Below are 45,486 nucleotides of genomic sequence, written 5' to 3'. Positions count from 1 at the left end.
TCGTCTCCGCGAACACGAAGGCTTCGTCTATGTGTATGACTTCAACGCGTGGTGGCGCCACGAGATACGGGTGGAGCGGCGTAGGCTGCGGCAACATCCTGGCGGGCTGCCACGTTGCGTGGCCGGTTGCGGGCGTTGCCCGCCAGAGGACATGGGCGGGATCGGGAGCTATATGGAGGCCAGTGGCGAACGCAGTGAGTATGAGTTCCTCGATTGGCTCGAGTCGCTGCGCGAGGAGCCAATCGTGTTGGAAGACTTACGCGTTGAGGTCGGCGGGTGGCTGACTTGGCTGGATCGTCGCTTTGACCGTCAGATCGTCAATGATCGGTTGCGAGAGCTCGAGGGGTAGACTGGTCGCCRCAGCTTCCAAGGGAGGAGGGCGGCCATGCGTATCAGCTTGCAACTTGTAGTGCAGGACGATGGAGGCGTGCCAGCCACCGTCACCGAAATAGCCCAGTTCGACAGAGACGGGCTTGATGTGGGCTCGCTGGGCCCGCATCTGGAGGAGGCGAAATCATTGCTGGGTCGGCTGCAGCGCACGATGGTCGCGGCACAGGTTGTTGAAGTAGTTGCCCGGACCAGCGTTTGTCCCACGTGCGGTGCGCAGTTGGTTTGCAAGGGCCACCATCACTTGGTCTTCCGGAGCGCGTTGGGGCGACTGTCGATTGACAGTCCCAGGCTGTATCCCTGTCGGCTGTGCCAAGGCGACGCCCCCACCTTCAGTCCGTTCGCTAACTATTTGCCCGAGCGGGTCAGTCCAGAACTGCAGTATCTCGAGGTCAAGTTTGCAGCGCTGATGTCCTATGGCCTGACCGTCAACGTCCTGCAGGAAGTGTTGCCGCTCGATCATGTGCTGGCAGCCAGTTCGATCCGGCGCCAGGTCACCGGGCTCGGTCGCCGGCTGGAAGCGGAACAGGCCACTGACGCCCGACGGCACGCGGACGTGGCCGCGAGCGTCGGTTCGTCCGACACCCCGGAGCCCAGTCCGGTCCGCGCCGTCGGCATTGACGGCGGCTACCTTCGGCCGGCCGGCCACCGGTGCCGGCAGGATGGCTGGTTTGAAGTGATCGTCGGGAAGTCAATGCGCGATCAGGATGCCGGCCATAGTTTTGCCTACCTGCACAAGCTTGAGCACCGGCCGGCCGGCTCGGCTTTGGTGACCGCGGTGAGTACGTTCTCGATTGGTTCCACATCGCCATGCGGGTATCCGTGATGTGCGACAGCGTATGCAGGCCCTCGTAYATCAGGTAGTACGCCGCCATCGTCATCAGCGCGATATAGCCCGCGTTCTTCGAGAACACCACGCCGATCATCAGCGCGAACGGCACGGCCGCCAGCACGAAGGCTACCGGCGCAAAGGGCGGAAACAACAAGGCGCGCCAGCGCTTCTGGCCTTTGTACTCAAGCGTCAGATGTGTGAAGAAGCGATGATGCACCGCGCAATGCCGTTTATAGATCGCGCTGAACAAGCGCGTCGGTCGATGCAATATATAGCGGTGTGCAGCCCACTCGGCCCAGTCTTGGCCGTGCTACGATTCTTTTGAACAACTGGAGAAGGCTATGGATCTCCAAGGCTTCACGTACTACAAAGATCACTGGTATGAGGCATGCGCAACGTCCCCAACCGGTGGGCCCTGGCAGGGCCAGGTGACGATCTGTGCAAAAGCGGCGGACGGCAGCTCGATCAAGATCTTCGAGCACGAGCCTGTGCCTGGGCAGTACTTTTCCGAAGGTGAGGCGTGGCAGCATGCGCGCGACTATGCAGAGAAGCTGATAGACGAAGGCCGGGCGAACCCAGGCGCTCACTGATTCGCGCACCGTAGCACCATTCTGGTCAGCCACACTGCGTGCTACGGTCCTCCGAAATTCGGGGGCCGGGTATATATGGACGGCGCTGTCAACTTGCCGATAGCGAGACAAGGCAGTGGCACGCGCACGCACTGCTACAAATCCGGACTGCCGTGCTCAATGACCAGCTCCGATCGCACGTGGAACGATGGTATCCCTCCATCGCCAGAGCAGAAAGCCACCGCATTGCCGCTTAGTCAGCCCCCGCTTTGGGCGCTCTCGTAGTCGCCAAGAAATAGGTTTGAAAACCAATAGACTGCGGGCTACCGAGAGAGGTCATGGCCCCTCCACGATGGGCAGACCGATCGGAATTTTGGGTAATCGAATGGAAAGGGCTTCCCCGTCCCGAGGCTGCGGCGGAAGCCGCAAGTCGGCATTGAGGTGCCATGATGGCGTGTCGAAACGCCATCACGACCACAGGAGGGGAAGCCCCATGTCCATTGTTACCGTGGGTATCGATCTGGCCAAAGACGTGTTTGCCGTTCATGGGGTCGATGCGGCAGGCAAAGCACTTCTCGTCAAGCCGAGAGTTACCCGTGATCAGTTGGCCATGCCCCTACGCACGCGTCGTGATGAGGCATCTGGCACGGGATCGGTGCGCGGGTCGGTCCCGCCGTGCCATTTTCCTGCGCCCGCAGCCTGATGCAACTTCCGTGAGCTATGGCATAGATATTGCGTGGGCGACACATAGGCCAACGGCGGCCTTGAAACAATCTGGCAAGTCGCGATGACACGCTCCGAAAAGGAGCATCCCGGGCAACGGCGCCCCGGAGCGAAATGTTCACGAATCGGACAACCGGTTTGCAAGCATCTCGCTTCGGGGCGCTTTTTCTTTGCCGGTCAGCGCGGTGCGCGTCTGCGTCGACACTACCTGCAAGGCATGGCATGAACGCTTTCTCTACTCAGTCACCCGAGGCCGAAGTGTCCGCCGAAACCATCGGCGGATTGATCAACCTTTCCGGAAGGCAGCGCATGCTGTCGCAACGGATCGTCCTCCAGATATTGCTCGCTTCGCGGGGGGACACTGCCGCGCTCGATATCGCACGCAAGTGCCTGTCAATGTTCGAGTCGGCGCATTCGGATCTCGTAACGGGCAATGAGCGTTTTCCCGGCGCATTCTCCGGCGCTTTGCAGCAACTGTACTTTGGTAGTCCACGCGCTGACGCGCGTATCCGTGAATTCATCGCCCAGGTCAGAACAGCGATAGACGCACCACTGGCCGACACCAGCCGGCGAGCGCCATCCCTCGACGTGCTGGTGGCGCAGGCCACGCCAATGCTTGAACTGCTGCAGACCGTCACGCAGGCCTACCAGGAGGAGATGCACCGTTGCGAGGTCGCTGTGCGCAAACGCCACACCGACCTCGTCGAGCGCCTCAGCGGTATTTCTTTGCAGGCGAATATCGTTGCAATGAATGCGCGCATCTCGGCGGCACGGGCGGGAGAGTACGGCAGGGAGTTCGCGGTGATCACGCTGGTGCTTGCGGACATCATCAAAGAGATGGATCAGCTGATCCGACACGTCGTCGGCCCGAGCGATGCGTCCAAAGGTCCAATCAAAGTTTAACGCGGAGACACCCTTGAAACGTTACCTCTGTTCCTTCTGCTTGGTTGCCTGCAGCGTCCTGGCGCTGGCCTTGGCCGGGACCGCTTCGGCCGAAACGCTAACGATCAACGCGGCGATCAACAAGGCGGGCCGCCAGCGCATGCTGTCTCAGCGCATGGCCAAGGCTTACTGCCAGGCTGGCCTCGGTGTTGAAGTCGAACGTTCGAAGAAGGTCCTCGAACAGTCCGTGGCGCTCTTTGACAAGCAGCTCATGGAGCTGAAGGCGTCCGCGCCCACGCCGGAGATCAAGGACACCTACGCCAGGCTCGAGCAGACATGGATTCCCTATAAGCAGTTGCTGTCCGCTGGCGATCCGAATCTCGATAGCGCGAAAGCAATCGCAAGAATGAGCGAGGACATGCTGAAGCTTGCGCAACAGGGAACCCTCCTGCTCGAGAAACATTCCGGCACCATGATGGGTAAGCTGATCAACGTTGCCGGCCGCCAGCGGATGCTCTCGCAGAGAATTGCCAAGATCAGCATGTTCCGCGCCTGGGGCATTAACTCCCCCCAGATGGCGCAGGATCTGGACACGGCTACCAGGGAATTCGCAGCCGCGCAGGAACTCCTCACCGCGGCACCGCAAAACACAGAGGCAATCCGTCGCGAACTGCAGCTTGCCGGCTCTCAGTGGCTGTTCTTTGAAGAGGCACTCAATCAGACCGGGGTCAGTCGCGCGGAACAGTTGAGAAACATCGCCACGACCAGCGAGCGTATTCTTCAGGTGATGGATGACGTCACCAGCATGTATGAGGGGATGCCCAAGTAACGTGGGAGCGTGAACGAGCTATGCCAGACGCGGCTTTACAGGCAGCCACGCTTGCAATGCCTGCCAGGCGCACAGCCTTTCCGCAGCGACGGCAGGTCCACGCGGGTCAGATCGCCCACCAGGCGCCAGAACTGATAAGAACGACGCGGCCGATACCGTGTCGTTCTGTGAGGCTGTGAACTGGATGCCGAGGGCCAGGCCAACTTGTCCGCGCACGCGCGTCGCGCGGGGGGTCCCCCAGCTCTAGGGGTGCTCGAGCGGCAGTTGCAGGAGTTGCGTACCCAATTCTCGACGGAGCTGGAGTGTACCCGCGATCGGTATCCATCGCGCAGGAGCGGGCCAGCGCTACCGAGCGCCGCGCACTGCGGGAGATCGACCAGCCAGAATGCCGAGCAGGCGCTCGCGGAAATTGCGCGCTGAGTTGGCGGCGGTGYAGGCGAGGGCGCGGCGTTTGATATACTTTCACGATAGTGAAATAATCGGGAGAGCAGCCCCAGTGCTGGATCTCCCAGTCTCCCAAATCTCCGGACCTCCCCCAATGCCACGACCGCTAGCCGATGCCGCGCCACCATCGCGGGCTGCCATCCGCACCATCGACCAACTGGGTGATCGCATTCGGGCGACGCGGGTTGCCGAGGGGATGCCAATTGACCAGGCGGCCAGGCATTGCGGCGTTTCCGTCGGCATGCTGTCCAAGCTGGAGAACGGCAAAGGGGTGAATCTGGAGCACGCACTACGCGCGCTGGAAGGACTGGGTTTGACGATGCTCGTTGTCCCAAAGGCGCACGTGCCCCTGCTCGAGCAGGCCGCCACCCACGCGGCCAAAGCCTCCCAGCTCGCAATGAGGGCGGATGGCACCCACATGGAAGACGCCGATGCCCAGTACTTTTGAGCGGTCACGCTAAGCGAATCAAAATCGCCGGCGGCGGGAACCTCTTCGCCGATCAGTTGGCAGTGGCGGCTTTCGCAGTGCGCGGCAATTCCCGTGCTATTGGCTGGTAGCTATGACTACAGAGCGCGCGTCCTGAAACAGCAACGCGCGCAGATATTACTCGCTGCCTTCGTTTTGTGATGCGGCCCAGTCGCGTATTGCCTCCGCAGTTCGCCCGCTTCGGCACCACCGACCCAAGTGGCCAGTTGATGCCCCTTCTTGACTGGGTAGCGTCGACAACGGTAGCAAGCAGAGCCGAGGGGGGCGGGGGGGCGGTGCTAGATGTGAAGAAGGTCCAAGTCGTGAATCGTCTTGTCGCCTGTCCTGCGTGAACCTGCCCACTTGCGTAAGGTTTCGATGTTGTCGCGAATACGAAGCGCTTCGTTCCGGAGAACATCTCGGCGCCAGATTTCTTCGTCGCCGCGAAACAGTTGCACCGTAAAGTGCGGGACGTCCCAGTCGGTCATCTTGGCAGCGAGAGGGCCGTCGGCGTGGGAATGGACTGACAATTCTAGAGGGTGAGATTCAATCTTGTATAGGATATCTGCAGCAGGCACGACTCCGCTAACGTCGACGCCGTTGTGGTGTCCCACAAGGGAAACTTGACGGCCGGAGACGGGAGTGAGCACAAGATCGTCGAGTAGCAGATGGGCCTGGACGCATAGCTTGTACCGGTTTCGCAGGGCCACAAGAAGTGAGAGCAGTGCGGCACCGATGACCGCAGCCAATACAAGCGCCTCTGTCATATCCATACCGTTTCCTCACATCGGCTTCTGGCTACACACAGCGAAGTGTAGTTGAGGAACGTGTGGTGCGGCGAGTTCTGCGCTGCTTGGGGCAGATCATGACGTCCCCCCGTTGGAAATGTGCCAGTGCAGCATTGACCGTCTGGGGCGACCGTGCTTTGGATGGGCACATTTCGCTGTCTGCCTCGCTAGCCTCGACGTAACAAGGTAACGATTCAAGCAGCTTCAGGGGGGGGCGTCGACCAGCTTTATCCGCGCGCTACCCAGCGACTTGCGGCTGAGTCGAGGCCACCCGCATTTCCTTGCGATACCGGTCCCAAGCTGACGGGTAGAGGGTGGAGGCGACGGCCTATTCCATCCATGTTGCATCTTCCTCCTGCATTAGCCGCCCGCGAGAATGTAGTCCCCCAGCTTTGTTGCCTTTTCCTCCAAGCCCTCCAACTCAACTGCAGACACCTCTCTCAATTCAAATTGACCGGGAAGCGCGGCAAGCCCCGGTCTTCAGAGGCTGTCGCAAAAGGTACAAATCGAGACAGTTTAGCTTTGTAAGTGCTTGAATTGTCAGGGCGAAAAAAGCCGGCGCGCTCGGCCGTGTACCCTATTGCGACAGCCTCTTCAGGCCGGGGAAGGATAGCGCGAATGCCGAAGGCGTCCTTGACAACGCTTGATCGATGATACGATCAATTTATGCAACGACTCCAAGCCTTCAAATTCGAACTGATGCCTAACGGCGAGCAGCACCGCGACATGCGCCGCTTCGCCGGTTCGTGTCGCTTCGTGTTCAACAAGGCCCTGGCGTTGCAGAAGGAGTGCTACGAGCAAGGCGAGAAGAAGCTAGGCTATGCCGGGCTGTGTCAGCTACTCACTGCGGATGGCGACACAGCGCCGATACGTCGTGGCTGAAGGATGCGCCAGTGCACCCACTCCAACAAACGCTCAAGGACTTGGAGCGCGCCTATACCAATTTCTTCGCCAAGCGAGCGGATTTCCCTTGCTTCAAGAGAAAGGACCAGCGCGACAGCTTCCGCTACCCCGATGCCAAGCAGATCAAGCTGGACCAGGCAAACAACCGGATCTTCCTGCCTAAGCTGGGCTGGCCGCGTTTCCGCAATAGCCGCAGCGTGCTTGGCATGGTGAAGAATGCCACGGTCAGCCTGTCATCCGGCAAGTGGTTCGTGAGCATCCAGACCGAGCGCGAGGTCGACCAGCCTGTGCCGCAGGCCGGCAGCGCGGTCGGCATCGACATGGGGATCGTGCGCTTCGCCACCTTGAGCGATGGCACCTTCCTCACCCCGCTCAACAGCTTCAGGCGACACGAGGCGGCACTGCACCGCGCGCAGCAAGCCATGAGCCGCAAGATCAAGTTCAGCAAAAACCCGGCGATCAATGCCGTCGGCGACTGTATGTACCGAGTGGATACCCAATAACCTCGGAAAGCGCTGGTTAGTGGCGCGTCCCGTGGAAAATCCATTCGCGAGGCAGCGGAGTCATTAAATCACGCCGCCCCGCATGCGACTCGCTAATACCAAGAGCTGCCCACAGTTGGGACGCGCCGATTCCATCGGCGCTGCGTTGAACCTGTTCGGCTCCTCGACTGGCGGCTCCACCGGGTCACGGCGTGCGGTATTACCTGGCGATTGCGGGGCGCTGGTGTCGGCTAGGCCGTGAATTGCCTCACGCGGGGCCGGTAGAAAGCCGGATATACGGAAAGTTCATTAGTTGTCACACTTTGCGAGTTGGCGAGCCGCCACGCATCACAATAGTAGCGGCGCCATAACGGAGCGTCATCATGCTTTGGGTCGCGGTGTTTATCCTGTTTCTGCTCGTCTCGCGGGCAGTCTACTTACATTGGCACGTGGCGGCCATGGCGTTGGTTCGCCGCGACGCGTCTGGATGGCTCAGCCATGAGGTGCGGCGGCGTGTTTCCTTGGTAGCAGTTCCCGGACACGTTTCCACCTACCCCGTACCGAGAGAGGAGCGCGTCCATGTCGTTCGGCTCGCCGGTGTGGTCCTATGGCATTCAGAGCTGAGCATTGCACTTCCGGACGAGGCATGCTCGCATCTGGGGGATATTTCGCCGCAGGAGTTCGATACCCGCTCTCCCAGTTGGCTGCAGTTGGGCCCTCCGACGCACGGTGCTTAGTACGAGYGTGTCGAACAAGGATCCCAACTGGCTGGCCCGCAGGTCCGCTTTTGAAGTTCTAGACCGTCCGACATCCTGCGCTCCATCGCCAAAAAAAGCGCTCGCTGTCGTGTAGACACGGGCGCTGAAGGAGGGCAGGTCGCGAACTCCTGCCCTTGAAATTTGCATGCTTTAGGCTTGATGTTCCGGTTGGCCCTATCGCACCACGAGTGCATTGGCCACGACGGCTCCGACGTGGCAAGTCACTCGCGTTCAGGACGTTTCGCACATTGCACTCACAAGTAAGACGCCGGATCCGATGCGAGTGGATAGTGCGGGCACATCAACAGACCAGCGGCGGGTTCTTCACTCCCGGCACGCAATGGTCTTGACGATAAGTGCGCGGTGCATGATGAGTTGCTTGAGGCTGTCGCGCATGTCGCCTAGGAGCTTCTCGGCGCTTTCGCTATCTGTACCCTCCCGCTTCAACTGCGCAATGCGCTGCTCCTGTGCCTCAATGCGTTTCCCGGCGCGTTCGATGGCACTATCCGTTTCGTCCAGGTCTTCTAACTCCTCCTCTATGTTTCGCGTGGCCTCTACGCCTGGTTGCATGATGGACTCCATGCTGATGCTGATGCCTCGGTTTTAGGTCAGGAATGAAGGCGTCGCTATCAGGGTGCGTCCTACAGCCTGCGGAGCATCTCCGATGGCTATTCCACGGGTAGCTTCCAGGTGGGGCCGGACTATTCAGCGACCTTCGCCCGGGGCGCGCGCGGTGCCGCCTCCACATCCATCAACTCGGCCGGTAGGGCCACATGAAACTTCGCGCGCGCTCGGGATCCCGGCAGGTCAGCCAGTCGTCGCGCCAAGCGCGCCGCATATGAACTGCGGCTGGAATGACTTTAGCAGGCCGCGACTCTCAATTTCCGCCGTGTTGGGAAATGAGTTCTATGCCTGGTGGTAGGCACCTTAGAGGGATAAAGGGGTGTAGGCGCAGGGAGATGGCGCCTAGACCCTGGAATAGCAACAAGGGGGTCCAATCTGCTGCCACTGTTAATGATAATGCGTCGCATCAACAACTAGTAACCCACTAGCGATGGGCGCGCGACGGAGGGCACTTCGGCGCCGGCGCGCTCGGTGGCATGATTGGTTCTGTTGGGCGGTACTTCCGTTTTAGGCGTGCCGGCAGGACGGCGCCATAGGCATCGTCCGACTTGCGTGCGCGGCGTCTATAAAAAAGCACCCGCGGCCAGGAGGAAGCGGGTGCTGAAGGGAATGCGGGGCAATCGCGTTTGCCCCGTGTCACTCTAGTGGAGTTAGGTCCGAGAGAACATAACTCTCTCGATGGGATGCGCAAGGCTATTCGGCGGCTTTGGCCCTCGGTGCGCGTGGGGCCGCATGAAGCTGCGCGCCCGCTCCGGATCCCGGCAGGTCAGCCAGTTGTCCCATTCCGCCCGCGGCAGGATGACGATCATCCTCTTTTCCTTGCCCGGAGCATGGAAGCGGTTCATCAGTGGATGCTTGTCCGAATTGATGGTCAGCATCGTGAAGCTGAACACTTCGGCGCCGTCCACGCCCGGCCACGCGCGCCCTTGGCGCCGCCGCCTAGGCCCAAGCATATGCCGAAGGTGGTGTATTCGCGGCGAATCATCATGCGAACACCTCGGTTTTTTTCTGACTATTCTTTGCAATTAAAGTTGGTCGGTGCTGGTAGCCTGTTTGCCCCCAGCGCCTGCATCCAACTGCCGACCAATGACCACTGTTCTCGCCATTGCCGTAGCCTGCGGCGCATTTCTCAGGCTCTGCTTCGCGTCACCCTATGAAGGGGCGTTCGGGCTGGAGCGCTGTGACATAGGCGGCTTCAGCGATGCCATGGACCAGGGGTGCGATAGTGGCAATGACGGACAATGGCCGGGCGCTCGGGGTATGGCTGAGGATGATTGATATGTCTTGCATCCCGTTTTTCACTGTTTCTTACAAATGAGCGGGATTGCGACCGATATACTCCCGCGCTAGTCCCCAGATAAAAATAGCCATGAAATCCATTCTTTTGTTGCTGATCGCCTGTGGCGCTTTACTTAGCGGCTGCGCCGTGCTTCCTTACGGCGACGGCCAAGGCAATGGCTGCCCTCCCGGGCAAGCTAAGAAAGGAAATTGCCGGGTTGACCAGTACGGGAACGAGTCCTTCTGTCCGCCTGGCCAGGCGGACAGAAGGGCCGCTGCTGATTTGAGCGAGGCGATCACTTCGGTCTCCTTTGGCTGGACACAATCCGCATGACGATTTGGTGTCAGTCTAGTAGGCCAAACGGATGATATCGGCAGAGATAAGGATTAACCTCGAAGCCGTGTGACGTCAATTCAACGTGTGAGAAAGCCGGTATCGGGGGCGGACCGCAATGCCAAGAAATGGCACGAAAAAATTTCTTATATCTGAGGTAAAGAATTTTTAACTTCACGTAGACTGATGGGGTAGTCCTTGCTGCCACCCGCGTATCGCTTCCCGGCGACGCGGGTTTCTTTTCGGTCAATAGCGCGCGAGAATTTTCTCGATGTTTGGCCTACACTTTCCAACCATGAGTAGCACTTAACCCGGCGTTGCTGCTGGGGCTGTCTTGGCTATGGACATCTACCAACTGCATCTTGTTTCCGCGGGCATTGCCCCCCCGTGGCTTATTGAGGGACACAGAGTCCGCGTTCCTGTCGAAGGCAACCATGTGAACCTGGATGGGAAACAGCTCGAGGTCTATGGTCGTCGTACCGCAAGCGGAAGGGTTCGAACGGGACCGATCGGACTTGCGTCGGGAACCCTGGTCGAAGTCTGGTGCGATATCAATGGATTGTTCATGTGTGCACGGGCGGATGACGTAGACCGGGTCCGTGCTGCCAAAGCAGCGAGAGAAGCGGCAGAACAAGCCGTCCTACGGGCGCGCGAAGAGGACCTTCGCGTTCGAGCGCAGGCGTTTAACGATAGCCTTGCGATTCCCTTCAGGTGGGTGCCAGGTGCAATCGACGTTGAATCTAGTCTTTTGCACGGGACGCAAAGCGACGAAGAACAGCGCTTGGCCAACGATGTTCACATCTTGCTGAAACAGGGCTTTCGCGATGGGCGTCTGATGCGCAGCGCTGGCGATTTTCTTTGCATGCGTTCGCGGCGATTGGACGGTACAAATTTAAAGGTGCGAAAGGCGGAGATGCATGTCGAGGTCTCCTGCAAGGACTGCCTTACAGTTTCGAAGCGGTGGCGCAGCGACTAATCGATGTTACTCGACGAAAGCCGAGTTTTTCACCCTCCGCTGGACATGAGTAAGTCTACCTAGCTTCAGAGTAGGGCAGTAGGCTAAAAATTCCGCTAGATCTTTGCGTCGCCGACACATTCGCATCTGCCGGGACGTTACTGGAAATGGTGGACTTCTCCCCATGGAATTCTCATTTAGTTGGGGGAAATTTGCAGGGAATTTTCCGCTGGGTCAATTCAAAAGGGGGGGGCACGCGAAAACTTCCACCTCTCAAGTGATTGATTAAAAAGGGTAATTCTGTGCAAACCGCCAGATTTTGCAAGCACGATTACCCCATCGCGTGCGCGAGGGCTTGCGCAGCGTGGCCGGCGGCAACGGCAACCCCGGCGCCGGAGCCATCACCGGAGTAGCGTCCGCGCCTCGCGCCGGTCAGCCCTTCATCATCGCCACCAACACCTCGGCAAACTCCAGCGACAGGCGCGAGAGCGGTTCGGACTGCACGTTGAAGATCTGGACCGAGGCATTGACCTTGGTCCGGATGGGAATCGCCACGATATTGGGCCAGTCCTGCCCGAACACGGTCATGGCATCAACCAGCGCGATGCCGGCGCCCGCCTGCGCCAGCGCGCGCGCCACGTGCGCCTGCTCCACCTCGATCCGCATGTCGATGTCATCGCTATCGCTGCCGAACATCTCCCGCACCAGCAACCCGAACGGCATGTCCGCCCCATAGCCGATCAAGGGCTCGCCCGCGAGCTCTGCGGGACGCACATAGCTGCGCCCGCTCAGCCGGTGCCCCGCGGGAACGAGGGCGACCATCGGGTTCTTCACCAGCAGGCGGGATTCCAGATTGGGGTGCGTCAGTGGCATGTTGGACACGGCCAGCTCGGCCTGGCCGGAGAGCAGGGCGCGCAGCATGTTACCCGGAATCTGCGTGCGCACGACGATGCGCACTGCCGGATGCACGGCGCGGAACGAGGCGATCGCGCGGGGCAGTACCGTCTGTCCGAGGTTGGGGCTGCACGAGATGCGCAGGCTGCCCGTGCGATTGGTGGCCAGGTCCTCGGCGATTTCATTGACGCGCTCGATCCCTTCATACACGGCATTGACCTCGCCGAGCAGGCGGCGCGCTTCCGGCGTCGGGTACAGGCGCCCCTTCACGCGGCGGAACAGTTCCAGGCCCAGGCGCTGCTCGGTGTGCGACATCAGCCGGCTGATGGCGGGCTGCGACACATACAAGAGTTTCGAGGCTSCGCTGATCGATCCGGTGAGCATCACGGCGCGGAACACTTCGATCTGCCGGAGGTTCATTTTCATGATTTCATACCATTAACGTGATGTTAAGTCCTACGGACATATAAGCATATGACAGTAAGGGCACCGCTGCCTACACTTGGTTCTGACAGCGCACTGCAACGCGTGCTGGCCGGCCCGGAACCGCTCATGGTGCATCGTGCACCAATGCAGCGACAGTCGCGCTCGGCGCGGGCACTGCGATGGGGATGCGCAGCCCGATGCGCGCGGCCCTGTTCCATGCCGGTGCATCGATCCAACTTTCACAGCGGGAGACAAGGAAACGACATGAGCGATATCCATCTGACTTACATCAACGGCAAGGACATCGCGAAGCTGGCGATGACCGACCAGGAAATCCTCGACGCGGTCGAGCAGGGGCTGCTGGCGCAGGGCAACAACGAGACCGTGATCGAGCCGCGCGTGCACCTGATCCCGGACCCGGCATTCAACGGTCACTTCAATGTGCTGCGCGGCTACGTGGCGCCGCTCGGGCTGGCCGGTGTGAAGATCGTGGGCGACTACGTGGACAACTACAAGCTCGGCCTGCCGTCGGAGATGGCGATGCTCAACCTGTTCGATCCGCGCACCGGCATGCCCGTGGCGATGATCGATGCCACCTTCATCACGGACGCGCGTACCGGCGCGGTGACCGCGCTCGGCGCCCGGCACCTGGCGCGCCGCAACAGCAAGGTGCTTGGCCATATCGGCGCGCGCGGCACGTCGTACTGGAACGTGCGCCTGCTCGACAGCATCTTCGACTTCGACGAGATCCGCGTGCATTCGCGGCGCCCTGAGAGCCGCGATGCATTCGCCGCCAGGCTGGAGAAGGATCTCGGCAAGAAGATCATCGTCACCCAGGACTGGGAATCGTGCGTGCGCGGTGCCGACATCGTGGTGGAGGCGTCGCGGCTGGAGAAGCCCACGCCACTGCTAAAGACCGAATGGATCAAGCCGGGCGCGTTCGTCGTGCCGTACGGGACCATGAGCGCCGTCGAGTTGTCGCTGACCGACATCATGAACAAGCTGGTGGTGGATGACTGGACCCAATGCAAAGGCGGCATGTTCGGCTCGCTGCGCGCGCATGTGGAAGCGGGCAAGTTGTCAGAGCAGACGCTCCATGCCGAGCTTGGCGAAATCGTCGCCGGCCGCAAGCCGGGACGGCAGAGCGACGACGAGACCAACCTGTTCTGGCATCGCGGCCTGTCGCTCAGCGATATTGCGCTGGGGCACGCCATCATGAAGAAGGCCGAGCGCATGGGCATTGGCCAGCGGCTCGTCTACGCATGATTGCCAACGCGCGCATGTATGCGGTAGCCGCGCCCGTGGCACAGGCGTGGCGGGACCTGTTCGCGTACGTGGGCGAGCGAGCCGGCGTGGCATGGACATATATCGAGCATGCCGCGCCGGCGCCGGTCAGCGAGCTGTGGGCGCGGCCGGACTGCGGCTGCGTGTTCATGTGCGGCTTCCCGTATGTCAGCGCCGGCAGCCGCCATCGGCTGCTGGCCGCGCCGGTGCCGTCGCTGCCGCGCTATGGTGGCAGACCGGTGTACTTCACCGAGTTCATCGTGCGCGACGATGCGGCGTTCGCCACGCTGGAGCAAGCCTTCGGCGGCCGGCTGGCCTGCATGCTGCCGGAGTCGAACTCCGGCTACAACGCGCCGCGCCACTACCTGATGACAGAGGCCGCCGCCGGCACCGGCACGCTGTTCCGGCCGACCCGGGCGCCCACGCCAACGCCGCGCCAGGTGATCGACGCCGTGGTCGGCGGAGAGGCGGCGGTCGGCGTGGTGGACAGCTATGTGCTTGATCTGCTGCGCCTGCACGAGCCCGCGTTGATGGCCAGGGTGCGTAGCGTTGCGGTCACCCCGGCCGCGCCGATCCCGCCGCTGGTGGCCTCGCCGCAGGCCGGTGCCGATACCGTGGCGCGGGTGCGCCCGGTGTTGCTGGACCTGCATCGTGACGCGGCGTGCGCGGGCTGGCTGGCGCAACTCAGGCTGTCGCGCTTCGCGCCCGTCGAAGCCCCGGACTACGCCGTGCTGGCACGCTACGCCAGCGCGGCCGACCAGGCTGGCTTCGAGCTGACCGGCGCTCCGGCCGACACGAGCAAGGAGCACCGCGAATGATGGCGACGAACCCGGCCGGTGCCGACCTGCCGCTGCACGGCCTGAAGGTACTCGATTTCTCGCGTGTGCTGGCGGGCCCGTTCTGCACCGCGATGCTCGCCGACGCGGGCGCCGAGGTCATCAAGGTCGAGCCGTTCGAGGGCGACGACTATCGGCACATGGGCCTGCAGGTCGACGGGCAAAGCGCCAACTTTGCCTTCGTCAACCGGGGCAAGCGCAGCCTGCGGCTGGACCTCAAGCATGCCCATGCGGACGCCGTGACCGAACGTCTCGCGGGCTGGGCCGACGTAGCCATTGAAAACTTCAAGCCGGGCGTGGCCGACCGGCTCGGCATCGGCTATGCGCGCCTGGCGGCGATCAACCCGGCACTGGTCTATTGCAGCATCTCCGGCTTCGGCCAGGCCGGCCCGTGGTCGGACCGGCCAGCCTACGACACCATCATCCAGGCGCTCAGTGGCCTGATGGATGTCACTGGCGCGCCGGAAGGCCAGCCCACCATGATCGGCGAATCCATTGCCGACGTGGCCGCCGGCATGTTCGCTTCGTGGGGCGTGATGGCGGCGCTGTGGCAGCGCACGCGCACCGGGCGCGGCCGGCATCTCGACGTGGCGATGTACGACTGCCTGCTCAGCATGATGCCGACGCTGGTATCGCGCGTGGTGGCCGGCGGCGCAGCCGCCGTGCGGGTGGGCAACCGGCATGCCAATTCGGCGCCGTTCGGTGTGTTCCATGCCGCGGACGGACCCTTTGTGCTGACGGTCGCCAACAACCGCCTGTTCGACAAGCTGGCGCAGGCGATGGCCCAGCCCGCGCTGGCAAGTGATCCGCGCTTTGCCACCAACCGGGCGCGCAAGCAGAACGAAGACGCGCTGGCCGCGATGATCGAGGCCTGGGCCCGGGACATGACGGTGGCGCAGGCGGTAGGGCGCCTGTCCGCGTTCGGCGTGCCGGTTGCCCCGGTGCAATCGGTGGCCGCCAGCGTAGCCAGCGAACACGTACGCGAGCGCGGATTGATCGTCTCGCGTGAAGGCGCCGGCGGCAGCCGGCAATGCCACGTGGAGCAGCCGGTGCGGTTCGGCGCATTGCCGCGCGGCCACTCCGATCCGGCGCCGCCTTTGGGCGCCGATTCGCGGGCCATCCTGCGCGAACTGGGCTTCGGGACCGAAGCGATCGAGGAAATGCACGAGCAAGGAGCGATCTGATGGAAGCGCAAGCCAAGTCTGCGGACCAGTATGTCGATGACGACAGTTTCGAAGGCATGCTGGCCGCCACCACGCGCTTCGTGCGCGAGCGCCTGATGCCGCTGGAGCCGCAGGTGGAGGAGCGCGACGAGGTACCCGAAGAGATCGTCGGGGCGATGAAGGAGATGGGCTTCTTCGGCTTGTCGATCGCGCCCGAATTCGGCGGCAGCGGCCTCAACGCCGAACAGCAGGCGCGCTTCCAGATGGCGCTGAGCCTGAGTTCGCCGGCGTTCCGCTACGTCTACAGCTCCAACCTGGGCATCGGTTCGCGGGGGATCTCGCTGGACGGCACCGATGCGCAAAAGGCGGAGTTCCTGCCGCGCCTGGCCAGCGGCGAGCTGGTCGGCGCCTTTGCGCTGACCGAGCCGGACGCCGGCTCCGATGCCGGCAGCCTGACCACGCGCGCGGAGCGCAGGGGCGGCGACTACGTGCTCAACGGGGCGAAGCGCTTCATCACCAATGCCACGCGCGCCGACGTTTTTACCGTGATGGCGCGCACGGATCCTCAGAGTCCGGGCGCATCCGGCATCAGCGCGTTTATCGTCGACCGGGCCAGCGCCGGGCTCAGCGTCGGCAAGCCCGAGAAGAAGATGGGACATCGCGGCTCGCAGATCGCGGACGTGGTCTTCGATAACGTGGTCGTGCCGGCCTCGCGCCTGATCGGCGCAGTGGAGGGCAAGGGCTTTCGCACCGCGATGAAGACGCTCGACCATGGCCGCATCAATATCGCCGCCATGGGCGTTGGGATGGCGCAGCGGCTGCTCGACGAGGCGGTGGCCTATGCGGGAACGCGCCGGCAGTTCGGGCGTGCCATCATCGACTTCCAGCTGGTGCAAGCCATGCTGGCTGACTCGGAAGCCGAGATCCAGGCCGCGCGTGCGATGACGCTCGCCGCGGCCAGGCGGATCGATGCGACGGGCACGGCGGTGAAGGACGCGGCGGCGGCCAAGTACTTCTCGTCGGAGATGCTGTGCCGCGTTGCGGACCGCGCGATGCAGGTGTTCGGCGGCGCGGGCTATGTGGCGGACTATCCGATCGAGCGGATGTACCGGGACGCCCGCCTGCTGCGGCTGTACGAAGGGACGAGCCAGATCCTGCAGATCGTCATTGCGCGGGCGATCGGCAATGAGCACGGTTTTCGCGTGGCCTGACCACGGCGCGGGACAGATTCTTCGAGTTTCCGAATTTGTGAATGTCTGACTGAAGGGGAGAATGTTCGATGATGAAGCGATTCCTGATGACCCTGCTAATGGCCGGCCTGCCGATGCTGGCCAGCGCGCAGGCCTATCCGTCCAAGCCCGTGCGGCTGATCGTGCCGTTTCCGGCCGGCGGCCCGGCCGATGTGCTGGGACGTGTCGTGGGCGAGGGCTTGTCCAAGGCCTGGGGCCAGAGCGTGCTGGTGGAGAACAAGGCGGGCGCGGCCGGTACTATCGGCGTTGACCAGGCGGCCAAGGCCGCGCCGGACGGTTATACGCTGGCCCTGGTGCCGGTGGGCAACATCGCCGTCAATCCGTCACTGTTCCGCAGCCTGCCGTACAAGCCCACGGACCTGGTGCCGGTCACCATGCTGGCCACCGCGGAAAACGTGCTCGTGGTTGGCGCCAACGTCCCCGCCACTTCCCTCGCCGAGCTACTCAAGCTGGCGGCACAGAAGCCAGGCGAGCTGACGTTCGCCTCGCCCGGGGCCGGCAGCCAGGCGCACCTGGCCGGAGAACTGCTTCAGCTTGACGCCAAGGTCAGGCTCAACCACATCCCCTACAAGGGGGTGAGCCCGGCGATGACCGACCTGGTCGGCGGCCAGGTGACCATGATGTTCGCGCAGGTCTCGTCGGCGCTGCCCTATATCAAGTCGGGCAAACTCCATGCGCTCGGCGTAGCCAGCCAGAAGCGCTCGCCGCTGATGCCCGACGTGCCCACCATTGCGGAGCAGGGCTTCCCGAAGTTCGAGGCGGTTTCCTGGTATGCCTTGATGGCTCCCGCGGGCACGCCCAAGGACGTGATTGGCCGCGTTCATCGCCAGACGCTGGAGGTGCTGGCGAATCCGGTAGTGAAGGAGAAGCTGGCCACGCTGGGCATGGAAACCGCCGGCGGCACGCCGCAGGCGCTGGCCACCACGATCCAGCAGGATAGCGCCCGCTGGGCCGGCGTGATCCGCCAGCGCCAGATCACCGTGGACTGAGCAGCAGGCGCCGCCGTGCGCCGAGTCAGACTGCCTGCTCCGTCAAAGGCCAGCCAGGATGCTGCCGCAGTATACGCCGCTCCACCCGTATATCGGGGCGCCACCACGCGTTGAAGTCGTACACATAGACGAAGCCTTCGTGTTCGCGCAGACGAAACGCGGCCAGCGTCAGTTCGTTTGCCACTGTGGAGAATTGCAGAACGTCCTCATGGGCTTCGCCGTAACGCCTGCCACGAATGGTGAACTGGTGCAGATGTTCGTCCGTCCAGCCCATGACTACCTGGATGACATTGTGCAATTGCGCGAGCGCTAAGTACTCGGGAAGGAGGACCCGCCGCCATCTCGTCATGTACCAGCCCAATCTGACAAGCCACCGGCCACCGACGCTCGTCGGCGAACCACTGCACGCGGGACGTATCGTGTCCGGCCTCTATTCCAGCCTGATGCTGCGTTCGACCATCAAGGCCGGTATCGGTATCGGCATCGGCGAGGTACCCGTGCCGCTCGGCGAGAAGGAGGGGTTGGCGCGGGTGTGGCCGGGACTTCACGCGGGTACTTGCTAAATTGCCTGCCTCGCGAAAGAGGGGGGCCTGCGGAGCCTTGCTGCAAGCGGCCCTCCGGGCAATCACCGCCAGATTTTGCGTAAAAAGTACGGATACCCCATCGGAGGGGATTTGCGCGGTCCTTACCGAAATCGCCCGACTTCTTGTCCAGGCGGGCCAGCCGCAGGTCATTGCTACCAGCGCATGCCGGTTCCCAGGGATCCGGTTTCAAAGATCACATATTGCGTTCGTTGCTTGTAGGTGGCCTCCACCCGATAATCGGCGGGCGGCACCTTGAACAGGCAGCGCGGACCGGTGGCTTGGAACGCCGCCAGCACTCTGCCATGCCGCCGCAGCCGGACATCGACTCCCGCCAGTAAGTCGCCTCGAGGACCCTCTGTGAAGATGACGCCGAGGTTGTATTGCTGTTCGAGATTGCTCAAGTGGTCCTGCTCCTCGACGCCTGTGCCGCCGCAGATATAGGTGACATTGCCCACAGTTCGCGGCGCCATCAGTTGCGGTCCCGAGGCCTGCGGTCGCATGACTGCCCGCTGCGCCTGCGACGCCGCCGCCTCCGGCTGCACGATGACAAGCAGCGGTTCCGGCTTTGCCGCCTGCGCTTGTGTAATTGAGGCCTGCGGGTCTGCGGCTTGTGGCATTGCCATGGCCGGGGTTGCTATCTCCGGCAGCATAGTCACGGCGTGAGGTTGCTGGGTCGATGCCACCGCCTGCGTCGGTGCCATCTCCACCGGCTTGGTCGCGGCCTCCGGCAACGAGGTAGCGGCCTGCGGCAGCGTAGGCGATGTCTCGGGCGACGATTGAGCTTGCGTGCCAAACGCGAGCGCTGCCGACATGACGGTAAATACAAGGCGCGCAACGGCCGGCAGGCGGGCAGTATGTGAGATTGACATGGAGCTCCCCCTTTATATTGGTGCGATAAGACTAAACCGTTGCTGCATCCACAGCTATCCGCCAGAAGTCCCATCCGTTAGTGGCGTGGCGAGCATTACCGCATCTATCATGTGTGCCGCACTCGGGCTAGACCAAGTGAGGCGACAGTAAGGGACCTCGACCTAGTTCTTCCTGTGCCGCGTTCGAACTCGCGGCCGTGGCCGAACCCGATCAAGGGGCGGGCACCCAGGCATTCCACATCAAGCGCCCCGTCGCGCGCTGCTCCGCTTCTCTGAACCGCTGCGTGTCATCAATACCGCAATCAGAGCCCGGCAGTCTGTCAACGCATTGTGCGGCTGCGGCCTCTCGATAGCATAAAGGGCTCCGAATGCGTTCAACATCATCTGCGCCATTGCCATAACCGAATCCTCCTCGACCGTGAAGTCAGATGCCACCAACGCGGCTTCCACCGGAGTCGGAAGCGACTGTGCGAGGGCCATCGTCACCGTCGGCTCGGGGACTGTCTGCGCTGTCTTCGTGGGTTCCTCATCGACATAGGTCGGCCGGCGAAGGCGGCACGGCTTGGCTTAAGTCAAAGTTTGCCTCCCGCAGGCCCCCTGGCGTCAGTGAAACCCAGTGCAGTACCGATGGGGAGCGCACCAGCCCGAGGCTGCCCTGATAGGTCCATTGGATCGGGGATGGCTGGCTGCCGCGCAATGCAATCGTCTCGGCGGACAGTTTGAGGTGAAGCAGGCGGCCATCCTGTCCGGGCGTGTACGCCATGTCGCCGACGACCGTGATGCCGGCCTCGCGCACACTTGCCGGCATGCAAGGCAATGAGGCAGTGACTTTGCCGGCGGTATCCAGCAAATGCGCGAAACCCATGCCACCATCGCTGGTGCCGACCACCAGGAAGCTGTTCAGTGCCGGCACATAGGCCGTGCCATACGTGTAGTACTTTAGTTTCTCGTTCAGCACCTGAGTGCCGGTCAATGCCGAGTCGTCTGGCCGATAGATTGCCGTCTTCAGCCTGGCGTGCTTCTCGCCGGGAATGAACTCCTGCCAAGCGAGCAAGGCTATCTCCTTCGAGCCGGCGATCAATGGCCACCACTCCCGCTTGTCGCGCGCCACATCGGTGCTGCGTAGCAACTGCCCCTTGACGTCATAAGTCTTGAGGTAGACACCGTTTCCGGTGCCCAGGTTATCCACGCCGCCCCCGTCGATCCAGTCGTCCGAGTAGAACACCACAAACGTATCCCCCACTGCCGCGACATGGCCGGAGTGCCCCCCCGACCAGACGTCGATCGATTTCGCCTGCTGCGGCTGCAGGTCCGCGCCATACACGCGATAGCGCTGGCTGACACTGTTGGCCGTATTCGCACCATCCTCGAAGGTCAGCATGATGCGGCCACCGGCACTCTGCGCCACCGAGACCGGCTCCTGCGCTTCCTTCTGCGCTATAAGCAACCGGGGCTTGCCGAGATTGGCCTGTTCCGGCTTCCATTCGGCAACGTAGATGTCATGCGACCAGTTGCGATTGCGGTCCGGCCCGCGCGGTGGCAGGCCGGAGCTGCTGAAGAACACGTAGGTGATATCCCCCGGGCCGGTCGCTGCGCCAATGCCGTGCATATAGGCGCGCTGATCGACATCTGGGCGGGCCTTGGGAGGCGCTCCCTGCCCGTCAGTGCGGCCACCACTGCTGCGGCTGTCGTTGCGCGCGCCCGCCGGCGCCCACAGCAGTACACCGGCAAGCAGCAGCGTGGCGCCGCGCATCATGGAGAACGGTCGCATCGTCACTCCACCGTGACTGACTTGGCGAGATTGCGGGGCTTGTCCACATCGGTGTCGCGCGCGCACGCGGTGTGATAAGCCAGCAACTGCAGAGGCACCACATGCAGGATCGGCGACAGCATCCCGTAGTGCTCGGGCATGCGGATGACGTGCAGCCCACGCGCGCTGCTGATCATACTACCGGCATCGGAAAAGACGTAGAGCTCCCCGCCGCGCGCCCGTACTTCCTGCAAGTTGGACTTAAGCTTCTCCAGCAGGGTGTCGTTGGGCGCGACTGTTACCACCGGCATTTGGTCGGTCACCAACGCGAGCGGCCCGTGCTTGAGTTCGCCCGCAGCATAGGCTTCGGCGTGGATATATGAGATTTCCTTCAGCTTCAGCGCGCCTTCGAGCGCGATTGGGTAATGTATTCCACGCCCGAGAAAAAGCGCGTTCTCCTTGCGCGACAGCGATTCTGCCCAGGCAACGATCTGTGGCTCGAGCGCCAGCACGCGGTTCAGCGCTGCCGGCAGTTGGCGCAACTGTTCGAGTATCAGGGCCTCCTGCAGAGCAGGCAGCAGGCCGCGCTGCCTGGCCAGCGTCGCCGTCAACACGAACAACGCCACCAACTGGGTGGTGAAGGCCTTGGTGGAGGCAACACCGATCTCGGCGCCGGCCCGGGTCAGAAAGTGCAGGTTGGCCTGGCGCATGATGGCGCTGCCGGACACATTGCATATCGCCAGTGTATGGCGATGACCAAGGGCTTGCGCGTGCTTAAGGGCAGCCAGTGTGTCTGCGGTCTCGCCCGACTGCGATATCACTAGCACGAGCGTATGGGGATTCGGCACGGAATCGCGATAGCGGTATTCGCTGGCGATCTCCACGCTGGTTTGCATCCGCGCGATCGACTCCAGCCAGTATTTGGCGGTCAGGCCGGCATGGTAGCTGGTGCCGCAGGCCAGGATCAGCACCGAATCAATGTCGGCGAATGCGTCAGCCGCCTGTGCACCGAACAGCGCCGGTGAGAACTCCTCGATGTATTCAGTCGCATCAGCGATGACGGCTGGCTGCTCAAAGATCTCCTTTTGCATGTAGTGCTGGTACGGGCCGAGGTCGGCCGCGGCTGCGTTCGCCTCCAACTCGCGTATCTCGCGGAAGGCAGGATTGCCATTACGGTCGATGATCGAGACCCCACCGCGCGCCAGCGATACCAGGTCACCCTCTTCGAGGTAGATAAAGCGCCCTGCGCTTCCAGCCAGTGCCATGGTGTCTGAAGCGAGGTAAGTACCATCGCTTCCCAGGCCTACCACGAGCGGCGATCCGGAGCGGGCGCCGATCACGAGGTCCGGCTGCTCGCGCGTGAACACGGCAATGGCATAGGCACCGTGCAACTGCTGGAGCGCTAGCTGCACCGCCTTGCACAGGTCCCCACCGCCGTCGTGGTGAAAACAGTGGTGCACCAAATGCGCGATCACCTCTGTGTCGGTCTGCGATTCGAAATCGTAGCCACATTCCCTCAGTTGCTCGCGCAGGGCTTCGTGATTTTCGATGATGCCGTTGTGCACCAGAGCGATCTCGCCACTGGAGAAGATCGGATGGGCATTTCGTGTGAGCGGCGCGCCGTGCGTCGCCCACCTCGTGTGAGCGATGCCGACGGTACCTTCCAGCAGCGTTTGATCCACCTGCTCAGCAAGGTTCGCCACGCGCGCCACGCTGCGCACCCGTCGTGGCTCACCATCCTGCAGCACGGCAAGGCCGCAGGAATCGTAGCCGCGATATTCCAGACGCCGCAATCCTTCCAGCAGGACCGGTGTCACATTACGTTGAGCAACAGCGCCGACAATGCCACACATGAAAATGCCCCGAAAAAGAATAAAGCTGTTTTAAAAAGGCCTCGCGCGACGGCCGGTGAGCCGCCCGCGCGAGGCCGATGCTCCGCTGCTGGTCAAGCCAGCTCGTGCAATGGTGCAACGTGCGAAATCAGCCCATCTTCATCGTGAAAGGCCATCAGGCTGCGACCGGTGCCCACCGAGAGCACCACATCCCGGGCCAGGTCGAGGGATGATATCGGCGCTGCGCGGGCAGGCCGCTTGGAACCCGACACTCGCTCGTCGAGGCGGCGCGCCAGTGTCCAAAACGTCAGCGTCATGCTCATGGCGAAGATGATCAACACATCGGGCATGACTTCCCTTAGCGAGAACTCAGTGCTGCCAGCAGAAGCCACACACCAGTAGATGTAGAACGCCGCCGCTGCCCAGATCGCTGCGACGAGCAAGGGGCGCACCACGCGGTACCAGAGATAGCGGCGAACCGCCTTGCCCCGTGCATGATGCTGCAGATATTGTTGCAAGGTGGCGCTGGACGCGTCGATGATTGGGTCTTTCATTTCTCACTCCTCCTCAAGAATGCTCTTCAAATTGCCCGACATAGTGGGATGCCGGCGCGGGTGACCTTGGCGGCGTGGGCTCCTCGCGGATGCCTCGGTCGGGGCTGGTCCACCTTGCCCGGGTGCGGCGCTGATGAAACAGCACGCCGGGCAGGGCGATCACCGAAGCGACCATGCTGATGGTCCAGAACGCGACCGGGTACCAGATCGTGTCTAGAAAGTAGCGCAGCAGCTTGGTGTCGTAGGGGCGATCTATGACGCAGCCAACCAGGATCTGCACGCAGCAGGTCAGAAAGAGAAAGACACCCGCGCCGCGAGGCATGCCCGCGAAGCGCCATGCCTCGGGTAGCTCGAACAAGGCGGTCGCGGCCGTCATCACCAGGGTGAAAAGCATGCAGTAGGCCCAGATCACACTGATCGAATACTCGAGGAAGATCGGCCACATCATCGGCTTACTCTTGGTGATGATGGGTGCCGCATACTTCTGCAACACCTGGATACCACCCCGGGCCCAGCGCAGGCGCTGCTTGAACAGGCCCCTGATCGTCTCGGGCATCAGGATCCAGCTGAGGGCGCGCGGCTCGAAATGCAGGCGCCAGCCATTGACCTGCAGCTTCCAGCTGATATCGATGTCTTCGGTCAGCATGTCTGGGCTCCAGTAGCCCACGTTACGCAGCGCACTTTTGCGGAACATGCAGATCACACCCGAAACGGTAAGCAAGCGGCCGTACATTTCCTGGGTCCGTTTGATCAGGCCCACGATGGACGAGAATTCGCCGACTTGCATGCGGCCCAGCAGCGAGGTCCGGGTGCGAATGCGCGGGTTGCCGGTGACGGCGCCTACTCCCGCGTCGCGCAGGAAGTGGCGCAGCATCCAGCCGATGGCCTCCGGGTCCAGCAGCGAGTCACCGTCGATACACAGCAGGTACTCGGCATCGGTCAGCATGGCCGCGGTGGTCAGCCCAATGGCCTTGCCCTCGTTGTTGTTCTGGTGGATCACCAGCAATTGCGGGTACTGATCGATCAGTTCGTTCAGGATGTCTCCGGTGGCATCGCGGCTACCGTCATTGACAGCGATGATGTTGTAGTTTGGATAGCGCAGGTTAGCCAGGTTCGCGATCACCTCGCGCACATTATCTTCCTCGTTGAAGCAGGGCACGATCACCGAGACCTTGGGGCAATCGAGCACCACGTCAGCCCGCTTCTTATGGCGTTCCTTTCTCTCGATGAGGAAGTAGTGAAGGAGGCCACCGGTCATCCACAAGTACGACATGAACAATGGATAGTAAAAGACGAAATTCGAGATCACGCTTGCCGCGTTCTTCATGATGTCCTCCCACCTAATTTATATTTGCTCTTGGTCTAGACTTTCATGCCGTTGCGCGGCCGAACCAGGTTCTGCATGGACATGACATCCCGCAGCACCGCCAGGTCAGGCTGGTTCACCATGAACTGGTCAGGGCGGTAGCCGAGATGTTTGACGCCAGCCATGCGCAAGCGCTGCATCTGCTCGCGTAGCGCGGTGCTGGCGATCGGGGCCTGGGTACGGCCGTCGAGTGTCTTCAGGGCGAAGATGGTCTTCGGCAGCGCGCCTGGATGCGCGGCCACGGCACGTGCCAGGCTCTCCAGCCAGGGCGTGGATGGCGGACCGCCGTCGGCATCGGCGTAAGCCATCAGGTTGATGAAGTCGTACTGCACGGAGAAGGCATCAATGTCCTGGGCCAGTCGCATGCTCGCGTCAGGGTGCAACACCGCGTTGGCGGGCAGGCTGCGCACGGTCAGCACATTGCCGCCGCCCTGGTAGTCCTTGACTACGTCCGCGAGTTGACGTGTGAAGTCGATCAGGTACTGGAGTTTGGCGCCCGACCATCGCTGCAGCAGATCGGGGTTGGCGCGGATTGTTGCGAGATCGCGAGGCAGACCCCAGTCGGCATAGGCGGAAAGCGCGGCTTCGCTGGCATCCTCGACATCGCTCAGGCTGGCGTCCTCGCCGAACACGATGCCGTTCAGGCTGGTGTACCTGGCCAGGTCGTAGTAGATATCGCGGATCACGCCTCGAGCGAGCGGGTCGAAGGGGCTGAGCCGTTGCCGCTGTCGCGGATCAAAGGGGGTAAGCGGTGCGCCCGGCAGCACCGTTACCAGCCGCGCAGAGGCCGGATGGCCCGTGGGCAGATTGTAGGCAAGCACAGGTAGCGCCGCATAGACCTGTACCCCGGCGCGGGTAATCAGTTGCCACGCCGTGCGCGAGAACAGGTCGGCACGCACGGGCATATGCCGATTGGGAAAGTACAGCGCCTGGGCGGTGCCGCTGCCGTCGGGATCGTAATAGGCTTGCAGATAGACCGATTTTGGCTCGAGATCCTTGATCCGGTCGATGAGGCGCGACAGCCTGGCTTCCTGGCGATCGGGATTGGGATCATACACGTCGTCGAGCGAGACATTGACCACGCGTTCGACCGGCCGGTTGTCGCCGCGATAGGCCGATTGCTGGCGGAACTGGCCCATCATGACGCCGGCATCCCAGTCGTAGGAAACCAGCAGGCGCCTGACCTTGGTCAGGGGCACCTCGGGAGTATTAGGTCCGTCGTCGAGGGTGAAGTGGACGTTCATGCCAAGCTTGTGCGATGCGCCGATCAGCGCCGCGTTGTACATGCCATAGGGCCAGACCATCGAGCGCACCTTGACGCCGGTGTTGGCCTGGATCAGTTCGGAGCACGTCTTCAGGTCTCCACCGACCCGGCTTTCGTATTCCTGCTCGGTTTCGTAGCGCTTCAGGGCGGCAAAATACATGTGCGCGCTCGCCGCAGGAAGTTCATTGCCCTGGGGATTTGCGACCGCGCCATGGTGCATATCGTGCGTGTGCGAAGCGATTTCCACGAGCCCGGACTCGGCCATTTCGCGCAGGTTGTCCCAGCTCATGAAGTAACCAGGCGCCATCACCGACTTATGGCTGATGCGAACCGGCTCATCTTGCGGTGTACTGGTCCAGCGCGACACCACGGCCACCAGGCCGGGATAGTTGTACTGCCGCAGCAGGGGAAAAGCCTTGGTGTACTGGCTCCTGTAGGCGTCGTCGAAGGTCAGCAGCACGGCGCGCGGCGGCAGCCGCGGTCCGCCGTTGCGCGATGCGATGATCTGGTCGACGCTGACCGGGTGGAAGTCATTGCCCTTGAGCCAGGCGAAGATATTGTTGAGCGTTGCGGTGCTGATGGCGCACGTGTCCGCCACCGTTCCCACATCGGCACGCAGGTCGTCGCGGATATCGTGGAACGCAAGTACGCGGAAAGTCAGCCCATCGTCGCGATCTGGTGGCGGCAGCAAGGACAGGCCGTAGCCGGCGTGCGCGCTGTGGCTCACCGACAGCGCGCCGGCGAGCCCGATGAATTTTCGACGATTAAGCTTGTTCATGATGACCTATAGGGGAACGTTGAGATTGAGGTAGATCAGCTTGGTCGTTTCGCGATTCGAGTCGTAGCGCCTGCTGCCGACGCCAATGCCGTAGGTGAGGGAAGCCTTGCGGCCAAGCTGCCAGAACTGTTCGAGGCGAGCCTCCCACAGCATGCTGTCGCCAAAGCCGTCCTGCTTGTAGCCGCCCGCAGTGACATATACGCGCTGGGCGAACAACTTCTCCGCATAGCGCCACGGCGTCCACTGATACATCGAGCGCAGTTGCGCGACGTAGTCGCGCCGCGGATTGAAGTAAGCAGTGCCATCAAGGGTGTTGCTGCTGGAGCCCACGTCGAGCCAGATCGAGACCTGGTGGCGTGGCTGGTTCATCAGCCGTTCGTACCAGGTGCCCTGCCACTGCTGGTGAAAATTGGTGTCGCTGTAGCGCGATGCGCCATACATCACGTTGAAGTAACGGGCATCGTCCTGCGAATAGCGGGCCGATGCCGTGGCGGCGCGGCCGGTGATGCCAGCCTGGTAGGCTTTCCACGGCAGCGCGTTGTCGTCGGAATCGACGCCGGCGCCAAAACGCCAGTGATCGTTGGGCTGGAAGGCAAGCGTGCCGGTGCCGCCGGTCTTGCCGTGGCCACCGGTGGACTGATGCACCTCGGCAGCGGCTTCCCATCCGTCGCGCCGGAAATCGCCGCCCAGGCCATTGCGTATGCGGCTGACGCTCTGGCCATCGCCGGTGTCGGCGCGTCCCGAGTATTGGTGCGCGAAGACACGCCAGTAATCGGCCATCGGTGACGAGTAGAGGCGTGTGTCAACGCCCCAGGCATGATCCGCCAGCGCCGCGTTGCCGCGCTCGCCAATGGCGTCGATGATCAGTTGTGGACGCTCGTAGACGCGGTACTCGCGCTGGAAATTCTTGACGCTGTTGTTGTCGGGAAAATTGCCGTCGAAGACTGTCGCGACCGCCTTGGCCTGGTCGTACTGATGCAGTTGCAGTGCGGTCTTGCCGATGCCCACGAGGCTCTCGATGTCGCCGGGGTGGTCGGCTTGCGCCTGACGGTAGATGCTCTGCGAGGCGTAGGGGCGCTCCAGTACCAGGGAGCCGTCCGCGCGGGCGGTCAGGAAGGAAGGATCGAACGGGGCCGCCTTGCGCAGGGTCTCGAGCGCCTGCAGGCCCTCTTCCACGTGATTGGTGTAGAGCAGGTATTGAGCCTGCAGCTTCTTGACGCGGCCGTACTCCGGATTGGTCTTGTCGGCGTCTTCTGACAGCTCGTTATGCGCCGGCGTGTTGCGTGCCATCATGGTGACCAGCTCGCGCGCCGCTTCGTAGTGCCCCTGGTCCAGGTAGGCAAAGAACAAGCTTTCCTGCACGTCCGGCAGCGATAGCGCATAGGGCTCGGTGGTCTCCCTTAGCGGCTCGACCCCCGTCTGCAAGGCCTGTTCATAGGCGGCGGCTGCGAGGTCGGGCTTGTCGAGATAGGCGTAGGCATCGCCTGCGGCGACATAGACGGAAGCCGGCATCGGCTCAGGTGCCCGCGAAATCTGCTCGTAGAGTGCCGTTGCTTCCTTCATGCGCCCACGTACCGATAGCGCGGTGAGGCGGTCGGCCTGGACCGCGCGCCTCACCCCGCTGTATTCGTCGTCTGCGGGAATCCGGGCTAGCAGCGCATCGGCCGCGGCCAGCGCGCTGTCGRCCGGAGCCAGCCGATCGGGGTCATTGGAAGCACTGGCTTGCTGCCGGGCCCACCTGATTTGCTGGGCAACCACAAGATGCTCCAGTAGCAGGAGGTCGCGAGGCGCAAATACGTCCGGGCGTGTGGCGGCCTGTTCCAGGGCCAACTTGGGCGAGCCGCCTTCGGCCAGGGCGAATATGCGCTCCCTAAGGCGGTCCTTCTCGTTTGCGAGCGTTAGCTGTTCCGCCCTGGGTGCCGGGTGGGCGTGCGGCGCCGTCGGCCTGGTGGCCTCTGCGGCGCAATGTTCGCGAGCGAACAGTGCGAACAGGACTGCTGTGGTCTTAAGCGTGGTCCGCAATCGCTTGCGGCTCTGCTGAGGTGCATTCACGTTTTGTGTCTCCCCCGGATTGCGATGCTGCTACAAACGAAACGTCCCCCTTGGCGGCGGCATATCCTTGCCGGCGTCGATGCGATGAAACGAGGGGATGGCCGTCATCCGGCGAGCCGGATGGCTTCGTCGCAGCGCAACGCGCTCATCCAGTCCACCGGAACTTGTCCGCACTGAAATCAACCAGATATCAAGGCGCCGCCGGATCGTCACCAGCTACACCCTGTGCTTCCCGTCCAAGGCCGGCGCCGCTGCAACGCTTTGCGCTGCGGCGGCGCGAACCGCCTTCATGCATATATTTCTCGTTTATTCGTTCTGTCTCGCGACCGTCGCCGAGGCGCCCAGTCCTTCCCGGCCATGTCAGAGCTCGCTTCTTCACGCGTTATCGCGTGCCGTGTCGTCGTCTTTGCGCAGTGCATTATTCGGCGATCAAGCACTAACGAGACAGTCGCCAGAAGCACTAGGGGGCCCAGCCGAAAGTGGGAGGCCGATCTAATCCCATTGTCCTGCCCTCTGTCACAGAGAGGACACGATTGCATGCCGAAGGGGGCGCAGGGATAAGCACCCTGAAGAGGGCGGCTAGGTTGAGTGTCTGGGCTGGGGCAAGGTGGGAGTTATCTCTTATGGCGCAGCCGAGACGTGCGACGTTGATCGGTGCCGCGGGCGGGGTGAGAGCAGCGACCGACTCTGGATGGCGGCGGGACGAATGGGAGCGCACGCCAAAGCGGGGGCTGAGATCAATCCAGGATAAGCGTCAACAAGGCAAATGGGCGGCATGTCGATGAGGCTTACGACGAGGCGGTCGAGGCTTGGCGCGATCCGGTCGGACGCGAGCTTATGGAATCCTTGCTGAAGGTAATCTGACTCTCTGCTAAGCGATGCGAGTGATTTAAATTTAATAAGTAAAAAGATACTTTTTTCCAAAAAATTGACTCTTTCGATTGATAATTAGAGTTTATTAAATACAACCAAAGAGATTCAATGTGGACGTGAAACATCGTGATCTTTTCGATGCCATTATTACGTAAGAATATCGTATTGAAAGATCCGTATATCAATATATGTGTGCCGTTTAATACGTCTATTTGGATGTATAGTTATTAACATTTCATTAAGTGCCGAAATGTAATTTTGAGATTGAAAATAAGCATGAAATGCGGGCCAAATCGGACACGATATACGTATAAGACGGTGCGAACACATCCATGCCGCGCCATTTATCAATCTGGTATTGAGTGAAACCTGAGTGACCGAATGGTTAGACCAAGAAGAAGTCTGTCTGGAAATTTGGGGGCATTTCTGTCATTGTCTAGATCGAAATCATTAATTGCGATTCTTTATGCGTACGTGAAACGACTTAAATATTAAGTGATCATGATTCAAGCTCAATTCCAGCAGGATGACTGACACTAATGAATAATTGTTATCACAATTTATTTGTTATCGATTCCCATTATTTTAATGGCTTCTGTAATTCATTTCGACTCCGGAGGCCGTAACATAATGAATTTGCTGTAGTTAGTGGCTGGCAGTGCCGGTGCAAATTGCAAATGTGGGCGTTACGGTACATATTGGATGTGTGTGGGGAAGGCTTCAAATCGCTGCAGGAAAGCCAGAAGGTCATGATGCAAGGCGACAGGTACGCACGCCGCGAACACCAGAATGCTGTAGTTACTGAGGGTGAGCCATTCGGCTGGATGTGACCCATATCCGTATCCGCCGATCGATGGCGTCGGCGCGGTATTGCTCTCTGGCCCCGCGATGATGCTCCGCGTTTTCAATCATCATCGCCATCGTGCCAACGATGTCACGCACGGTGGCTCTTTCTCCACTCGGGGCTGCAGGGGGAACTGGACGCCGCGCGACACGCTCCACCGGCAACTGGCGGAGGCAGAGCAGGCGTTCGAGCGAGGGCAGGCGGCACAAAAGGGCTGCGGGCGGAACTGGAAACGGCCGTACGCCGTGCCGAGCGGGCAGATGCGGAAGCCGCCGCGACCCGCCGGCTGGTGGCGGCCAGGCGCCGGGCGCCGGTGACGCGCACCAAGTTCAAGCCCGGGCCAGCCTGAGGGACGTGGGTGGGGCAGGGTGTCCACCGCGCGATCTGTGGATTTGATTAAAATTTAAGCAGATAGGCCACCTTGTCCTTCCGCCGGCGCGGATCTCCACAGCAGCAATCCCCGGAACAACCTCAATGTTCCCGAATGACGGCGCGACGCTCGATCCCGCGCTCAAATCTATTCACCTGCATCATGTTGATCGAAATCGAGCGCGCGGAAGCCATCACCTGGATCCGCATCCAGATGGCCCAGCATGGGCTGAGCCTGTCCGACCCGCAGGCCGCCGGCTGCTTTGCCGAGCCGCCGCCGACCCCAACGCCTGGTGTGGTGCGCTACCGCAACGCGCACGGGCAGGGCTGGGACGGCCGCGGTGCCATGCCGGACTGGTTGCAGCGGGCAGTCGGGCCAGCCGCCTTGGTGGGGCGGCGTTCGAGGGCTATACTGAAAATCCACCGTCTCGGTGCGCGCGGTGATAGGGCGCGTGCCATCCTCAGCCTCACTGAGATTGTGGAGTGGACGGCGTGATCGGCTTCCACGGAAGTGGCAAGCCAGTCCGAACCGGGCCAGACTGCGCAGTCCGACCTGGTTCGGGCGAACCGATTCGACTTGGGCGAGAGCGGACGCAGTGCGGCGGCGCCGACTGGGTCATGACGAGGAGAGCGAGGATGGCTGCAGCCGGCCAGCCGGCGCGGATTTCGCGCGGCAAAGACCGGAACAATGAAATCTGAATGCACCGCGGGCTGCGGGCCGAGCCAGTTTGCTGAACGGCGGCTGGAAACGGGCTAAAACGGCCGCGAGGGTTAGATTACCGGTAGTTTGGGGTGAGACCCAAGTTCGAGGCGCCAAAAATGGCGTCTTTTTTTGACCCCCGGAAAAATGTGATAGTAGGAGACCGCACCAAAGCGGGCGCTGACTAAGCGGCAATGCGGTGGTTTTCTGCTCTGGCGATGGAGGGATACCATCGTTCAACGTGCGATCGGAGCTGGTCATTGAGCACGGCAGTCCGGATTTGTAGCAGTGCGTGCGCGTGCCGCGGCCGCCAGGCAAAAAAGCGGCAATTCTTATTTTAAATCAGTTGGTTAGTAGGAGATGCGGCGGATTTTTGACGAATCCCGGCCATCCCTCAACAAGCTATATGGCCAGGTGCGTAAGGGCAACATGGGCACGCCCACCGAGGTGCTGGCGCAGTTCCGGGCGGACCTGCGGAGCAAGATGCGCGCGACCGTTGGCCACTCCGGGCTGCCGGACGCGCTCAAGTCGATCGCGGCCGACGCGGTGCAGTCGATCTGGCCGGCCGCCAACGAGGCGGCCGCCGGCGAACTGGCCGCCTTGCGGGCCGAAGCTTGGCTGCCGGCGAGCGAGGCGGAGGCGCAGCGCGACCTGGCGCGGGCCGCGGTGGTCGTGGCGGAACAGGAAACGGCAGCCGTGCAGGCCGGGCTCGACGCTGCGCAGCAAGCGCGCGCGACGCTACAGGGGGAACTGGACGCCGCGCGCCAAGCCCTCGCGGCCTCTCAGGCGCGTCAGGAGGAAGGCACGCGTCAGATCGAGACGCTCGAGCGGCAGTTGCGGGACGGCCGAGGCGCCATGCCGGACTGGCTACAGCGGGCGATCAACGCCGGGCAGGCCGTGGAACATTTCCAGGTTGGGTAGTATTCTCGCGGCGGTGCCGTCCCATGGAACGGCCTGGGCCTTGCATTGCTCGCCAGCTGACCGACCCGGACAATGAGGGGCGACCGGCGCCGCCGGCCCGCAATCCGAAACGGAACCAACCGAATGCCGCACGCAACGCTCCCTCCCCCGATTACACCGCTTGGCTCGCTGGGTTCAAAACTTGGGTCGAGCAGGCACGCCAGCGTGCGGTCCGCTCGGTCACCGGGAACTCATGGCGCTCTATTGGCAGATCGGACGGTTGTGCAGCAGGCTGCTGCACAACTGCCCCGGTTCCACCTTTGCACGCTGCTGGACAAACGGTAGTACAACGAACTGCGCGAATGATATGCCAAGGAGGCCGCCGAGCATGTGGTCGCGTAGTCACCGGTAAAATGCTGCACGTGCACGAAGTCGATGGTCGGCAGTTTGCCGTATCCGACGATTCGAAGTCTGCGCTGGACGCGGGGACCGGGAGGCCATCGACAATGCCAAAGGTCGCGACCGCTGACGCGGCACTGGGCCCCAGTGCACCGGTGACCTGCTTCGGTGCGTGGTCTGCGGGCGCGTGTCCGCCGGCCGGATTCCTGGGCAAGGTAAAGGGGACGGCAGCTTCCGTTCCCCCCTCCCCGCCGCCACGAACAGGACGAGCAGATTTGTCCTGTCTGCTTCGACGAAGCGGAATGGATTTAGGTCGGGCAGCACACAAAAGGTCCGGGCCCGGCCAAAGCAACGTAGCCCTTCGCCCGGGCATAAACTGGAAGGAGGCGGCGGCCGCAGTGTGTCCTGGCGCCCAGAGTTTCTGTTAGCCGCCGGGCAGACTCCCGAGCGTCGCGGGTGCCGGCTGCGCGGCGATAGCCACGTCACGCCGAAGCTGCTTTCTCAAATGCCATGAGTTACATCCGCGCACCGTTCACCGACGATCAGGTCCAGAAGCTCAACGAGAACCAGGTTGGCCTCGGCGGCCCGGTTCTGCGCGCCTTCACCTGCAGGAACAGCGCCGATCATCGCCACGGAGTCGAAGGTGGCGCCCCTGGCATCCTGATTGCCACCAAGTACGGCTGGGTTTGCCCACACTGCAACTACAAGAGGGACTGGGCATTCGCAATCATGGCGACCCGGTTGACTTGCCCGCCGACCGCCATCCAGTCCTTTGTCTATACGACGCCCTCAATCGAGAAGGCCAATATCCTCCTCGGTCAATATGAACGGCTTGCGGCAACCGAGCGCCCCAGCGCCGCCGTGATGGTCGCCTGCATCAAGAATCGCATCGAGGAAATGTCGCTCCCCGGATTCGGCGCTATCGAGCTCGGCGAGATCCCCACTGACGCGGTGGTGAGACGATCAGAAGGACGTAATTACCGGATCGTCTCGGGACAATCACATCTCCAAGCCGCCCTGCGCCTGACTGGCCGCGCGCTGGTGACGGATGCTGTCACCCATGAGCAGTTACACGTCCATGACATCGACGGCAAACTGTTTGCCATTCCGTCAGACGCCCAGGCAGTGCTCGACTCAGAAACACTAAAGGCGATCGAACACGCCAAGGCCGACCCGCGCGCGAGACGCGAGTGAACACACCCGCGAGCAGGTGGCCGTCGCGCAGGAGCGCGCCAGCGCCACCGAGCGCTGCGCGAGATCGACCAGGAGCGCACGCTGCGCCAGAAGGGCGAGCAGGCGGTGGCGGACCTGCGCACTGAGCTGGCAGCGGTGCAGGCGCGGACGCAAGACGCGGCCGTGGCCGGCGCCGAGGAGCGGGCACGACTGCAGGCCGAGCGCGACACGATCAACCGGCAGTGGGGGGCGGCGCAGCAGGCGCTAGCAGATGGGCAGGTGGCGCACGAGCGCCTGCGGGCCGAACTCGAGGTGGCGCTGCGGCGGGTCGAGCGCGCGCAGGCGGAAGCCACCGCGACACGCCGCTTGGTGCTAGCCAGGCGCCGGGCGCCGGCGCGCACCAAGTTCAACTCCGGGTCCGCTTGATGAAGTGATCGAGGGCGGGGTGAAATTTGTCCACCACGCGAGGGGATAAGCCTGTGGACCAGTCGAGCGGGGACTGATGGCCGGCGGTTTCCGTGAGTTTGATTTATTCTTGAGCGACGAGGGTGGGCACGCGATTCCGGGGGAGTGTGTTGCCACAAACCAGCGATCCGCCGGAACAAGCGTTAGGCCCAACGGTCTCTGAAGACGACAACGCAAGGATCCTGTTCCGCAGCCTCCTCGAATCTGTGCACCTAAAATGATGTCGATCGAAATCGAGCGCGGCGAAGCGATTACTTGGATCCGCATCCAGATGGCCAGGCACGGCCTGACCTTGGCGGACTTGCAGGCCGCAGGCTGCTTTGCCGAGTCGCCGCCGGCGCCATTGCCGGGGACAGTGCGCTACCGCAACGCGCACGGGCAGGGCTGGGACGACCGCGGCGCCATGCCAGACTGGCTGCAGCGGGCGGTCAATGCCGGGTAGACCGTGGAACATTTCCAGGTAGATACGGCAAGGGAATAGGCTATTGGGGGTTCGAATCCCTCCGTCTTCGCCGGCAATGGCGGCGGAAGCCCGGAAGATTGCGGTCTTCCGGGGGTTTGTTTCTTTTGGGTTGCTTCGGGCGACCACCCTGCCCGTTGAGAGGAGAATCTACTGTTAGCGCAACTCACACCGCATGCAGAGTGCAGACGTTTGCGCGGCCCGCTGAAATGCGCTTGAAGCCGTGACTTCTGGCGGTGCTTCTTCAGCAGGGATAAGGGAGAATCCCCAGCGCGCGAAATAGGCTGGGGCTACGGTAGACAGGAGATAGGCGTCTCGCGCCTCCGTGCCGCGAGCCCGCATCAAGAGCGCCTCAACCAATCGGCTGGCAATGCCTCTGTCGCGGTATTCGGGCTCAACTGCTACCGAGCGGATGAGGATGGACTCTCCATGGTGCTCTGCCGCTGCGCAGCCAACGATGTGGCCATCACACACCGCAATGTGGAAGGCTTCGATAATTTCGACAACATCCGCGGCAGGTAGCCTGCAACTCTCAAGCAATGTAACGACTTGCTGCCAATCTGAGTGAGAGGCCGAACGTAGTTGAACGTCGGTCAACATAGGAAGTGACTCCAACTTGCGCTTCGTTAGGCTAAGAGAAGCCTGTTGCACGCTCTAGTTATTCAGAAGGCATATGTTTGTCTTCTTCACTTAGCAGCGCGATGGTCATGCGCAACCGTCGGCTGTCATGGTGGTGAGCCTATCACCGAACACGCATTCGGCTTGTAAGCGATTGTGAGACCGCAGCCAGCGGCCCAAGAACAAGGAAGGCACTCCGCAGTGCAGGGGAATGGGGAGCCGACCGCTGAGATTCACGCGCGCCTTCCGAGCGTCCCGAATCCAGGCTGCATACAAGGTCCTTGCACTGCTTTCCGGAGTGAGCCGGCAGAGTCATCGGGTTTGACGGCGCTGGGTGGCGTCGTAGCACCCCTTGAGGGTGGCGCTGAACTAACAAAGCCACAAAGTGCGGCGCGGGATACTTTCGCGCGCGCAGTTAGCCGGCCTCGGTGCAAGCAAAATCGAACAGAATGTCAGATGCCTCGGCGCTACAGTGGCCGTCCCCATGCCGGTAGGCGTTTTAGGAGGTACACGAATGAAGCAGCATCTGGCGAATCCCTGTTGATGGCTGGTGCGATGATCGCGTCCTACCCGCTGTTCGCGCAGCAGGCCCAGCCCATTCAGCCGACCCAGCCGATGCCAGCGACTCAGCCGATGCAATCCAGCCAGGCGGTGCCATCCGCCCAGCCTATGCAAGCAATGCYGGCGGCAGCGCCGTCGGCCCAGGGGGCGCTGTCAGCTGTACGCGATCCCGATGCGCAAGGTGCCGGACAGTCGGCTCAACCGGGCATGGCTCCCGCTCCAGTCGACCCCACGCTGGCCCGCAGCCCCAACCCGTCAATGGACCCCGCCAGCATGAGCCTGGCTCCCGATGCGCTCGGAACGCGCCAATCCTTTCCTCGACGGTGCCTGAGCGCCACCAGCGTTGCCATCGGCGCCGACACGCAGCCGGCGCCTGTCAGCTTTCTTGCACGCTGTAAGTCTCGACCACCACTTCCGAGTGCTGCGTCCGGTAAGCCGGGCAGCGCTCGGCAGGACAGCAGTGCGGCGCGCCGGTCCGCATCGAACGGGCCGCGCATGGATAGCGTCAAGCAGGATGTCCGGTTTACCGACAAACATCTTGGCCGGCGCATTGACTCATCAGAACTGCAACCCGTGCTGACCTGTTGCCTCACGTAGTTTGCTACCAGTCGGATTGTCCGGCGGGAGCAGCGCAACGTGACGAGGCAAATCAGCATGACGATACGCAAGGAGTTGCTCGAAGCGCTGCGAGTGGGGTATCGCAGCGCGGCGTTCGGTGAACAGATCACGATTCTCGATGAGTTCGCGGCCCTGACTGGGAATCACCGCAAGCACGCCATCCAGCTGCTGCGGCAGCAGGGGGGCCTCCGCGGCGACGAAGGCGACACGCGAATGCAATCGGCTGTACGACGAGGCAGTACGCCAGGTGTTGACGGTGTTGTGGGAAGCGGCCGACAGGGTCTGCGGCAAGCGCCTGAAGACATTGATCCCGACGTTGGGTGATACCTTGGAACGGCAAGCCCATCTGGACCTGGATCCGATCATCAAAGCCAAGCTCTTTCGAGTCAGCGCGGCGAGGGGTAATCGAATTAGTTACCACATTGTCTGATTGGCATGGAGGCTTGCTCGGGCGCGCGTGCATCGGCAACGTGAAGGTCAGCGAGGCATATCGGTGCGGGGGACAGCAACCGGCATGTGGGCCGCAACCTGATCGAGCACCACCTCGGGTTCGTCGGCTTCGGTGTCCGATTCGTTGTCCAGCCTGCGACGCATCCGTTCGACATCGAGGTCGCCGGTCCATTTCGCGACCACCACCGTGGCCACGCCGTTGCCGATCAGGTTGGTCAGCGCGCGGGCCTCGGACATGAAGCGGTCGATGCCGAGGATCAGGGCCAAACCGGCGACCGGCACATGCCCCACCGCCGACAGCGTGGCCGCGAGCACGATAAAGCCACTGCCGGTGACGCCGGCGGCGCCCTTCGAAGTGAGCAGCAGCACGGCCAGCAGCGTGATCTGCTGCGTCAGGGTCATGTCCGTGTTGGTCGCCTGAGCGATGAATACCGCCGCCATGGTCAGGTAGATGGACGTCCCATCCAGGTTGAACGAGTATCCCGTGGGGATTACCAGGCCGACGACAGACTTGCGGGCGCCGAGGTTCTCCAGCTTGGCCATCATCCGCGGCAGCACGGATTCGGAGGACGACGTGCCCAGCACGATCAGCAGTTCCTCTTTGATGTACTTGATGAACTTCCAGATCGAGAAGCCGTGCAGGCGTGCGATGGTACCAAGCACGATAAAGATGAACAGCAGGCAAGTCGCATAAAACGTCGCCATCAGCTGGCCAAGCTGCAGCAGCGAACCCACGCCGTACTTCCCAATGGTGAACGCCATGGCGCCGAACGCGCCGATGGGAGCGACCTTCATGATGTAGCCGACGATGGTAAACAGCACATGCGAGAACTTCTCGATGAAATCGAACACCAGCGTGCCGCGGCCGCCGAACTTGTGCAGCGCGAAGCCGAACATCACCGCAAACAGCAGCACCTGGAGAATCTCGCCCTTGGCGAAGGCATCCACCACGGTACTCGGGATCACGTTCAGCAGGAAATCCACCGTACCCTGCATCTTTCCGGGCCCGGTGTAGGCGGCGATGCCCTTCGTGTCGAGGGTGGTTACGTCGACATTCATGCCGGCGCCGGGCTTGACGATGTTGATGATGATCAAGCCCACCACCAGCGCAATGCCGCTCACGACTTCGAAGTACAGCAGCGCCAGCCCGCCGGTCTTGCCGACCTTCTTCATGTCCTCCATGCCAGCGATGCCCACCACGACCGTGCAGAAGATGATCGGGGCGATGATCATCTTGATCAGCTTAATAAAGCCATCGCCCAGTGGCTTCATCGCCTCGCCGGTGTGCGGATAGAAGTGGCCCAGGAGGACGCCGACGACGATCGCGGTGATGACCTGGAAGTAGAGCGATCTGTAGAACGGCTTCGGGTGATTGTTCTTATCCATGAGTGTCTCCGTCATTGCTTCGCGATCACTATCAGCGTCTAGATGCTTGCCGCGTACGCTTGATGGCCTGCGGGTCAGCTTGAGCGCACTGGAAAGCCGGGGCCGCATGCGCAGCCCCCTTCTGCCTGGCCTGCTTCGCCGCCTCGAACGCGGCTGGGGCGACACTGGCGGCGCGCGGGCAGGTCGCCCGGATCGGGCCGCAGGTTTCGCATGCGCGCCGCGATTGCGTGTCATGGCCAGTACTGACTGGCCTATCCATCGCCGTGCCGCACCGCGTGGAGATGGGCGTGCGTCGCCATGGCTGTCTCCTGGTGATGGTCCATCCCGCGTTCATGGGATCCGTCAAGTGCGCAAACCGGGTACTGTCGCGCAAAAGGCCGCCCCTGATATAGCTTCAGTCAGTCGATCGAATTCCCCCATCGATTCGCATGGCGAGGACGAATGAAGTGGCGCCGCCTCGAGAGGAAACGGCGTCAGCCGTCCTGTCCCCAGCAACAATGTTGGGAAAACCGCCGTTCCAGTATTGGATAGGGGGTTTCGAAAGTCAAAGGAGCGTGCCGCGTTGTCGTCAAAGGAAGGACATTGCAATCCGGCCTGCACAGGTCTCAAATGGAATACGCTGGCGCAGGGTCACGAAACGCGTGGTCCCACCATGCCGAAGCGGACGGACTTCCCAGGTGTCGGTGACAGCTGCGTACCGATGGCAGCGGCACTGACGCTCTGCCTGACATCTGGATCTGTACGTCAGCGCGGCCAGCATGCCCAGGCCACGAAGCCGCTGTCGGCCGATGCGCCCGGTGGCGATGCCGGAATCGTCTAGCCATGTGTCGACGCTGCGCAGGCGGTTGAGTAAAGCGCCGAGAACGGTTGGAGAACGGACTTCCGCGGTTCTTTCCACGACCTTGGGAAGCGGTGTAACTAGCACTTATGGCTTTTTCAACATAACCAAAAATGGACAGTCGACAAGGCACTGTTAACTTGCCGATAGCGAGCCAATGCAGTGGCACGCGGGACCGCCGCTCACAAAGCAGTTGACGGATTTTTGGCCACGTCGGTGAGTTCGTGCCAGGCAGCGAATCTCGCAGCGAGGTGTTCGGGATGCTAATGGAAATCCCGCCCGACCCGGCTCCCCAGCCTTTCCCATTTCGGGACCGGATACCACATCCTTATACAGCCAGGGGCCAGACCGTAACCCGCGAATCCTTATGCCTATAGGATACTTTTGGGAGCGCCAGACTGATCAAGAAACTGGACCTTCTGGACTTCATCGGTGGATGGCTGGACGCAAAATTGGTAGGTGGTATGACTCCATGCAGCAGAGATCGTGTGACTGCTCGAAGTAGGCGAACCGACGAGCCAAATGGTGCCGTGCTTGTCAAGGACAACGCGACGCAGAGCGAAGCAGTTGTTCTCGTTGGCGATGGCTACGGCAACGATACGGCACTTAGTGAATTCCTCTTCAAGGGACAGGATGTGCGACCGAAGGGACTGAAAGGTTTCTTTTGCAGTCATGGATTGGCTTGCCGCTGTTGCGGATGAGCGCTCTGATTTACTGTCTTTGGGCCTGCGGGTTCGGTGACGCCTGTTTTTTCGTACTGAAGAACGTCATTGCCGCCTTAGTGGCGCCACAGGGGGACTTGCTACTATCTTCATCGTCCGCAAGTTCTTTAGGTGAGTATAGTTAACGCGCTCCCTCATGGCGAAGCACTAAGGTGGCCGCCCGCACGCGATACTTCCCTTTAGGGACACACGCCATGAAAGATTGAGGCACAAGCAGACTGAATACGGTGGAACCGTTCGGCGCCGCGGCGAAAGCTCGGAGTTTCACTGCGGCAGCACGCTCCCCGCCATCAAAATGCGATAGACCTCGCCGGCTATCCCAGCAGATGTCTTCGCGCTTCCAATGAGGCGTTCGCAGGTATCCTGCCGCAAGGTTGACGTGATCCTATTGGCAAGCTGGGGCCGCTGCTCGAGGTCGCTAGGCCACGGCCAGGTCGCGCAATTGAACATTGTGGAGTCCTGCCGCTGTGGCTGCTGCGGGAAGGCTCTCAAAAGGGCTTTCACGGATCTTTGGCAGGGAACCATTATTTGCTGGCTGGCTGGCTGAGTGGCGGCAATGCGCAGGGCGATTCCGCGAACGTCGGATGAGGGATTTTCTGGGATGTAGTCAATGCGGACGCGTCGCCCGGAGACTGCGGGGCCCGCGCAGTTCGCTGCGCGGGCTGTTTGCTCTGGGCACCTCGGCGTAAGTGCTACGCGTAATCGCCAAACCTATCTGGGTCGTCCGGCATCGTCCATTTGACGGCCTTTTCTTCGACGTCTTTTGCCTGTTTCTGGACTGTGGGCAATGTCGTGTGGGGTGCGAACTCCGAGATTAGCTGAGATTTTGGTACGTTGATGACTTCCTCGCCGTCTTCGGACCAACATTTGAACCTGACGGTCATATGTGACTCCGGTTAGTGACTCAATCGCTCTTGCATTGGAATGCACAGGGGCGAACTATCATAATAGGTCGGATATATGAGAGTTGGCTGACGTCAATAGCGACAGGCAACTGGGGCAGTCCGATTCTGCCGGCGCGTTGTCGGACCGTTGCTCAAGGCAGAGATTCCTAAGAATCCGCCACCGTCGTTGCGGGTGCGTCTGGGCACGCCTCGCAAGCCATTACCAGCAGCGGAAGCCGTCTTTTCAGGAACCGGCAGTCGCGGACGAGACGTAAGCCTAGTCCGGTGGCAATGGAATAGATTCCATTTTTATATCCAGCGGAGATGCGGCAGAAAATCGCCGTGCTCCTCTATGCCGACTCCGCCTCTGCCATATAGCAAGGTCATAACCTTATCCTTCTCGGATGATTTGCAGCCCACAATCATGAGAAGCTCGCCTTGCGACAATAAGGCCGCATGTCGGGCTAATCGAGGCCCCCGATCATAAAGCCAAGGCCATAGGTGGTGAGACTACTCAGCGGGTCAGAATGGTCGCCGTAGTATCCGGCGAGAGCTATACCCAGTACCGCGCAGATAACATATCCAGCCATCGAAACTTCGGGTCGGAATGTGGTATGGCTGCTATCGGCAGCCGGAAAGCCCTCGATAGGCTTGAGGCCTCTGCCCATGAACCACGGACCCGTTACGTAAGTTGGCGCCCTTGATAGGGCAAGCACCTGAGTCCAGCCATTTCTGGCCGAAGCAGCATCTGCGAAACGAAAATAGAGAAGGGTACGCATAGCAGCACCTCGGTTATCCGGGCACAACTGCGCTCGGAGGATTGAGACCCATGGTGTCAACGTTGGTTGGTACAGCCGGACAGGAAATCCGCGATGGCAGCGTCAGAAATCCGTTTGTAGGCGCGATAGCACCAAAAGTGATGTTGATGCAGCATTGGACTGCTGCTTCGACGCGAACTAGCTCAAATCTGCAATCTGCTTGTTTTGCGGATCGAATTGACCGGGTTGCGCAGTCTTGCGACCTTCATCTGGTTGTTCACTCTGGCGCTTTCTCGATGTTGTCGAGCGCTTTGTCGGGGCCGGAGGTACGGGGGCGTACTTCATGAGTGCCTTGTCGTTGCTTATGGTCTGCTGTCATGTCACTTCTTAAGAATACGCTCTTGCGACTAGATTCCCAACAAGGGTTACTCAACTGGTGGGCGCCCGACCAACTCCCTTGCCAGTTGCGCCCACTGGCGAGAAAATGGCCCTCCCTGTACTTCGATGCGTTCACTTATCGCCGCGACGTCAGGTGGCCGAAAAGGATCCATAATACGAAATCAGCATTCCTGAGCTGAAGGCATATGAGCCGATTAACGCAGGTGTTGCTTGAATATCACGAACGCAGCAAGCACCGTGTCGACAGCTACGCTCCCGGTCCCGAAGGGCTCGACTGGGCAACCCAGCCAGACCCGTTCCGGGTGTTTCAAGGCACACCGCGGATTGCTCTTCCATTGGTCGCGGACACCTTGGCCGCACGCTACAACGAGCTGCGCTGCGGCACTCTGCCTCCCGCGCAAAGATTCAGTCTTCGTACCCTGGCAATCCTGTTTGAACTTTCACTCGGCCTGTCAGCGTGCAAATCCTACGGTGCTCAGCGGTGGTCACTGCGCTGCAATCCTTCGAGCGGGAATCTGCATCCGACCGAGGGCTATCTTCTGTGTCCGGCTCTGCCCGGCTTGGCTGGCGGGGTCTACCATTACCTGAGCCGCAACCATGTACTTGAACATCGCGCTGAATTGGATGATCCTCGATGGACCGAGGCGTTTGCAGGCGGCGGTATCCTGGTCGGCATCAGCTCGATCCACTGGCGCGAGGCGTGGAAATACGGAATGCGCGCATGGCGCTACTGCCAGCATGACTGCGGCCATGCTATCGCGGCAGTGAGTTACGCCGCGGCAGCTCTCGGCTGGCAGACGCGGCTGGTGGAGGCGGCTGCGGATGACGCGTTGGCCGCATTGCTTGGATTGAACCGCCGCGAGGATTTTGGACCGGCCGAACCAGAGGTGCCAGATGCCCTGCTTTGGATCGGCAATCCTGAAGCACAGCCGGACCCTAGGTGCCTGCAGGCTGCTTTGGATAAGGCGCACTGGTACGGATACGCGAATCAACTAAGCGCGGGACATGAGAGTTGGCCCGACATCGATTCGATCCATCGCGCCACGCACAAGTCTCGTACTCGCGAACCGAGCTCGCCAAATCCGGAGCCGCACCGGTGGTCCGCGACGCCCGCCCTTGATCTGAGCTTTGCCCGAATCGCTCGGCAGCGCCGCAGCGCTGTGAGTTTCGATGGTACGACGCGCATCACCGCCGCGGCTTTTTTCGCCATGCTGGCATGTCTGTTGGTACGTAGCGACACGCCACCGTGGAATACGCTGATGTCTCCAGTCGCGGTGCATCCGGCGCTGTTGGTGCACCGCGTGGACGATCTGGAGCCGGGCCTGTATGTGCTAGTGAGACATTCCGGGGCGCTGCCTAGCCTCAAGCAGGCTATGCGCCCGGAATGGCTGTGGCAAAAGACTGGACCGGACCATCTGCCGCTCTATTTTCTGCTACCTTACGATTTACGCGCAGTGGCAAAGTTGATCTGTTGTCACCAGGACATCGCCGCTGATTCCTGCTTTGCGCTGGGAATGATCGCAAATTTCGAAATCGCCCTGAAGCAACCATGGCGTTATCGCCATCTTTTCTGGGAATGCGGAATTCTCGGCCAGGCGCTCTATCTTGAAGCAGAAGCCTCCGGAGAGCGCGCTACGGGAATTGGCTGTTTTTTCGACGATGAAATGCACGCCATGCTGGGAATCAAAGATCACGCTTGGCAAAGCCTGTATCACTTTACCGTCGGTGGCGCCATGGTCGATCAGCGCTTGTCTACATTTGCACCGTATGAGGTTCAGCCGCGCCGCGAACGCAGCGAACCAGGCGCTCGAATTCCGCGCGGGCATTGGCCACGAAGCTACCCATCATCATCCGCTCGGTAGCAAGCGCCGATGTCAGGATAGTCCAGCCATTGTTGACTTCCCCGGGTTTTGTCGCGATAAGGAGGTGGTACCAGCGAGGAGTAGCCGGGGTGCTGCGCTTATGCGGCCAGCGAGTAAAATTGCTCAGCAGCGGACGGACTACTCCCCTTTGGGGCGACCATCTGCCTTTTGCAGATCATGCGCATGGTCTCGATGCCACCCAGGATAATGCGGGCGAAGCGAAAATTCTGGAATCCCAGCATCGGCCTGACCCGGCGTTTGATGGACCGGTGGTCCTGCTCGACGAGGTTGTTCAGGTATTTGTTTTGCCGGATCTTGATGGGAGTTTCCCTTTTAGCGTTGATGGCCTGCAGGGCTGCCAGATTGGCGCGGCTCTTGCCCACCGTGACAGTCTGCGGAGCCCCGTTCTGGGCGATGGCCTTCTCGAAGAAGCGCCGGGCAGCGGCCGTGTCACGGCGTGCACACAACAGGAAATCAATGGTCTTGCCGGCCTTGTCCACAGCCCGGTAGAGATACTTCCATTGCCCCTTTACCAGGAGGTAGGTTTCGTCCATGCGCCAACTGGTGCCCACCGGACGCTGATGCCTGCGAAATGCCTGCTCGAACACCGGTAGCAGCTTGATCACCCAGCGATGCACGGTGGAATGGTCCACCGAGATACCGCGTTCGGCCATCATTTCCTCCAGATCCCGCAGACTTAGTGAGTACGCCACGTACCAGCGCACGCATAGCAGAATCACGTCCAGCGGGTAGTGCAGGCGCTTGAGCACCTTGGCAATCCCTGCCGGCAGGCTCTTTCGTGGGCGCTTCGTGTGATGGCTCATCTTCTGGCTTCGGGTTTCGCGACCGCAAATTCTACTTCGGCACCGTTACTGCGACGGAACCCTATTTCCCCGTGCTGCCGCGTGTTGGCCAGGGGCGAGCGCAGATCTTCAGCAGTTCGCCCACCGGGGGCAGTGAAAGCATGGCGTTGATGTACCTGCTTGCTATCACCGCCGCCAGCCGATCCATCGATCTATCATCCGCCTATTTTGTGCCTGACGACCTGACACTGAAAGCACT

Annotated in this window: 35 protein-coding genes and 5 pseudogenes; 23 read left to right on the top strand and 17 right to left on the bottom strand. The window is 61.5% G+C overall.

The genetic code is table 11. The annotated features are described in order from the left end of the window. Positions 1-349 (top strand): IS1096 element passenger TnpR family protein (locus tag AC1DT6_RS36925; protein ID WP_477115413.1); only part of this gene is annotated, 349 nt, incomplete at its 5' end. A gap of 36 nt (positions 350-385) precedes the next feature. Further along, positions 386-1,206, top strand: a pseudogene (locus AC1DT6_RS36920) (ISKra4-like element ISBte1 family transposase); the annotation flags it as partial. Here AC1DT6_RS36920 and AC1DT6_RS36915 read toward each other — a convergent pair. Further along, positions 1,203-1,520, bottom strand: a pseudogene (locus AC1DT6_RS36915) (sterol desaturase family protein); the annotation flags it as partial. The pseudogenes AC1DT6_RS36920 and AC1DT6_RS36915 overlap by 4 nt on opposite strands. 40 nt (positions 1,521-1,560) lie before the next feature. Here AC1DT6_RS36915 and AC1DT6_RS36910 point away from each other — a divergent pair. The 5 genes and pseudogenes from AC1DT6_RS36910 to AC1DT6_RS36890 all read left to right on the top strand — a co-directional run bounded on the left by AC1DT6_RS36910 (position 1,561) and on the right by AC1DT6_RS36890 (position 5,114). Further along, positions 1,561-1,809, top strand: coding sequence for a hypothetical protein (locus tag AC1DT6_RS36910; RefSeq protein WP_441632689.1), 249 nt, complete (start codon positions 1,561-1,563; stop codon positions 1,807-1,809). Positions 1,810-2,281: 472 nt separating this feature from the next. Continuing rightward, positions 2,282-2,395: pseudogene (locus AC1DT6_RS36905) on the top strand (IS110 family transposase); the annotation flags it as partial. A gap of 338 nt (positions 2,396-2,733) precedes the next feature. After that, entirely contained in the window at positions 2,734-3,414 is a 681-nt protein-coding gene (locus tag AC1DT6_RS36900) for a methyl-accepting chemotaxis protein (RefSeq protein WP_477111974.1), read from the top strand. Positions 3,415-3,427: 13 nt separating this feature from the next. Beyond that, positions 3,428-4,222 (top strand): type IV pili methyl-accepting chemotaxis transducer N-terminal domain-containing protein, encoded by a 795-nt coding sequence (locus tag AC1DT6_RS36895; protein ID WP_441632685.1) that lies wholly within the window; start codon positions 3,428-3,430, stop codon positions 4,220-4,222. Between the two features lie 538 nt (positions 4,223-4,760). After that, positions 4,761-5,114 (top strand): helix-turn-helix domain-containing protein, encoded by a 354-nt coding sequence (locus tag AC1DT6_RS36890; protein ID WP_441632683.1) that lies wholly within the window; start codon positions 4,761-4,763, stop codon positions 5,112-5,114. 317 nt (positions 5,115-5,431) lie between these two features. Here AC1DT6_RS36890 and AC1DT6_RS36885 read toward each other — a convergent pair whose 3' ends face one another. Then, positions 5,432-5,905 (bottom strand): hypothetical protein, encoded by a 474-nt coding sequence (locus AC1DT6_RS36885; protein ID WP_441632681.1) that lies wholly within the window; start codon positions 5,903-5,905, stop codon positions 5,432-5,434. A gap of 681 nt (positions 5,906-6,586) precedes the next feature. Between AC1DT6_RS36885 and AC1DT6_RS36880 the strand changes: the two are divergent. Further along, positions 6,587-7,275 (top strand): annotated as a pseudogene (locus tag AC1DT6_RS36880) (RNA-guided endonuclease InsQ/TnpB family protein); the annotation flags it as partial. A 1,112-nt stretch (positions 7,276-8,387) separates the two neighbouring features. Here the strand turns inward: AC1DT6_RS36880 and AC1DT6_RS36875 are convergent. Then, positions 8,388-8,633 (bottom strand): hypothetical protein, encoded by a 246-nt coding sequence (locus tag AC1DT6_RS36875; RefSeq protein ID WP_441632679.1) that lies wholly within the window; start codon positions 8,631-8,633, stop codon positions 8,388-8,390. A gap of 704 nt (positions 8,634-9,337) precedes the next feature. Then, entirely contained in the window at positions 9,338-9,595 is a 258-nt protein-coding gene (locus AC1DT6_RS36870; RefSeq protein WP_441632677.1) for an SOS response-associated peptidase family protein, read from the bottom strand. Positions 9,596-10,056: 461 nt separating this feature from the next. Here AC1DT6_RS36870 and AC1DT6_RS36865 point away from each other — a divergent pair, with 461 nt between their 5' ends. Both AC1DT6_RS36865 and AC1DT6_RS36860 read left to right on the top strand, forming a co-directional pair. Then, complete coding sequence (locus tag AC1DT6_RS36865; protein ID WP_441632695.1) at positions 10,057-10,299, top strand: hypothetical protein; 243 nt, start codon at positions 10,057-10,059, stop codon at positions 10,297-10,299. A 340-nt stretch (positions 10,300-10,639) separates the two neighbouring features. After that, complete coding sequence (locus tag AC1DT6_RS36860) at positions 10,640-11,275, top strand: hypothetical protein (RefSeq protein ID WP_441632675.1); 636 nt, start codon at positions 10,640-10,642, stop codon at positions 11,273-11,275. A 411-nt stretch (positions 11,276-11,686) separates the two neighbouring features. Here the strand turns inward: AC1DT6_RS36860 and AC1DT6_RS36855 are convergent, their stop codons facing one another. Beyond that, a complete protein-coding gene (locus AC1DT6_RS36855; RefSeq protein ID WP_477115412.1) occupies positions 11,687-12,574 on the bottom strand; it encodes a LysR family transcriptional regulator in 888 nt (295 codons plus the stop codon). 264 nt (positions 12,575-12,838) lie between these two features. Here AC1DT6_RS36855 and AC1DT6_RS36850 point away from each other — a divergent pair, with 264 nt between their 5' ends. The 5 genes from AC1DT6_RS36850 to AC1DT6_RS36830 all read left to right on the top strand — a co-directional run bounded on the left by AC1DT6_RS36850 (position 12,839) and on the right by AC1DT6_RS36830 (position 18,096). Further along, positions 12,839-13,840, top strand: a complete 1,002-nt coding sequence (locus tag AC1DT6_RS36850; RefSeq protein ID WP_441632671.1) for an ornithine cyclodeaminase family protein — start codon at positions 12,839-12,841, stop codon at positions 13,838-13,840. After that, positions 13,837-14,676 (top strand): phosphate/phosphite/phosphonate ABC transporter substrate-binding protein, encoded by an 840-nt coding sequence (locus AC1DT6_RS36845; RefSeq protein ID WP_441632669.1) that lies wholly within the window; start codon positions 13,837-13,839, stop codon positions 14,674-14,676. The genes AC1DT6_RS36850 and AC1DT6_RS36845 overlap by 4 nt, the downstream gene beginning before the upstream one ends. Continuing rightward, positions 14,673-15,878 (top strand): CaiB/BaiF CoA transferase family protein, encoded by a 1,206-nt coding sequence (locus AC1DT6_RS36840; RefSeq protein WP_441632667.1) that lies wholly within the window; start codon positions 14,673-14,675, stop codon positions 15,876-15,878. Before AC1DT6_RS36845 ends, AC1DT6_RS36840 begins: the two co-directional genes overlap by 4 nt. After that, on the top strand, positions 15,878-17,068 hold the full coding sequence (locus AC1DT6_RS36835) for an acyl-CoA dehydrogenase family protein (RefSeq protein WP_441632665.1): 1,191 nt from the start codon (positions 15,878-15,880) through the stop codon (positions 17,066-17,068). Before AC1DT6_RS36840 ends, AC1DT6_RS36835 begins: the two co-directional genes overlap by 1 nt. A gap of 71 nt (positions 17,069-17,139) precedes the next feature. Then, positions 17,140-18,096, top strand: coding sequence for a Bug family tripartite tricarboxylate transporter substrate binding protein (locus AC1DT6_RS36830; RefSeq protein WP_441632693.1), 957 nt, complete (start codon positions 17,140-17,142; stop codon positions 18,094-18,096). A gap of 25 nt (positions 18,097-18,121) precedes the next feature. Here AC1DT6_RS36830 and AC1DT6_RS36825 read toward each other — a convergent pair whose 3' ends face one another. Then, positions 18,122-18,445 carry a plasmid pRiA4b ORF-3 family protein gene (locus tag AC1DT6_RS36825; protein WP_441632663.1) on the bottom strand — a complete coding sequence of 108 codons (324 nt, stop codon included), beginning with the start codon at positions 18,443-18,445 and terminating at the stop codon, positions 18,122-18,124. Between AC1DT6_RS36825 and AC1DT6_RS36820 the strand changes: the two genes are divergently transcribed. Next, on the top strand, positions 18,444-18,659 hold the full coding sequence (locus AC1DT6_RS36820; protein ID WP_441632661.1) for a hypothetical protein: 216 nt from the start codon (positions 18,444-18,446) through the stop codon (positions 18,657-18,659). The two genes, AC1DT6_RS36825 and AC1DT6_RS36820, sit on opposite strands and share 2 nt — an antisense overlap. A gap of 173 nt (positions 18,660-18,832) precedes the next feature. On the opposite strand, the gene AC1DT6_RS36815 is transcribed toward AC1DT6_RS36820, so the two are convergent. From AC1DT6_RS36815 to pgaA, 7 genes are all read right to left on the bottom strand, one after another. Next, complete coding sequence (locus AC1DT6_RS36815) at positions 18,833-19,549, bottom strand: hypothetical protein (RefSeq protein ID WP_441632659.1); 717 nt, start codon at positions 19,547-19,549, stop codon at positions 18,833-18,835. A gap of 526 nt (positions 19,550-20,075) precedes the next feature. Beyond that, positions 20,076-21,320 (bottom strand): hypothetical protein, encoded by a 1,245-nt coding sequence (locus tag AC1DT6_RS36810; RefSeq protein ID WP_441632657.1) that lies wholly within the window; start codon positions 21,318-21,320, stop codon positions 20,076-20,078. A 2-nt stretch (positions 21,321-21,322) separates the two neighbouring features. Then, positions 21,323-23,152: a glutamine--fructose-6-phosphate transaminase (isomerizing) gene (gene glmS, locus AC1DT6_RS36805; RefSeq protein WP_441632655.1), complete on the bottom strand. Its 1,830-nt coding sequence runs from the start codon at positions 23,150-23,152 to the stop codon at positions 21,323-21,325. 92 nt (positions 23,153-23,244) lie between these two features. Further along, positions 23,245-23,685, bottom strand: coding sequence for a hypothetical protein (locus AC1DT6_RS36800; protein ID WP_441632653.1), 441 nt, complete (start codon positions 23,683-23,685; stop codon positions 23,245-23,247). A gap of 13 nt (positions 23,686-23,698) precedes the next feature. Then, entirely contained in the window at positions 23,699-25,012 is a 1,314-nt protein-coding gene (pgaC, locus tag AC1DT6_RS36795) for a poly-beta-1,6-N-acetyl-D-glucosamine synthase (protein WP_441632651.1), read from the bottom strand. 35 nt (positions 25,013-25,047) lie between these two features. Further along, positions 25,048-27,093, bottom strand: coding sequence for a poly-beta-1,6-N-acetyl-D-glucosamine N-deacetylase PgaB (gene pgaB / locus AC1DT6_RS36790; RefSeq protein WP_441632649.1), 2,046 nt, complete (start codon positions 27,091-27,093; stop codon positions 25,048-25,050). A gap of 6 nt (positions 27,094-27,099) precedes the next feature. Continuing rightward, the gene (gene pgaA, locus AC1DT6_RS36785; protein ID WP_477115411.1) at positions 27,100-29,145 is read right to left on the bottom strand and encodes a poly-beta-1,6 N-acetyl-D-glucosamine export porin PgaA; all 2,046 of its coding nucleotides are present in this window, start codon (positions 29,143-29,145) and stop codon (positions 27,100-27,102) included. A 2,249-nt stretch (positions 29,146-31,394) separates the two neighbouring features. Here pgaA and AC1DT6_RS36780 point away from each other — a divergent pair. From AC1DT6_RS36780 to AC1DT6_RS36760, 5 genes are all read left to right on the top strand, one after another. Continuing rightward, positions 31,395-31,727 carry a hypothetical protein gene (locus tag AC1DT6_RS36780; RefSeq protein WP_441632645.1) on the top strand — a complete coding sequence of 111 codons (333 nt, stop codon included), beginning with the start codon at positions 31,395-31,397 and terminating at the stop codon, positions 31,725-31,727. 564 nt (positions 31,728-32,291) lie between these two features. Then, positions 32,292-32,852 carry a DNA-binding protein gene (locus AC1DT6_RS36775; RefSeq protein ID WP_441632643.1) on the top strand — a complete coding sequence of 187 codons (561 nt, stop codon included), beginning with the start codon at positions 32,292-32,294 and terminating at the stop codon, positions 32,850-32,852. Positions 32,853-33,740: 888 nt separating this feature from the next. After that, on the top strand, positions 33,741-34,424 hold the full coding sequence (locus AC1DT6_RS36770) for a hypothetical protein (RefSeq protein WP_441632640.1): 684 nt from the start codon (positions 33,741-33,743) through the stop codon (positions 34,422-34,424). Between the two features lie 105 nt (positions 34,425-34,529). Beyond that, on the top strand, positions 34,530-34,829 hold the full coding sequence (locus AC1DT6_RS36765) for a hypothetical protein (RefSeq protein WP_441632638.1): 300 nt from the start codon (positions 34,530-34,532) through the stop codon (positions 34,827-34,829). A 256-nt stretch (positions 34,830-35,085) separates the two neighbouring features. Then, complete coding sequence (locus AC1DT6_RS36760; RefSeq protein WP_441632636.1) at positions 35,086-35,310, top strand: H-NS histone family protein; 225 nt, start codon at positions 35,086-35,088, stop codon at positions 35,308-35,310. Between the two features lie 174 nt (positions 35,311-35,484). Here AC1DT6_RS36760 and AC1DT6_RS36755 read toward each other — a convergent pair whose 3' ends face one another. From AC1DT6_RS36755 to AC1DT6_RS36745, 3 genes are all read right to left on the bottom strand, one after another. After that, a complete protein-coding gene (locus tag AC1DT6_RS36755) occupies positions 35,485-35,928 on the bottom strand; it encodes a GNAT family N-acetyltransferase (RefSeq protein ID WP_441632634.1) in 444 nt (147 codons plus the stop codon). Between the two features lie 1,137 nt (positions 35,929-37,065). Further along, complete coding sequence (locus tag AC1DT6_RS36750) at positions 37,066-37,500, bottom strand: hypothetical protein (protein WP_441632632.1); 435 nt, start codon at positions 37,498-37,500, stop codon at positions 37,066-37,068. 102 nt (positions 37,501-37,602) lie between these two features. Further along, on the bottom strand, positions 37,603-38,961 hold the full coding sequence (locus tag AC1DT6_RS36745; protein ID WP_441632630.1) for a dicarboxylate/amino acid:cation symporter: 1,359 nt from the start codon (positions 38,959-38,961) through the stop codon (positions 37,603-37,605). 3,786 nt (positions 38,962-42,747) lie between these two features. Between AC1DT6_RS36745 and AC1DT6_RS36740 the strand changes: the two genes are divergently transcribed. Beyond that, positions 42,748-44,424: a SagB/ThcOx family dehydrogenase gene (locus tag AC1DT6_RS36740; protein ID WP_441632628.1), complete on the top strand. Its 1,677-nt coding sequence runs from the start codon at positions 42,748-42,750 to the stop codon at positions 44,422-44,424. Positions 44,425-44,522: 98 nt separating this feature from the next. Here the strand turns inward: AC1DT6_RS36740 and AC1DT6_RS36735 are convergent, their stop codons facing one another. Further along, the gene (locus tag AC1DT6_RS36735; protein WP_441632626.1) at positions 44,523-45,248 is read right to left on the bottom strand and encodes an IS6 family transposase; all 726 of its coding nucleotides are present in this window, start codon (positions 45,246-45,248) and stop codon (positions 44,523-44,525) included. A 59-nt stretch (positions 45,249-45,307) separates the two neighbouring features. Between AC1DT6_RS36735 and AC1DT6_RS36730 the strand changes: the two are divergent. Further along, positions 45,308-45,486 (top strand): annotated as a pseudogene (locus AC1DT6_RS36730) (cardiolipin synthase B); the annotation flags it as partial.

Source organism: Cupriavidus sp. 01L45, from assembly GCF_056399885.1.
Note: the sequence above shows the minus strand (reverse complement) of the source record. Positions and strands in the feature narration are given on the sequence as shown.

Coding starts and splice junctions, on each gene's coding strand:
- AC1DT6_RS36910 (WP_441632689.1), top strand. CDS start 1,561: ATGGATCTCCAAGGCTTCACGTACTACAAAGATCACTGGTATGAGGCA.
- AC1DT6_RS36900 (WP_477111974.1), top strand. CDS start 2,734: ATGAACGCTTTCTCTACTCAGTCACCCGAGGCCGAAGTGTCCGCCGAA.
- AC1DT6_RS36890 (WP_441632683.1), top strand. CDS start 4,761: ATGCCACGACCGCTAGCCGATGCCGCGCCACCATCGCGGGCTGCCATC.
- AC1DT6_RS36885 (WP_441632681.1), bottom strand. CDS start 5,905: ATGGATATGACAGAGGCGCTTGTATTGGCTGCGGTCATCGGTGCCGCA.
- AC1DT6_RS36875 (WP_441632679.1), bottom strand. CDS start 8,633: ATGCAACCAGGCGTAGAGGCCACGCGAAACATAGAGGAGGAGTTAGAA.
- AC1DT6_RS36865 (WP_441632695.1), top strand. CDS start 10,057: ATGAAATCCATTCTTTTGTTGCTGATCGCCTGTGGCGCTTTACTTAGC.
- AC1DT6_RS36860 (WP_441632675.1), top strand. CDS start 10,640: ATGGACATCTACCAACTGCATCTTGTTTCCGCGGGCATTGCCCCCCCG.
- AC1DT6_RS36850 (WP_441632671.1), top strand. CDS start 12,839: ATGAGCGATATCCATCTGACTTACATCAACGGCAAGGACATCGCGAAG.
- AC1DT6_RS36845 (WP_441632669.1), top strand. CDS start 13,837: ATGATTGCCAACGCGCGCATGTATGCGGTAGCCGCGCCCGTGGCACAG.
- AC1DT6_RS36840 (WP_441632667.1), top strand. CDS start 14,673: ATGATGGCGACGAACCCGGCCGGTGCCGACCTGCCGCTGCACGGCCTG.
- AC1DT6_RS36835 (WP_441632665.1), top strand. CDS start 15,878: ATGGAAGCGCAAGCCAAGTCTGCGGACCAGTATGTCGATGACGACAGT.
- AC1DT6_RS36830 (WP_441632693.1), top strand. CDS start 17,140: ATGAAGCGATTCCTGATGACCCTGCTAATGGCCGGCCTGCCGATGCTG.
- AC1DT6_RS36820 (WP_441632661.1), top strand. CDS start 18,444: ATGTACCAGCCCAATCTGACAAGCCACCGGCCACCGACGCTCGTCGGC.
- AC1DT6_RS36825 (WP_441632663.1), bottom strand. CDS start 18,445: ATGACGAGATGGCGGCGGGTCCTCCTTCCCGAGTACTTAGCGCTCGCG.
- AC1DT6_RS36815 (WP_441632659.1), bottom strand. CDS start 19,549: ATGTCAATCTCACATACTGCCCGCCTGCCGGCCGTTGCGCGCCTTGTA.
- AC1DT6_RS36810 (WP_441632657.1), bottom strand. CDS start 21,320: ATGCGACCGTTCTCCATGATGCGCGGCGCCACGCTGCTGCTTGCCGGT.
- glmS (WP_441632655.1), bottom strand. CDS start 23,152: ATGTGTGGCATTGTCGGCGCTGTTGCTCAACGTAATGTGACACCGGTC.
- AC1DT6_RS36800 (WP_441632653.1), bottom strand. CDS start 23,685: ATGAAAGACCCAATCATCGACGCGTCCAGCGCCACCTTGCAACAATAT.
- pgaC (WP_441632651.1), bottom strand. CDS start 25,012: ATGAAGAACGCGGCAAGCGTGATCTCGAATTTCGTCTTTTACTATCCA.
- pgaB (WP_441632649.1), bottom strand. CDS start 27,093: ATGAACAAGCTTAATCGTCGAAAATTCATCGGGCTCGCCGGCGCGCTG.
- AC1DT6_RS36780 (WP_441632645.1), top strand. CDS start 31,395: ATGTTGATCGAAATCGAGCGCGCGGAAGCCATCACCTGGATCCGCATC.
- AC1DT6_RS36775 (WP_441632643.1), top strand. CDS start 32,292: ATGCGGCGGATTTTTGACGAATCCCGGCCATCCCTCAACAAGCTATAT.
- AC1DT6_RS36770 (WP_441632640.1), top strand. CDS start 33,741: ATGAGTTACATCCGCGCACCGTTCACCGACGATCAGGTCCAGAAGCTC.
- AC1DT6_RS36760 (WP_441632636.1), top strand. CDS start 35,086: ATGATGTCGATCGAAATCGAGCGCGGCGAAGCGATTACTTGGATCCGC.
- AC1DT6_RS36755 (WP_441632634.1), bottom strand. CDS start 35,928: ATGTTGACCGACGTTCAACTACGTTCGGCCTCTCACTCAGATTGGCAG.
- AC1DT6_RS36745 (WP_441632630.1), bottom strand. CDS start 38,961: ATGGATAAGAACAATCACCCGAAGCCGTTCTACAGATCGCTCTACTTC.
- AC1DT6_RS36740 (WP_441632628.1), top strand. CDS start 42,748: ATGAGCCGATTAACGCAGGTGTTGCTTGAATATCACGAACGCAGCAAG.
- AC1DT6_RS36735 (WP_441632626.1), bottom strand. CDS start 45,248: ATGAGCCATCACACGAAGCGCCCACGAAAGAGCCTGCCGGCAGGGATT.